Raw genomic sequence first — 57671 nt, forward strand, 5'->3', positions numbered from 1 at the left:
TGTCATACGAATTTGTACGTCCATTTCATTGGCTATTACAGCAGCAAGTGTTGTCTTTCCTAGTCCAGGAGGTCCGTATAAAAGACAATGGTCTAAGCTTTCACTTCTCATTTTAGCCGCTTCGATAAAAATTTCCAAATTATGTTTAATCTTATGTTGCCCAATATATTGCTGTAGAAACTGCGGACGAAGCGATTGCTCAAAAGGCTCGTCAAAATTGGAGATTTCACTTGAAATGACACGTTCATCCACACATAAAACCTCCTTTCTTTTGTTTATTTACCTGAAAATAATAACTGTAAAGCTTTTTTCATAAATTGATCGGTTGTTTGAAGTTCTGCTTCCGCTTTAAGTAGTGGTCGAATTTTAGCTAATTCTCGTTCCGAATAACCTAAAGCTGTTAATGCAAGCATCGCTTCTTCTAGTTCATGATCAGCTTCCCCGTTTTCAAATAAATTTGGTTCATCATCTTCAAATTCTAGCTGTTCGAAATCTATTAAATCATTTAACTTTCCTTTTAAATCTAATATCATTTGGCGTGCTGTTTTCTTTCCTACTCCAGGGAATTTCACCAAAAATGTTTCATCTTCTCTTTCAATTGCTTGAATGACGTGGGTTGGCTCTCCACTAGCTAATATAGCCAATGCACCCTTAGGACCAATCCCCGAAACTAAAATAAGTTTACGAAATAATTCTCTCTGTGCAAGGGTCGGAAATCCCATTAACTGCTGTGCATCCTCCCGTACATGAAAATGCGTAAATACTTGGACTATTTCCTCACTTTTTCTGAAAGCAAATGGATTTGGTGTAAAAAGTTGATAACCTATTCCCTGCTGCTCTACTACTACATATTCCGGTGTGACCCGAGTTACTTGTCCTTTTATGTAATCATACATCCTTTAAATCCCTCACAATTCATACTGTAATTATAGCATAAGAACAAAAGCGTAAGCCTATGTTACTCCTTGAAAATCGCTGGAAGAATTGTAATCATAGCGCTCTTTGCCTTTATCACAATTCTGAAGCGACTCTGGTGAGCTAGGCGCTGGAGTCTGGACGGGGAACACTTATACGTAGTTATCCACCTGCCATATATTTTATAAATTCCAAAGTCACAAACAAAGAAGGCCGCTCAAAGCTCGAGCGACCAACTCCTAAATTGAACGATTATAGTTTACTTAAAGTATAGCATAAACCGGGCCATTCTGTTAACGCTTTATTCGTATAGGGAATTAACTGTTCGATAAATTTCTGTTTCCGCTCTTTTGGTAAAGAGTAAGCATATAACCATTCGCGGTATAGCTCGTTTGGATACATCATCGCTTCCTTATAACGACGAACTACTTTTTCTAGCTGCGGAAATTCTTGGATTAGGGACAGTATATCATAGTCGATTTCTGGAAGCACCCGATGCATCCATAAGATATTCTCCATTTCTCTAGGACCGATCACAGCCAAATCAAAATCAATTATTTTATAATCAGAACTGTCCGACAAAAAGTTGTGATGAACAACATCTCCATGCAATAACGTGCGCTTTTCCATATTAAATGGCTTCATATTCCTTAATGCAACTTCTCCACAAAGTAGTAATAATTTTGTCTGATTACACCCAATATGTGACTCGATGAAAAAGGAGATCTCATCCATTTTCCATTTCCGATTCTGCCATTTAGCAAGAAGATTAAATGAATAAAGTAAATTACTATATTCCCAATCTACTATTTTATTTGTCTCATGAATTTGATTTAAAAGAGAGTAGACTGCCTTTCTGTCTTCTTTAAAACGATAGGAAACAGTGTGTGTTCCTTTATACCAAGGTTGAATGATAAAATCATCTGGTGATGACTCAATAATTGGAAGTATAAATGGTTTGTCGATGGATTCTAGCTCTTTATGAATTAGACGAATTTTTTCTGCCTGTTCAATGGTAGGATATTTTTTTACGGAAAATACGCCGTTTTCATTTTTCCATTTCCATACATTTTTCTTAATCTGCCGTATATACGTACTCACGTTTTAATAATGATGATAGGGATAGGGAGGGCATGGATATACAGGAACATAGCATATCTGTATACAAGGACATCCCCCGTAATCTGCTTGGTGATGCATGTATGGAAATTGCTGAAATGGTGGGCACGGATACATTGTCGGGAATGTAGGTGAAGCTTCTTCTGATATCGGGCTTGTTAGCTGTGGTGTTGGATGAATAGGCATTGGTTGGATAGGTGGCGGTGATGGTTCTGATACTGGCGTTTTCTCAACCTCTATATTATTGTTTTCAATATGGTTATGAATGTGAATAGACGTGGACTCCATCAATCTCCAGCCTTGTGGAGACGGGGTCATATCAATATCAGGGACAGGCATCATATGAAATGGGAATGTATAGGGTGCCTGTGGCTGTTGTGGTGGCTGTTGTGGTTGCTGTGGTTGTTGCGGTTGCTGTGGCATTTGTGGTAGTTGTGGTATTTGTGGCATTTGATACATAGGTGCCACTGGTTGCATAGGCTGTGGCATCGGCACTACAGGCACTGTTGGTGGTACTGGTGGTACTGGGCGCATCTTCGCTTTATTATGTTCCGAGATTTTCACTTCCTCCTTTTTCATTTCTTTTTTGACCATTTCTTTCTTTACTGGTCTATTATCACTGTATGGATGAGTCGTTGATTCCATTTTTTTCGAATTCGGAATAAAAATTTTCATACCAGGCACGATATATTCCGGATTAGCTAAATGGGCATTTACTTTCTTTAATTCTTCAAAAGAAACCCCGTAATTTCTGGCAATTTTCCACAGAGTGTCCCCTTTAACAACAACATGAGTTTGCACAGTCTTCCTCCTTCCTTCTTCTTTAAATTATGTGTAACACCTTAAATTGGTCACAGTTTTTAAACAAAGAACCACCCCTTCATGATAAACTTATGAATATGAACCAAGTTAATATGCAAGTTCGGAGGGGTTAATCGTGAAAAAGTTAAAAGGTGGGGAACGTAGGAAATGGATTTTTTCCTATTTAAAAGAACAACATGCTCCGGTTACTGGCACTGAGTTAGCAAAGCTCACTAATGTTAGCAGACAGGTGATTGTTAATGATATTACACTGTTAAAAGCAACGAATGCTCCAATTGTATCTACTAGCCAAGGCTATATTGTACTGCCAGATAAAGAAAGTACTCCATACGTTCAGCGACGAGTAGCATGCAATCATCAGTCAATTCATTCAGAGGATGAGCTCTTAGCTTTAGTGGATGCAGGTGTCACCGTGGAAAACGTTACCGTTGAACACCCAGTTTATGGAGAAATCACATCCTCTATCATGGTTTCCAATAGACACGATGTAGAAATGTTTTTAAAGAAAGTACGGGATACGGATGCTCCATTTTTATTAGAGCTTACTGCTGGAATTCATTTGCATTTATTGTCCGCGCCAACTGAAGAAATTTTAAATAGAGGTATTCATGCAATTAGAGCAAAAGGTTATTTGATGGAAGAATAACAACAGATTTTTGACCTAGAAAATAATTACATTCTGAAGATTTGTCTGCACTTTCCGGTAATTCTTGAGTTTATTCAGGTGATTCTCTTCTACATTCGGGTGTTTCTCAAAATTATTCAGGTAATTCCATAAAACTTTCCGGTGTTTCTTTACTACTTGGCATATTATTGCTCAAATAAAAAAAAACGAAGCGAAATCCAGTTATGAACGGATTGCTTCGTTTTTTGTTTCGTATGTATAATACGAGCCTAATGATTTTACACCACAGCCTAGTGCATTTAGCTCTTCAAGGGCACCAATCATCATTGGCTTCTTCTCGTGTTCTAGCACATCTATGATAAAGAAATATTGCCCTAATCCTGTTTTTAATGGTCTAGACTCAATTTTACTTAAATTGAGTTGTCTCCATGCAAATACAGATAATACCTGATGTAACGCTCCGGAGCGATCGTCTTTCGGTAAGGTGATCATCACCGTCGTTTTAACCTGTTCCGTATGCCCATCTTGCTCAATACAATGATTGTTTTTAGAAATCACAAAAAATCGAGTGTGATTAAAATGAAAATCATGTATATTTTGCTCCACAATTTTCAAGCCATATTCTGATGCAGCGGAAGTATTTCCAATTGCAGCGATACATGAATGTTCGTTTTCAGAAACGTATTTTGCTGCTGCTGCAGTAGAAGTTGACTGTTCTAATGGAACTTTTCCAAATCGATAAGATAAATATTTATGGCATTGTGCCAAAGCATGTGGATGCGAGTAGACTGTTGTTATTTCTTCCCATCTATCTGTATTATTTGGATGTACCATTAAATGTTGTTCTATTGGAGATAAAAGTTCCGCTATCACGTATACATCTGCTTCGTGGAACAAATAATCTATTGTTAAAGGAACTGTACCCTCTAGCGCATTTTCCAGCGGAACTACCGCCATATCCACATCTCCATTTACCACAGCTTCAATACATTCAGGTATCGTACGAATTGGCACTAATACCTCTTGCTGAAATAATGATTGCGTTGCTAAATGGGTAAAAGAAGCTTCTGGCCCTAGAAAAGCAACTTGTTTGGTTGTCATTTTAAAAGCCTCCTTCATTATCTAGCTAGCTAGAGCGATTTTCTTATAAAGCGCCAGAGCTAATTACTTCTGCAGTTTCTACAAAATCTAAACGCTTCATTTCATTTATAAATTCTTCTAATTCCTTATTCATAGCTGTTACATCAAGTGATAATGTGACACTAGCTCTTCCTTGAATCGGTATGGTTTGATGAATTGTCAATACATTACATGTAGAGTCTGCTACCAATTGCAATAGCCTAGCAAGCGTACCTTCTCGATCCTCTAATTGTAGGAAGACAGTTAAAATTCGTTCTTGAACGATCGAATGGAATGGAAAAACCGCATCACGATATTTATAAAAGGCACTTCGAGATAAGTCTACCTCTTTTACAGCATCCCAAATCGAAGATGCCTTCCCAGATTGAAGGAGGTGTTTTGCTTCCAGCGTTTTTTGCATTGCCTCCGTCAGTACATCCTCCCGTACTAAAAAAAATCTCTGGCTTGTTACATCCTTCACGCGGTTCCCTACTTTCCTTTATTCGATAAATTCAAATTCAAATTTCAATAATCGTACGGTATCTCCATCTTTAGCTCCACGTTCACGAAGAGCATCATCGATTCCCATTCCGCGTAGCTGTCTAGAGAATCTTCGGATAGAATCCTCTCTGCTGAAGTCCGTCATTTTAAATAATCTTTCCAGTGATCCACCAGAAAGTACGAACGCTCCATCATCATCTCTTGAAATAGTGAAGTCGTCTTGTTTAGCTTGATACTTGTACATAACAGACGTTTCTGTTTCTTCTTCCACAAGTTCCTCTAATGGGAATTCTGGGGCAACCTCAAGTAAGTCTGCTACAGCAAATAATAACTCCTGTAAGCCTTGACGAGAAATTGCTGAGATTGGAAATACTTTAATGTCCGATCCAACTTTTTCCTTAAATACTTTTAAATTTTCTTCTGAATCTGGCATGTCCATTTTATTGGCTACTACAATTTGAGGTCTTTCTGTTAAACGAAGATTATATTGCTTTAGTTCCTCATTAATTGTTAAATAGTCCTCGTAAGGATCGCGTCCTTCCATACCAGACATATCGATAACATGCACGATTACACGCGTACGTTCAATATGACGTAGGAACTGATGACCTAGCCCTACTCCTTCATGTGCACCCTCGATTAGTCCTGGTAAATCAGCCATCGCAAAGCTACGATGATCTTCTGTTTCTACCATTCCTAGGTTTGGTACGATCGTCGTAAAATGGTATGGTGCAATTTTGGGTTTAGCAGCTGATACAACCGATAACAGTGTGGATTTTCCGACACTTGGGAATCCAACTAAACCAACATCAGCTAATACTTTTAACTCAAGTTCCACGTTTAACTCGAAACCTGGCTCTCCTTTTTCGGAAAGCTCTGGAGCTGGATTTGCAGGTGTTGCGAAACGAGAGTTCCCTCTACCACCACGCCCACCTCTTGCAATTACTGCTTTTTGACCATGCTCTACTAAATCGGCAATTACTTCGCCTGTTTCTTCATTTTTAACTACAGTACCGGGCGGAACTTTAATGATCAAATCATCGGCATTGGCACCATGCATATTCTTACTGCCACCATGGACTCCTCTATCAGCTTTAAAAATTCGCTTATAGCGGAAATCCATTAACGTACGAAGACCTTCTTCTACTTGGAAGATAACGTCGCCACCATTTCCTCCGTCCCCACCAGCAGGACCTCCTAAAGGAACATACTTCTCACGACGGAATCCAACCATTCCATCTCCGCCGTCGCCACCCTTGACATATACTTTCACGTGATCTACAAACATTTACTTCACTCCAATCTTCCACTTGCTATTAGTTTTACTTTTATCGAATTGTTGGTTGCTTCTAATATTTGCAGCTGAAATAATTCTCCTACACATTCATCCTGCCACTTATTAGTAGACCAATCTCCACGAATATCTATTAGTATTTCCAAAAATTCGTCTGAAATGATATGAAGTTTCAGTATCTGCTCTTGATATCCTCTAAAATTTGGGTATATTGCTTGCACGAATCTATTTAGATAATCTATTAATGCTTCATCGTACTTATCTGCTTTTCTATTTAGAAGAGATGTTTGAACATCTAAAGTTAATTGATTATATTTTATACTAAATGTTTGAAGCCATTCATTTGTTTTATATAGACCAATATTATTTATATCAAAAAATTGGTTGCATTTTTGGGAATATTTTTGTATTAAAGCCCTAACTTCCTCAGGCTTTCCCATATCTAAGTTCATCTGTAATAGATGCATGTTATTTAAAAAATCATGCATTGTATGACGAAGTACTTCATTTAAAGTAATCTTGTTATAATCCATTTTAGACTCACCCCAACATTTACTATCTTATCTAGTATAACAGGAATAGTTCTTTTATGCTTTTAGAGTATACAATACTTTAATGAAATTTTTGAAATCAAAAAGGACTGCATAAATGCAGTCCTTTTATTATTCATTAAGCTTCTTGAGCTGCAGGATATACACTTACTTTTTTCTTGTCACGGCCGAAACGCTCAAAGCGCACTACACCGTCAACTTTCGCAAAAAGTGTGTCATCTCCACCACGTCCAACGTTTTCACCTGGATGAATTTTAGTCCCGCGTTGACGGTATAAAATTGATCCACCTGATACGAATTGTCCGTCAGCACGTTTAGCGCCTAGACGTTTCGATTGAGAGTCACGACCGTTACGAGTCGAACCTACTCCCTTTTTGGATGCGAAAAACTGAAGATTTAATTTTAACATATGTTCCACCTCCTACTTTTTGAAGGTTATTTTTATATACTTGGCATAATCTTGCTCAATCGTTTGTAAAGAAACAATCATCGCCTCTAAAATAAGCTGTATTTGATCAGCCTTTTCTAGATTTGAAATGCTCGGTACCTCGACGTATAAATAGCCGCCATCCCCTTTTTGCGCAATTATGGGTGTGATTCCGGTGAGTGCAATCACTGCATTTACTGCACCAAAGGATACAGCAGACGCTCCTGCACATACTAAATCTTTCCCATGTTCTGCAAAATCAGCATGTCCTTTCATCTCGAAAGAATGAATGTGACCTGATTGATCTTTTGTAATAGTCACTTTGATCATCTTATAAACTAATAGATTCTACTACTAATTTAGTGTATGGCTGTCTGTGACCTTGTTTTTTGTGATAGTTCTTTTTCGCTTTGTATTTGAAGACAGTAATTTTTTTAGCTTTGCCATTTTTTACAACTTTCGCTGTAACAGTAGCACCACTCACGAATGGAGCGCCAACTTTAACTTCTTCTCCACCTACGAATAAAACTTTTTCAAAAGTTACAACTTCATCAGCATTTGCATCTAATTTTTCAATGTAGATTTCTTGCCCTTGTTCAACTTTGATTTGTTTACCACCAGTTTCAATAATTGCGTACATACTTGCACCTCCTCTTAGACTAAGACTCGCCTTCCAAAAGGTGATTCGAATTGCGAATACTTGAACCTTTTCAGAGCGGTTGTAGCAACGGGTGCTGCTACAAACAATAACATTAAAATATTATCACACATAATATTCCGAGTCAAGCGCTTTTCGTTACCCAATCAAACGCAAGCTTGTACTTTCGAAATCTCCAGTAAGATAAGTTTTGAAATGCCAGAAATAAAAAAATAAGCGAAATAGGCAAGCCTTCAGGAAAATAAAAACAGCTTATTATAAAAATAAGCACACAAACACTTCCAGAATAGCCGATCAGCCCCTCATATCTCCCTGGAAAGATAGAATGTAAAATCCGTCCCCCATCTAAAGGGAAGATTGGCAATAGATTTAAGCTTAAAATTAGAAACTGAATCATGATAAATATATTCGCCTGAGGAAAATCTACGAACACACCAAAAAGAAGCAAAAGAATCGTGCAAAATGGCCCACCTAAGATCACACACACCTGCATCGATTTTGAAAGTCTAGAAAATTGCTCCATCTTAATCTCGCCACCATACGGTAAAATTGTGCAGGATTGAATTTTTGCCCCCATACAGATTGCAACGATTAGATGCCCAAGCTCATGAGCCAATAAGGAGCCAAATACAAGTGCATACATTGCTATTTCACCGGATAAATAAAAGAAAAGAAAAAAAGGAATCATAATAGGATGGACTCGAAATACCTGTTTACTCATAGGTTACGGCAAGCCACTCGATAAGCTCATCCGTTCCCAACAACTCTCCTTCTCTTTCCACCTGCACATAAAGAAGTTCATTTGCTACTGTACCAAATATATCACCCGCATTTATAGTCGTATAGGGTAATTGACGAAACTCATCTACAAAACCATAAGTAGCAGTTTCTCCCGTATCATATAAAATAGACAATGTTTTACCAGTTTTCTTTCGATAACCTGTATAAATAATTAGTCCATCCTCGGAAGCATACAGTTCTTGAGATTTCTCAATGGACAAAATTGCTCCATCTTCCAAAGGCTGAATCGATTTATATTCGATTAATGGAGGATTCGAAACTGGTGCACTCACACTGATTACATCATCAGAACGATTAATCCAAGCAACAACCTGTTTATATATTTCTGCTGGTTTTTGCGGCTCTAATAGAGTGGTAGCATAATTGGTGGATAGCGTATCATTTCCTTCTAGCTTTGCTAATAAAATAAATGAAAATACAAATATAAATGAAAGAACCCATTTTCTTTTTGAAAGCATAACATTCCCCCTAAAAAGAATATATGAGGGTCGATGTTATTTAATGAATACGTCTTTGTTTTTTAATGAGATTTTAAATCTAAAAAATCGGGCAAAAAGACACAAGATCTTTTAAATACAAAATCTAGATAGGCCATTGATTTCCGCTTCAGTCGGACGCTTTCCGTGGGCACGGCTCGAGCCTATAGTCTCTCCCTCGTGCTTTCCCACAGGAGTCGCCGACCTGCGCTCCAATCAACAATAACCTCTACTTTATAAGAAAAATCACATACAATATCGCAATCAATAAAAGTCTTCCTTTTGCATCTATTAATGGACTACATTCCTAATTAATAATGATTACCATAATTTTAATGGATTTGATTGTTTACTAAAAATTGCCCAATCCCTTTATGTTAAGGATAAGCTATGTCAATCTCTCCGTGTAATATTTCACATTCATTGATTGCAGTGTAGGGTGGCGACTTCTGCGGGATGAGTGAGACAGATGAGGTATCACAGCGGCGCGAAAGCGACGGTGATAGCTCATCGCTCACCTCGCGAAATGCATCCACTTGAAGCGGAAATCATAGGATTATTCACTCTAACAAGTCCCTTGAAATTAATGTTTAGGTAATATATTTACATGCTTTCATAGTAAAAAAGCACCGACTGCCTTAAATATCGGCAGTCGGTGCTTTGTATTATTTAGAAAAAATAGATTTGATTTTAGAAAAAACACCAGTTTTAGGAGTATCCATAGACATTAACGGTACCGATTCTCCTAAGATACGACGAGCGATATTTCGGTAGCCAAGTGCAGCTCTATTAGCAGGATTCATGACGACAGGCTCACCTTTGTTTGAAGAAGTAATAACACTCTCATCATCCGCTATAATTCCTAACAAATCAATTGACAAATGAGTAGTAATCTCATTAATATCTAGCGCATCACCTGTATTCATCAAATGCTGACGAATCCGATTAATGATTAGCTTAGGTGGATCAATAGTTTCTTCCTGTTCCAATAACCCAATAATTCGGTCGGCATCACGTACAGCAGAAATTTCTGGTGTCGTGACAACAATTGCTTTATCTGCTCCAGCAATTGCATTTTTATAGCCCTGTTCAATTCCAGCAGGACAATCAATCAAAACATAATCATATTCACGTTTTAACTCTAAAACAAGTTCCTTCATTTGCTCTGGATTTACAGCGTTTTTATCCACAGTTTGTGCTGCTGGAAGTAAGTAAAGTTTATCCTCAAAGCGTTTATCTTTAACTAACGCTTGATGAACTTTACAGCGACCTTCTATAACGTCTACTAAATCGTAGATAATTCTGTTTTCAAGACCAAGAACCACGTCCAAGTTACGTAGTCCAATATCCGTATCCATTAAACAAACTTTCTTCCCTTGCAGGGCCAATGCAGTTCCAAGGTTAGCTGTTGTTGTCGTTTTACCGACCCCACCTTTACCTGAAGTTATAACGATTGCTTCTCCCACATTAGCTTCCTCCTTTAAATGTCGATAAATTAGGTCTTAACAGACGTAGATCCTGTAAACGATCAATAGCGATTGAACCATTTGTATGTAAATAAGCACATTCCATTTCGGGTTGCTCTGAGAGAACTGTCAGCTCATCCGTCATCGTTTCTACTACACTATCAATGATAAGATGCGTTGCCTCGAGCCAGGAAGCCGCAATAACCGCATCCCTGTTTCCAGTTGACCCCGCATGAGCAATTCCTTTTAAACGACCGAGAACGAAAATATTTCCACCGGCAACGACTCTTCCATTTGGATTCACATCACCGACAACTACTAAGTCTCCCAAAGCAGTAATGACTTGTCCTGATCGAACGATCCCGACGTAAGTCTCTGACTGGTTTTCTAGTAATCTTCTATTACAATCTTCCACTGTCATAACATCACTTTGAATTTTAGTGACACGAAGATGTTCCGTTTGTTGGACACAAGCAATAATCTCTTTTGTTTGTTCATCGTTACAATAACGATAACCTAAATGTAAAAGCACTTCCGCTTGACCTTCAAACCCTTCATCAGAAACCTTTTTTGCTAATTCATCTAAAAGCTCTGCATATGAACACTGATCGTCTAGGCGTAATACAAGGCCCTCTTTCGTTCCTTTTATAAATATTAACTGCTTTTTTGTCAATCAAGTCACCTCAGATCTACGGTAAAATCATTAAGCTATTTTTGAAGCAGTAAAGCTCTTTGATTAAATCGATTTAGAAGAATATATTTAAATGCCCATCCGAACATCAATAAAAATACAGCATTTGCAATCATTGTAGGAATGAGATTGTGTTGAAAAAAATAAGTAAATGTCATCGTTTTAATACCGATGAACGTATAAAACAAGAATAATAATAACTCTACAGTTGCTACAAGGAGCAAAGTAAGAATAGTAGAAACGATTAAATGCTGATGAATATATCTAACCGTATAACTCGCAACTAAACACATTAAAGGATAAATAAAAGAATATAATCCAATAATATCAATGAAAAAGACATCATACAAGAGCCCAAAAAACAAACCGTAAAGCATCGCACGTTTTCGGTCATAATAAATAGCAACAAAAATCAAATAAATGATAAGAAAACGTGGAACCAATACATAAAAATCTTTATTGAGTTCAATAGGCGAAAAAAGACCAAAAATCGGTTCTAAGTAGAATAATAGAACCGAAATAGCAATTACTAGAATACGAATCATGAGCCGTCTCCTTCACTTTCTTTTAGATCAGCCTCTGTATTTTCTCCATCTGTACCATCTACCGAGGTAATTGTACGTTTAGAAATAATTACATGATCTAAAATAGAGAAACTAGCTGCAGGTTTCACATACGCTAATTTAGTTAAGCCATAATCATCCGTTGTGACTTCTGTAACTTCTCCGATCAGGATACCTTTTGGAAATATTCCACCTAAACCAGAAGTTGTTACTTTTTGACCAACTTTCACTTCATATTCTGAATCGATTCTTTTTAATATTAATTCTTTACGCTTGTTGTCATATCCTTCAATTAGTCCAAAAACTTCTTTACCTTCTGCAATAACTGCAGAAACTCGATAGTTTGGATTTTGTGTAGATAAAAGTTCCACAGTAGACGTATAAGGTGTGGTCAAAGTAACTTTACCAATTAACCCTTGAGCAGTCATCACTGCCATATTTACTTCAATACCGTGTATCTCGCCTTTATCTATTATTATCTTTTCTTCCCATTGGTCGGGGTTTCTAGCTATTACTGTCGACTGGATTGGATTGTAGTCACGCAAATCCTCTTCTTTTTCGACAATTTTACGCAGCTCATCATTTTCAAGACGTAGATCATTTACAGAAGCTTGAAGTGTTACATAATCTTCTAATCTTACTTTTAATCTTTTATTTTCATCATATGTATTAAGTAAAGATTCTACATTATCAAAAACACCCGTAATATATTGGGTCGGCTTGGAAAACATAGATTGTCCAAAACCGACCACATCTTTTATCAACTGTTCAGGTAATGATGCATGATTTCGATCTCGCAAAGAAAAGCTAATGAGCGCCACAAGAAAAATCATCCCTACAAGCAGCAATATTAATCGCTTATTCGAAAAAAATTGTGGCATATCACACTTCTCCTTAGTGTTTTGTTTGTTGACGTTTTAATACATTCATATGATCTAAAGCTTTACCTGTACCAATAGCAACACAATCTAGAGGATCCTCTGCAATAAATACAGGCATATTTGTTTGATCACTAATAACTTTGTCTAAGTTTTTAAGTAGCGCACCACCGCCAGTTAACATTATACCGCGTTCCATAACGTCTGCTGATAATTCAGGAGGAGTTTGCTCTAATGTCTTTTTCACCCCATCTATAATAGAGGAGATCGACTCACGTAACGCATTTGAAATTTCTGTAGACGTAATTTCAATTGTTTTTGGCAATCCCGTCACTAAATCACGACCGCGAATATCCATTTTTTCTTCATTTTCAGTTACTCTAGCAGAGCCAATTTCAATTTTAATCGCTTCTGCCGTACGTTCACCAATTGTTAAATTATATGTTTTACGGATATATGCAGTAATTGCATGGTCCATCGAATCTCCTGCAACACGAACGGATTCACTAGTTACAATTCCACCCAATGAGATAACAGCAACTTCTGTAGTACCTCCACCTATATCAACGACCATACTTCCAGTAGGTTCCCATACAGGTAAATTTGCACCAATTGCTGCTGCAAATGGCTCTTCAATTGTAAGGGCTTCACGTGCGCCAGCTTGTTTAGCAGCATCAATTACTGCACGTTGCTCCACAGAAGTAATACCAAATGGCACACAAATCATAACATTTGGCTTGCTCCAGGACATTCCAGATGCCTTCATTGCATTTTTTAAATAATATTCAATCATTGCAGAAGTTATATCAAAGTCAGCGATAACGCCATCCTTCATCGGACGAATCGCCACTATTGAACCGGGTGTGCGACCAATCATATTTTTTGCATCGTTTCCTACCGCTACAATCGCACCATTTTGTACATTTTTCGCTACAACAGATGGCTCTCTAAGTACAATCCCTTTTCCTTTTATGAATACGAGCGTATTTGCCGTTCCTAAATCTATACCCAAATCTCTTGATCCAAATCCAAACACTATTATTTACTCCCTTTCTATCTCAAACAAGTTTCACTTCGTTCGTTGTTATAAAGTCATAACTATTATTATAACTGATAGATCGAAAAATGCACAGTGTCACATATACCCTTTTTCTTTGAGGCTAATAAACTGATGATCGCCAATAATTACGTGATCCAGAAGTTCTATGCCCATAAGAAGACCTGCTTCATATAGTCTTTTCGTCACGTCAATATCTTCCGTTGAAGGGGCCGGATTTCCTGATGGATGATTATGTGCACAAATTATCGAGGCCGCTGAACGTTTTACAGCTTCGCGGAAAATTTCTCTAGGGTGGACGATCGAAGCATTTAGAGAACCAATAAAAATAGTTTGTTTATGAAGGATTTGATTTTTTACGTTTAGAAAAAGTGTTACGAAATGCTCTTGATTCAACGAGGTCATATCGTGCATGAGGTAAGTAGCAGCATCTTTCGGAGAGCGAATAGTAAATTTGTCATCTGTCTTTTGTTGAGAAAGTCTCTTCCCAAGTTCAACTGCCGCAAGGAGTTGGACAGCTTTCGCTTGTCCAATACCTTTAACGGCAGTAATTTCTTCGATAGATGCATTTTTTAGTTCTTGAATTTGCTCAAAATAATTGAGGACACGATTAGCTAGGTGCAGTACGGACTCTTGCTTTGTACCTGTTCGAAGCAAGATGGCGATCAGTTCTTGGTTAGACAAACTGGAGGCACCTTGTCTCATAAGTCGTTCTCGTGGGCGATCTGATACATGAACATCACGAATCATTAGCGAATGCGTCTGCTTCGTTTTCATGCATTTACCACCCGCTCAATTTCTATCAAACGAAGTGACAATAACACTTTAAATAAACGACTGATCGGAAGACCAATGACATTATTATAATCACCCTGGATTCTCTCGACGAATAATCCACCCATAGTCTGGATTCCATAAGCCCCTGCTTTATCCAAAGAATCACCAGTCGCTATGTATGCATCTATATGCTCTTCTGAAAGGTCAAAAAACTTAACGAGAGTAGTTTCCGCAAAACTAATAGAAGTACCCTCCCCATAAATAGCAACCCCTGTCGTTACTTGATGCGTATTTCCGGATAGTTTTTGAAGAAAAGTTTTTGCTTCCTCATTATCTTTTGGTTTCATCAATAATTCATCATTCAGGCTTACAATTGTATCAGCAGCAATAACAATTGCGGAAGGATTCTCCTCTAAAATAGCAACTGTTTTATCAATCGCAATATGCATAGCAATCTCTTCTACAGAAAGATTTCGTTTAACTATTTCTGCTGCTCCTGATGCTTTCACCTCAAATGGAATACCCAGCTTTCCGAATAATTCCTTTCTTCTAGGTGATTCACTGGCTAATATAAACTGCTTTTTCGTTGTAATTTTCAATTCTTATTCCCCCTTTTCAATAGCATACAAAACAATTGAAAAAATGGAAATTGTGTATAAAAAGCAACAATTCAATTTTGCCTGCAAAAAGCTATCAAAAATTCAATTTTAGACAACTATTCGTCGCAACATAATGAGAAAAAATATGCGATCTCATAACGGAAGGTACGTCTGAAAACGCTGATATAGCTTGGACTATTCCCATTAGATCTTCGGGATAATCTTCTTTATTTTTGATAGACTCAAAATAATTTTTGTTCAAATTCTCTTCCTGTATTAATTCCATTACTTTTACGACTTTAGGGTCTTTACAACTATTCGTCGTAACATACAAGCTTTTTATAAAAGTTGGTAGTACCTCTGTTTCTTGAGTCGGAATCGTTGTTACGTATAAATCACTCCAAACAAAAAATTGGTTGTCCACTTGAAAAATACTCGCTTTTGCGAGTGACGGCTGAGACCCTATAAAAGCAAGTGCGCTTTCCTTGGAAGTGAACATGCCATATTGTTTTGCTTGGAAAGGAAGAGACTTCCCTTCCACCTCTCCTGTAACCTCTACCTTTTCATCCGCTTCTTTAGGAACTGTAATTGTTGGTTCCTCACTTTCGGCTTTCTTTTCATTTGCTAAATTTAGTATTAGGCCGAACAATAATACGCCAACCACTCCAATGATCAATCCTTGTATGCCCGCTAATATAACTTTTTTTCTTATATTATTGCGCCTTCCAATTGGCATAGAATCACCTCTTTTTCATAACCTTATCACGAAGATTATAAAAAAAGACGAGACCTATGTCGGCTCGTCTAAAAAAGTTATCGAGTTAAAAAAACAAATTCACATACCAATCGACAAGCCGTTCCCCATAAAAATAAGCGATAATTGCTGCCACTGCAATCGACGGACCAAATGGAATAGGTGTTTTTCTACCTTGTCTCGTTCGTCTTAACGAAATAGCACCAACAACCGTCCCAATAACGGAAGCTAAAAACAGCGTTAGTAGAGTCGGAATCCAGCCCAAAACTAATCCTATTACAAAAAATAGCTTGATATCTCCACCACCCATGCCCCCTTTGGACACAACTGCTATGAGGAATAAGAGACCAAATCCAACAAATGCTCCGATCATACTATCCCACCACGGACTAAGTGGTTCTAATACCCTTAAGCCGATTAATGGGACCAAAAAGAATAAAAGAATATTGTCAGGAATTAGCATATATGCAATATCCGACACCGTAATAATGACCAAGAGAGAAATAAACAATAACGCAACTACTAGCTCCATCGTGAAACCTAGCTGGTAATAAGCAAAAGCAAAGAGAAGACCAGTAACTAGCTCCATTACCGGATACACCCAATGAATCTTCGTCCCACATCCACGACAGTTACCTTTTAAAAATACGAAAGAAAGTACAGGCACTAAATCTTTAAATGTTAGATTTCGATTGCAAACCGCGCAATGTGAAGGTGGGCTAACTATCGACTCGCCTTTTGGAATCCGCAAACCAACTACGTTGAAGAAGGAACCGAAAATTAAACCGTATAGAAAAAAGAATACAATGATTATTATTTCCATTTAAACACCTAATTTCACGCTTTTTAAATTTTCTTTATCTACATACATGTTCATATCAGCTTGGTTAAACAAATCCTCAAAGGTTGTGCCATGCTTTGGATAATTGCTAATCCCGATACTTGGTTCAATGTTAATCTCTAAATCATTATATGAAAAACTACTTTTTTCAAATGTGAAACGCAAATGTTCTAGCCATTCATTGATTTCCTCTTCAGAGTTAAAATCTTGAAGAAACAGCACGAATTCATCTCCACCCAAACGCGCCACAAGGTCATTTGCATTAACAGATTGCTTCAAAATGGAGGCAGTATGCTGGAGTACTTGATCTCCTATATGATGGCCAAAGCTATCATTAATCGATTTAAAATCGTTCAAATCAATTAACACTAACACTGCTTGGCTTGTTGGATTTTTTGAAGTTTCTACTAGTCTTTTCCTAAGCTGCGTCACAAAGTATGCTCGATTATGCAAATCTGTAAGTACATCATGATAGGCCATATGCAAAATAATCTTTTCTTTTTCTACTTCACTTGACACATCTCTCAACATCGCATAATAAGTTTTTTCTTCACCTGTGGCAACCATCTTCGCGGAAACTGAAAAATGTAAAATGCCATCATTAAATATATTTTCCAATGTGATCGAGTAATCTTGTACGATTCCTTCTCTTTCAATATCATAGAGAAACTTATGTAATTGATTTTTATTATATTTGGTTTGTGCAAATGTCATTAAATTGAGATCTGAACTATCTTCAATCCCAAGTAGTACCATTCCCGGATTATTAACTTCAACAATATCTAAATTACCATTTACAATCATCATGGAGATAGGACTAATATCGAATAACGTTTGATAGCGCTTAGTGATATTAGGCAATAATTCATTATGTAAATAGGAAAAAGAAATGAAGACAGAAAAAATAAGCCCTTCAAAAATTATAGGATATGGAGGGAAGCTATCACCAAAGTTCGGATAACCAAAGACAATTTTCGTTACTAAAGTCACCGTGCTATACAACATCAAAAAACGGAGTAACTTTTTTCGTTTCCTATCGAACACTTTTCTATTGCCAATCGCAAGAATGAATAACAACAATACATTTAACAGAATAGCTATCAGCACTGTAAAATAATAAGTTCCATTTACAACGGGTTTATGCCAAATTCCTACTAAACTATACGTTATCGATGAAAGGAAATTAAATCCGAAAAGCTGAACAATAACAATACAGATAAATGGAAAATAAAATACGAATGGATAGACTATCTTTTTCATATACTTATGCAAATCAGCAACATACACATATAGATGAAAAGCTACTCCAACTATTAATGCACCTAAACTGCCTAGCATAATCTCCACTATTGCTGAACTATAGCTGATTGGTAGTATTTGACGAAATAATTCTCCCATAAATACAAAACTATAGATAAATAGAATAGTAGCGATTAACCTGTTTTCCAGTCTTTTAGCATGCTGTGAAATGACAACGCATGCTAAACCAAACATAAAGAAAGCAGGTAGAATATATACGGCTATATAAATACATATTTGAGAAATAGACAAAGGTATTCTTCCTATCCATTCTTATTTTTTATCATAATAAAACGTAGTTACCTGAATTACAGCGGAAATCGCTTCCTCTGTTTCCTCGTCATAATTTTGTTCTTCCCCAGGCATCGAAAATTCGACTCGGTCAATACTCTTAGTACGCTCCATAGACTCTAGTTCTTTTATGAATGTATTAAAATGGTCATAATCCTTTGTTAATACAGAGATATTAAAGGTAATCAGCTTCAATTGAGGTGGTAATGGAGTACTGGCAACTGGAGAAACTGGGGTTTCAGTAGGTTGCTCTCCTTCCGTGACATCTACTGAATCAGTAGAAGCTTCCTCTTCACTAGTAACCAACGATGAATCTGCAACAATTTCATCATAATTATTAAATTCGATAGATTCTATTTTTGCCTCACTAACAAGCTCAACCTCTTCAATAGACTGTATTAATGTATCCAATTCACGAGTGATAGGGACTTTTCTTTCTAGAAATACAGATTTCTCTTCTACATCCACTGGAGCTATCGACTCAGCATCCAACAATGCAATTTCATTTTCTACTATACTGATCGTTGCTTCTTTTGACGTTTTTTCTTCATTTAGTGGATAAATTAGAAAATAATAGATTGCACCTAAAAGAACTGCTACTAATGCGATGATCAAAAGGTACCCCGTTCGTTTGTTGCTTACTAAATCATTCATGTTGGGTACCCCCTTCACTTAAATATGACTCATTAATGTCTAATTGGATTGTCGCTGAATAGCGCCACTGTACATCAAAGTTAATCTCATCAGATTCTGTATCCTGTTCTTTAAAAGGCTCAAATGAAGATACGTTCTCTACTTTAACATCACTAAAATATGCACTATTTAAAAGCCTTTCGATAAAGGAAGAAATTTCATTCATCGTTTCAAAGTCAGCTGATAATAGTATTCCAGTCTCATCAAACTGATAAGAGCGCAAATACGTGTTAGCTTCAATTAATGAATATATTTCATCTATTAATGGACTAACTGGATAGGAAACGGACTCCACAAAAGTGACCGCGGTAGAATGAGTCCCTTGCTGTACAGTACTTTCTGAAGTAACCTCTGCACTTAGTACATCTCTTTCAAGAACTAGCTGTGTCTCTTCTGCCTCTAATCCCTTAATTTCCTTCTTTAAAGTGAAGAATTGAAAACAAAGAAAGACTATAAGCAACCCAATCACAATAGAACTAATGATCAATATAAGATTACTGGATTTACGTCTTTCAAATTGAGGCAATAAATTTATTTCTGGAACCACTATAATGCCTCCTTCAATACTAGACCAATGAGCGGGATATATTTTGCATTTATATTAGGATAGACCCCTTGTACTTTACTATCATCTATAAATTGGATAGGCGTTTCATAATTAGCGCGCATTTCATTCACGATATAATCCATTTCGGGAGAATCTCCTAAAATAATGATCTCATCCACTGCTTTTTCCCCTTTATAAAGAGAAAAACGATAAAAGTTTAAAATACGATCAATTTCAGCTATCTGGTCGATTAGTAGCATACGATATTCTTCTATTTCTCCATCGTAAGTAAAAGTCACTTCATGCTCATCCACCACTCGACTTTCCCATGACTTGATCGACGTTTCAATCGCTTGATAGCGAAGAAACTCTAGCTTTCCAGGAGTGTATATACTAATCGAAAGTCCGGTAATCGACCAATCTGTAATGAGATAGCTTTTTTGAGAAGCAAACAAATTTAGTTGTTCTAACAATCGGATTGTTGACAATGAGCGAACATCAGCAACTGTCGGGGTTAACGAAACATCGTCCAGTAAACTAGCAATTTTGTTTACATCATCGGATGGAGCAGCAAAAAGCGTCGCTTCTCCGTCATTAGGCTTTGCATCATAAACATCAATTAGTGGATTCGTAAAAGGTAAATGAATCGTTTGTCCAAGCTCCATTTCGACATAAGCTTTCAGCTTAGAAGATACCACATCAGCTGGATGTTCAAATGACTTCATCATAACTGAACTATCGGGTACAAAAAAACGAACATCATGGCGTTTGATGCCCCAAACATCTACAATCTTCTTAAACTCATCAAACAATGCCATTTCATTGCGAATAGAATCACCTTCAATGATCCCAGCACTTAAAGGCTGCTCATAAACTACTGCTTGGTTTATAACTTGGCTATTCATGACAATTGCACGGATGACGTATTCATTAAGTTCTATTGCAACAAAACGGTTCTTTTTGGTTTTGAACATAGTAAATTACCCCCTATGTGTTTCTGTTTGCTTAGTTTCACGTTTCAGGAAACGAGTTGTTCGTTTACTCAAATGTGAAAATAAGGGAATACAGCAGACTTGGTCTGCTGTATAGATTAATCAATTTATATTAAGTAAGAATGCTTATAAAAATTATTAATTGTTTATAGTTTTATGATTAGCATCACTACCTTTTTGAACATCCTTAGCTATTCCTTCAAGACTCGCTCCCGTGAAAATAGCATTTTTACCACTTGTATATTCAAATGTTGCTGTAAGTTTATGAGGTTTAGCTTTTGTAATCGTTGCAGTTACCGGTACCTTACCAGCTGATTCTAAAAATTTATTATCTATTAAATTTTGCACTGTTACTGTAGTACCTGTATCTCCCGAAGGACCATTAGGATTCTCAGTAAGATATAATTGAGCTGCATTTAATACATTTGATGCATCTGCTTTTGCAGCGTTAAATTTACTATTTTCAATTATATTCCCAACCGCTGGTACAGCAATTGCAGCAACAATAGCAAGGATAACGATTACTGCTAGAAGTTCAATAAGTGTTAAACCTTTTTGATTTTTAATTATTTTCGTTAATTTTTTCATTTTAATTTTCCTCCTAAAATTTTATATATAATTTCGTTTGATTTTCATTCACTCTATTTTTCAAATCAACTCCTTTAAGATATTATATTAAATTTGTTCATACATACTAAACATCGGAACCATAATAGCCATCACAATAGTACCTACTACAGCTGCTAAAATCACAATCATGAGTGGTTCAATTAATGATTTCAATGTATCGATGGTACGGTCCACATCGTCTTCGTAAAACACAGCAATTTTTTCTAACATATAATCAAGTGAGCCAGTTGACTCACCAATTGCCGTCATTTGCGTTACTAAAGGTGGGAAAATCCAACTTTTTTCAAGTGGTGCTGTTAATGTACTTCCCTGTTCTAAGCTTGTCCGCGATTCTCTAACTACTTTTGCTATAACCGGATTGCCTACTACTTTCTCTACAATCGCTAGTGCCTGTAAGATAGGTACTGAACTACTAAATAAAGACGAAAGTGTACGGGTCATTTGAGCAATTGCCGACTTCTGAAGCACTTTTCCAAAAATAGGAGTTTTTAGAAGCAAAATGTTAACCGAGTAGTTGAATTCCTTGTTGTTCTTATAGAAAAAATTGAATCCGAAAACTACAATGCCTAAAAGTGCTAAGAGAATATACCAAGATGACTGTAGCAATTCACTAAAGCCCATAACTACTTTTGTAATAGTAGGAAGCTCTGCTCCCATATCATCGAACATCGTAACAAATTGCGGTACGATCGTTAACATCAAAAAGCCTGCCACAAAAACAGTCATAATAAGTAAGATTATTGGATACGCCATCGTAGATTGTACTTTCTTTTTCAGCTTAAACTGTTTTTCATAGGAAAATGCTAATCTCTCTAATGATTCATCTAGATTCCCTGTCGCTTCCCCAGCGCGAATCATATTTACAAACAACTGCGGGAATACTTTTGGGTATCGTTCGGTGGCCTTTGAAAACGATAAGCCAGATCGCACATCCTCTTCCACCGATAGCAATGCTTTTTTCAATGGTTTACTAGATGTTTGTTCTGCTAATATTCTAGTAGATTCTAAAATAGAAACTCCTGCTCTTATTAACGTTGCAAACTGTCTGCTAAAAATCACGAAGTCTTCATTTTTAACCTTTGCACCAATAGAAATCTCTTTATGAAGAATACTATCTGATTCCTCTAATTCCCTTGGGTTTATCCCCTGTGAACGAAGCTTTGTAATAGCTGCTTGTTTGTTTATAGCATCGACAGTTCCTTTTTTTAAGCTACCTTGAGCAGTTCTGCCATTGTATTTAAATACAACCATTAATACTCACCTACATTCAAAAAGGGTTTAGCAGATTCGATTGATATTTTCCCTGAGGTAACTAATTGTTGAATGGATGACTCGAGCGTATGCATGCCTAATGCTCGGCTTGTTTGCATAACGTTTTGAATTTGGTGCACTTTTTCATTGCGTATCAAGTTTGCAACGGACGGCGTTTGCATCAAAATTTCTGTGGCTGCGATACGCCCTTTTGTATCTTTTCGAACAAATAATCTTTGAGAAATGATTCCTTGCAGAACATTTGCTAGCTGAATGCGTATTTGTCCTTGCTGATGTGGAGGGAAAACATCAATAATTCGGTCAATAGTTGTAGGAGCACTACTTGTATGTAACGTTGCCATAACTAAATGCCCTGTTTCTGCTGCAGTTATGGCAGTAGAAATGGTTTCTAAATCACGCATTTCTCCGACTAAAATGACATCTGGATCTTGGCGAAGTGCAGCTCTCAACCCATTGGCAAAGCTTTGCGTATCTTCCCCAACTTCACGCTGGTTAATGATAGATTTCTTATGGGTATGCACATACTCAATCGGATCTTCTAGCGTAATAATATGCTTCGATTTTGTTGAGTTGATATAGTCAATCATTGATGCAAGCGTCGTCGATTTTCCAGAACCAGTGGGGCCAGTAACTAAAATCAGTCCCTGCGGCTTGTCCGCTAGTGTATAAAGTACATTTGGCATACCAAGTGTTTCAATTGCTGGTATTTCCGAATCAATCATACGAGCTGCAATCGCCACATTTCCTTGCTGTTGATAAGCATTTATACGGAATCGGCAACGACCTGGTAATTCATAGCTGAAATCAAGTTCACCTTTTTCATCAAACACTTGTTGTTGAGAGATAGGTATGATTTCAAGTAGCATATCCTTCGTATCTGATTCACTTAAATTTGATTCACCGAATGATTGGAGGGCTCCATTTATTCTAAATACAGGTGGAATTCCTACAGAAATATGCAGATCGGATGCTCTGTCATGAAACGATTTTTCTAACAGGTCAATAATTGAATTCTTCATCCCATCCCTCCTCAATCCGTTGTTGCAACACGCAGAACTTCCTCCGTCGTTGTCAACCCTTCTTGTACTTTCAATAACCCATCATCTAATAAACTGAAATACCCGGATTCTTTCATATAATCTCGCAGAACCATCGTGCTCTTGCCGGTCAAAATGACATTTTTAACAAATTCGTCCACCGCGAGAATTTCATGAATAGCAATCCGTCCACGATAACCGGTGTTATTGCATGATGGACATCCTCTTCCCCGTACAACTTCTTTGATCTCCAAACCATGTTCTGTAAAAATAGCAATCTCTCGATCATTTGGTTCATGTATCGCTTTACAGTCCCGACAAACTTTTCTAATTAGACGCTGTGCCACAACTCCAACTAACGAGGAGGAAAGTAAGAATGGTTCTACACCCATATCCTTCATACGTGATACTGACTCTACAGCGCTATTTGTATGTAGTGTACTCAGTACAAGGTGACCAGTTAACGAAGCTCGTACTGCTATCTGAGCAGTTTCTAAGTCGCGAATTTCTCCGACCATTACAATATCAGGATCCTGACGCAAAATGGATCTTAAACCTGTAGCAAACGTTAACCCCACTTCTTCACGCACTTGAATTTGATTGATTCCCTGTAACTGATATTCGACTGGATCTTCAACCGTAATGATATTCACGTCTTCTCCATTTAGCTGATTCAGTGCAGCGTATAAAGTAGATGATTTACCTGATCCAGTTGGACCCGTAATTAGTACAATGCCGTTAGGTTTTTCAATCATTTTGCTAAAGGTCTCTAGGTTTTTCTTATTGAATCCTAGCTTATCTATGCTATTCATAGCACCGCTAATATCTAAAATACGCATTACTACTTTTTCACCATATATAGTTGGAAGTGTAGAAACGCGAATGTCTATTGGTTTCATATTGACGGAAGCTTTAATACGCCCATCTTGTGGTAAACGATTTTCGGTAATATTTAAATTCCCCATAATTTTAATACGAGCCAATATAACATTTTGCATATGCTTTGGAAGTGCTCTTTCCAGCTTCAACACACCATCTACTCGGTAACGAACTCGTAATTCTGTTTCCTGTGGATCAAAGTGAACATCGCTCGCTCTTTGCGCAACACCATTTGCAATAATTTGGTTTACTAACCGAACGATAGGTGAATCCTCATCCGTTATTTGCGTATCATTTTCAAGCTCAGTTGGTGTCATATCTAACAAAGCTTGATCCATCGATTCCTGCAAGTCATAATATTTCGTTATCGTACGGAAAACATCATCTTTAGCCGCAATACTTGTCTCAATTTGACAGCCCGTAGCCATACGAACTTCCTCAATGGCAAAATAGTCCATCGGATCAGCCATCGCAATTAATAACTTATTTTTATCTTTACGGATTGGCATAATATTGGTTCGCTTAACTAACTCTTTTGGAACTAATTGAATGAGCTCTGGGTCAATTGAAAATTGATTTAGACTTACATGTGGAATCCCTAACTGAAACTCAAGCACTTCTATTAATTGCTGCTCCGTCAGTAGATTCTCTCTTATTAGAAAGTCTCCAAGTTTTTCCTCGCGACTTTTATTTTTCAATGCATAATCTAGCTGCTCATTCGTAATTACATATGACTCTACTAACAAATCCCCTAATCTTTTGCGAGCGTTATTCTTCATCACTCATCACCCCAGTAATACTTATTTTGATCCGTCTATGATGTTACCAGCTTTGTCATAGTAACTGCCCTCTGGCAATCCGTCTGAATCCTCTTCGCTTGCTGGTGATGTATTATTTGGAGGATTGGATTGTTCCTTTTCACTATCCTGAGTCTGGTTAGTATTTGGTGTATTAGAAGGCTCATCATTTATATCCGTCAATCCATCGCCATTCATATCAACTGCAAGATCCGGATCTAGCGTAGTTGAAGTTTCAGATACTACTGATGATTTTAGGATGATTCTATTAACTGGTGGATAATAGTCTTGACTGATTAAATCCTGTTTCTCAAATGGACCTGCTTTATCTGAAATAGTGCGATAGACTGAAACTCTCAAACCTGGCTTTCCTTCTTGAATTAGCTCTTCTTCATTTCTTTTTAGTTCAGACGAATATCTATAAATAGTTCTTGGAGTGATTTCACTCTCACTTACTTGATATTTAGCAACAGTCTCTGAAGGTACTGAGTAGATTTCCACTAAAAGCTCAGAGCCTTTTATGCTAATTTTTATGCTTGCAGGTGCATTGATTGTGTTTATGAATTTCAAGTCTTTCGTTTTACTGATTTTCGCCTCAATGCCTGGTTCTAAATAATTTGGAATACTTCCTTGAGAATGGCGTTCCACCACTTCGAAATTCGTTTGGAGAACAGTACTATATAATAAGGAAGTAACAAAATTTATCGTTTCATCGGAATTCCCCAGGTTAATGCCTTCTATATGTTCATTTACAGAAAACATTTCACCACTTCCAATTACCTGATCATTTAAAGCATAAATAATGTCGTTCAAACTATTCGTATTCATTGTAATAGCTTCTATATCAAATGCAATACGTTCTGTTTGAAATAATGACATGTCCAAAGCAACAGACACAATTGGTTCGGATGATAACATTCCTACTTGATTCTCAATAACATCTAAAGTAGCTTCTGCATCTAAATGTCCATTTGCTTCAATTAAAGCAGTTAGTTCCGGACTCATTACAACTTGTAAAGGAAGATGAACGGTCGGTTCAGACTCCCAAACTGCATACCAAGCTGTACCAACTTGATTTTCAAACTGCTCCACTGTTGACTCTACGGCGAAAGAGAACCACTCTGGATTTAAGGTTATGTCTACATTATTTCCAGTTAATAGTATAGGATTCTGTTGCCATTCTAATATTTTGGAATTTAAAAGAGAAATAATTTCCTCTCTATTAAGAGATTCCACTCGTTGACCGCCAATACTAGAACCCGAGACTTCACCTTCTGCATTTACATGTTGTTGTAAAGGGGTAAAATTACTGGTCCACAAATACAAAAGAAAAGATGTTAAAATAGCTAAAACAATCGTTTTCCAAATAATCTTCACGGCTCATAACCCCACTTCCTACCTGTACTTTTGAGTATATATACTCAATTTTTCATAGGTATATTTACCTTTACGAATAATATTTTTTCAATACTTTTGAATTAATCAATACTTGTTTGTAAAGTTATTTTAATACTCATTGATTCTTTATACTTATTTATATATTATTAATCTACCAATTACAAGTGTATAATCGATGAAAAAAATAAAAATAAAATCAACTTATAATTCCTTCTTCTATAATATTCATACAAAATATAACTCTATCTTAGCATAGTAAAGGAATTCCTTCATTTAACAAATATATTTATCATTGATATTTCATAGTCAAAAAGGATGATTGCATCATGTTTAGGAAAACTAAAAATACGAATGGATTTACCTTAGTGGAAATTTTAGCATCGGTCGTATTATTAACTGTTGTAATTTCACTGTTTCTATCTATTTTCCCTCAAATGTCGAATATGAATAATAGAAATGGAGAGAATTTAGATGCAGCTAATGCAGCAAAAGAATTGTTAATGCTAGTTAAAGAAAATTATACACTTGATGACTCTACTAATAATCTTAAGGGGAATATTTTAGATTTTTCTATTTCACAAAACAATACAACCTCAATTATAGTAGAAGGGACATATAAAGCATTAAATGATAAAATCTTTTTTGCAGAAGTGAAGATTGAAAAAAATGGAGCAATCTCAAACTCCAAGATAGACAATCTATACCAAGTAACAATTAAAGTTAAAAACCGTCAGGAAGATTCGAAAGCACTAGCAACAACTTACGGATATATTAGAGAGTGAAAAGTCGAGGTGGTAAGATGAAGTGGAAATTTAATGAAAGTGGATTAACTCTAGTCGAGTTACTAGCTGCAATCGCATTATTTGGAGTTATCTCAATTATAATGTGGAATTTCTTTTTTCAAGGCTTAAATAATAATGAGCGAGCAATTACGCAAAACCAACTCCAACAAGAAGCAAATTTAATTGTGAATACTATACAAGAAATACATACAAAGTATACGATTACTGAATTTACTCCTTCTTCTTCTTCTTTATCCATAAAAGGAAAGAAGTTAGATGAAAAAGGTCAAGAAATATTTGTAGTAGAAACATTTAATAAAGATCAGATTGAATATGGTATAACAGTTACCATTATTAAGCCTTCTGGTGAAACCTTTAAAAACTCATTTAAAAATCCAGTGACGGAATTTGATCTATCATTAACATTAACTTCTAAACAAGATGCTAATGTAAAGTACCAAACGAAAACAACATTCAGTAAACTTGCAGGCAACAACTAACGAAAGGTGAAGACCTAATATGAAAGTATTTAAAAATGAAAAAGGATATACTTTATTGCTTACATTAATAATCATTTTAATGATTATTATCTTCTCCTCCTCATTCGCTTTAAGTGCCATGAATCAACACAAACAAGTGGAGCACACGGATAGTAAATATGAAGTTACTGCTGTTGCAGAGATGGGAATTGAATATTATCATGCAGAGATAATAAATTTAATTACTACTGTAAGATCAAAATTAGATAGTGAGATTTCATTAATTCAAAACAACTCTAATCTAACAGTATCAGAAAAAGTAAATGCAATTAAATCTGTGGAGTTGACAACTCGTACAAACTTAACAAAGGGATTAGATTGTTTAGATGGTTACAATAATAGTACAAGCAAACCATGTAATCCTGATGAAACACTTAGTATTTCAAAGGGAAAAGATATCGATAAATTGAACTCTATTAAATTCACCTTATTAAACTCCAAATTAATAACTAATAGTAAATCTCAACTTGAAGTGCTAGTTAAAGGTTCTATACCAAATAAAGATTATGAAATATCTGCTATTTTCAATTTACCAAATAACTTGCTAACTGTTACGTTAATAAGTAATGGTGAAAATGTGAAAGGAGATGGAAATCAAAACACTCCTATTTATCCAAAATGTGATATACAATATTCTAACAAACCCTGTAAGGTTGATTCCAATGTTGTATTTTCAACCCCATTTGTAATTTCTGGTGGGCTAGTACAATTCAATAGAGCAGTTACACTAACAAAAAAGAATATAGGTGAACTCACAAACACTAATATTTATATGGATCAGTTAATAATCAACACAGGAAAAGAGAACGGGAATGCTAATAGCATTAAAGTTGGAAAAGATGCAAAACTTTGCATTAGACAGATCTCAGAAAACGATGCGAAGAAAATAAATACTAATGGCGGAAAAGTTTATATATTAGCAACTAAGAATTTTAGAATCGAAAACGCAATTAATTTCGTTAAGCAAGAAGAGTTTGATATTAATTGTAACTTTATGAAAAATCCATCTGATGATAAATATACAATAACGCCTACTGACGTAAATTTTGACATTATAGATAGTGTTACCTATCATTAATATTTCTCAAAAAGATCATATTTTCTATAATAAATAAAATTAGAGGGAATCCATATTACAGGATCCCCTCTTTTCTATATCTATTATTTCACATACTCCGCAACCCGATTTCTACCAGCTTGCTTCGCTCCAATATACAATGCGCGGTCTGCATTTCGCAGTAAGGTCATTCCTTCGTCGCTATCCTCTGGTGCTGTAGAAACCCCAATACTAGCGGTGATGAATACAATTTCTTCACGAGCTATTTCTCCTAAATCAAATGGCACGATAAATGGCGTTTGTTCGATCTTCCGCCGAAGCTGTTCGGCAATATTCTTTGCTTGTAACTTTGAGTAATTTGGTAAGAGAATAACGAATTCTTCTCCTCCATATCTAGCAACCGTCCCATTGGGACCAATTTCTTCTTTAATAATTTTTGCAAATTCCTGTAAAATAATATTTCCTGCATGGTGACCATACGTATCATTGACGCCTTTAAATTTATCGATGTCCATCATGATTAACGAAACCGTCTTATAAAATCCACTAGTCAGTCTTTCCATCTCAACCTTCAATTGCTTGTCTAAGTATCGGTAATTATTAATTTTCGTTAACTCACAAACTTCACTTTTCTCAACTGCTTCTCTAACATACCTTGCTTTTTCTAGTGAAACAGCAAAATAAGAGCAGAGTAGATGAACAATTTTAAGCTGATACGTTTCAAATGCAAACTTTTCTCTTGCTGCTAAAACTAGTACGCCTTCAATTTTTTTGTTTCTATAGATAGGTACGCACATGACGCTTTTCATATCATCTGCCAAAAACGGTGGTTTCATATGAGCCCATTCTGTCTGTTTGTTATATAGAATTGGCTCTCCTTTTTCATACACTTTACCCGCAAGGCTATATTTTATATCCTCATGAGCAAATTCAAATTCTTTTTTATCTCCATCTTCTCTAGCTCTCAATATAAAAAATTCATCGTCTATATTATCTACAATGTATCCTGCATCAAACGGGAAAATGTCAGACAAACTTTTCAAGAACATATCCAATATCTCAGTTGTGGTCATCCGCTCCGCAAGCTGGTGACCAAATTCACTAGCCTTGTTTAAATCGGCATTTACCTTCTCTGAATCACTATACATGCGTATTAAAAGTGTGATAGCTAAGAATGGTACTCCTAATAAAATAAACGATATCGGTCCTACATAACCTTCTAATAAATATATACTAATCCCAAAAGGCAGTGTAATAATTAAACAAATAAAATCCCCACCAAAATCATTTGTGAAGAATTTTGGTTTTAAACCCGTAAATACTTCTCTAAAATACAAGAAAACATGATTCAACATTATACCTAGCACCGTATAAATACTACTATACAAAATAATATCATTTATTACTAAAGTGCCGATTTCATATCCCATCCATAAAACTACGGAGCCGCAGATAATGGAAATTAAGAAAAACATAAACGAATTATAATATAACTTATATCTAGTTTCTTTGCTTAATTTCATATGGTATACGATTGGTATCATACATAATTGCATGGCAATAAGTTCTGCAAGAATCCCAAATTTCAAAAAAATTGCTAGATTCACCCATTGAACAAGGACCATTAATGCTCCGCCTATAAAAAATGGGAATATTGTAGTGAGTAATGCGAGTACAAGAAAATAGATATAATGATCCCAGTCACTTGGTTTCGTCGGGGACAACAAATATACGAGGCAAATACCAATAGGTACAATTAATAGCCACATGAGGAAAATAATCTTCTTAGCTTTTTGTGAAATATCCATCTGACTATTAATCTCCTTTCAGTCTAAATAACTACTACTAAATACATATTAACTTAAAAATAATTATATCACTAAGTTCTCTGAAAGTTTCAACTACTAAATTCCTGTTTTTTCTTTAACCTCGGTAATGAAGTAGAAGGAACCAGTGACAATAGTAATGCCATTTTCAGATTTTTTTACCAAATCAAGTTGAATTGCATCTAAAGTTATACTTTTCGCACTATTCGTACAGTATTTATACAAGATATTAGCATTTAACGCTCTTTCGTGTTGGAAATTAACAAATTCAAAAGAACTACCTATTTCCTCTAACTTCCTTAACATATAGACATAATCCTTATCTTTAAGTATACCTACTATAAAATGGATTGGCCGATTCGGAAACTGTTCTTTCATAGTTTCCACTAAAGCATCAGTGCTCGCTTGATTGTGTGCTCCATCCATATAAAGATTTTCTCTTATTTTCTCCATTCTTCCTGGCAATCTTGCGTCCTTCACAGCAGTTTGAACACTAGATTCCTCTAAAACAAAACCACTTATTAGTAACGCCGTTATGGCTAAAGCCATGTTAGATTGTTGGTGCTGTCCAATCATTTTGGGGTTTAAGTTTGAAAATGTAAACTCTTCATATGTATATTGTTGCTTCTCTATTTGAAATTCTTTAGTATATTCTAGAATATTTGCATTTTTTTCTTTAGCCTCATTATATATGATTGTTTTTGCCGGCTCTAAAAAAGTCCCTATAACTAATTGGCTATTTTGCTTTAAAATCCCTGCTTTGTGCCAACTAATTTTTTCGAGTGTATCTCCTAAGAAATTTGTGTGATCAATAGATATGCTAGGGATAACTGCCACAGAAGTTTTCATAACGTTGGTACTATCTAATCGTCCACCCATTCCTGCCTCAATGAAAACGATATCTAATTCCAATGTTTCAAAAACTATAAATGCTGTCACAGTTAGTAATTCAAAATCTGTTAACATACCACTAATACCTCTCTGTTGCATAAAAGAAAAGGCTTTATCCATTTGTTTTTCTGTAACAGGAATACTATTGATCTGTATTTGATCATGGACATCGACAATACTTGGGCTAGTAAAAGAGGCATATGCCAAGCCGTGTTCATTTGCTAACGCTGTTAAAAAGGCAATTGTGGAACCCTTCCCATTAGTTCCAGCTACATGAATTATTTTGTGCTTGTCTTGCGGATTGCCTAGTTTTTTTAGTGCAGCTTGAATATTTTCAAGCCCTGGTTTTATCTCTGTTTCACTTTTTATATTCCATTTTATTTTGTATTTATTAAAATTTTTTATTTCCACGTAGTTCACCCTATTCCGTCTGATTAAATTTCGTGCTAAACTTCTTGTGAACACATTATAACACGTACTAGTGGAGGTCATTCATTATGCAAACATGTTGGATCGTTTATAACGGTAGTCTTACACATGATAAATTTATCGATCAAGCACTTCTTGTAAAGGAAGCTGCGGACCGACATGATATTCAGGCAATTTTAGTAAAAAATTATGAAGTGCTGATGAATGTCCAAGAAAATTTACATGCCAAACCAGATTTTGTCGTGTTTCTAGATAAGGATATTTTGCTTGCGCAGTATCTAAAAAATGAAGGTATACAAGTATTTAATGATCCAAATGTTATTGAAATTTGTGATAATAAAGCAAGGCAGTATTTGAAACTAGCTAGCGCTGGTGTACCTATGCCTACAACGATTATCGCACCGAAAGTATATCCTGGTTTTTCTATCCAAGAGTCCGGTTATTTTGAGCAGGTGCTGCAGACAATCCCATTACCAATGATTATTAAAGAAGCACATGGCTCCTTTGGTATGAAAGTCTATTTAATTGAAACAAGAGAGCAATTCTTTGCTAAAGTGGAAGAACTAGCAGGTGTAGAGTATGTCTTCCAGCAGTTTATCGAAGGTAGTAGAGGACGGGATATTCGCGTAAATGTAGTTGGCGGGAAAGTTGTGGCATGTATGCTTCGTGAATCACAGACAGATTTTCGTGCAAATATTACGAATGGAGGCACTGCTTCCCCTATTAATCTTACACAACGGCAAATAGAGGTGGCAATTCAAGCTGCTGAAGTTTTACAAGCAGAATTTGCTGGAGTGGACTTATTGTTTGGCGAAGATGGGGAACCTCTTGTATGTGAGGTAAATGGCGTCGCTCATATCCGCAATATCTTTAATGTAACCGGCATTAATGTTGGTGATGCCATGATTGAATATATATTGTCAAAAGTAGGAGCTGCTGTTGTATGAAAGGGTTGCTCCTATACGAAAAAGCCGAGATAGTGCGTAATCAGAGCTTTATTGATAGGTTAATAAATGCTGCAAGTACGCATGGGCTTAGCTTAACTGTAGTAGATGATCAAGGTTCGATTCCTGAAACTGATTTCATATTCTTCCGGTCAAGAAATCCAAAATTAGCAAAGGAATTAGTCAAACGAAATATACCAATGTTCAATCGTGCAGAAGTGAATGAAGTAGCAAATGACAAGCTAAAAGCAATACAGCTAGTCCAGCTACAAGGAATTGCAACTGTTCCTACTAGAAAAATTGCTACAGTAGCTGAAATCCATGAATATCCTGTCGTATTAAAAACGATAGATGGTCATGGTGGACAGCAGGTCGAGTTGGTCCACACTGATGAAGAAGCAACTACATTTCTAAATACATTTTCTGAGAATACGATTATCGCACAGCAATATATTGAAACAAATGCTACGGATGTTCGTGTGTTCATGCTCGGTGAAGAAGTGATAGGTGCTGTCAAAAGAACTGGACCAACAGATAGCTTTAAGTCGAATTTTACATTAGGTGGGACAGTCGAAAAATACACACTAGACGCCCAACAAACTAAAGAAGTAGAAAAAATAGCTAAAGCTTTAAAAAGCGACTATATCGGTATTGACTTTCTCCTCTTACCTGATGAAACCTGGCTTTTCAATGAAATAGAAGATCCCGTTGGTGCCAGATCTTATTTTGCAACGACTAAAAAAGATATCGCTGTACCTATTATGGAATACATTCATACAAAGCTCACAAAAAATGAGAGAGACGAGATTTAATCGTCTCTCTTTTTTTGTATTTCAAAGGAATCACCGGAATGTCTCGCAGAAACACCGTAATGTGTAGAAAAATCATTAGAATATTAATGAGAATCACCGGAATGTCACGAAAAAATTATTAGAACCCGTAGAACATTTTCTCTGAGATTAAAAAAGCGTGCACCCAATTCAACGGGTGCACGTTTCACTTTTATAGATTATTCAATTCTTCCATACGCTTCAATACAGATGCGTGTTTTTCTAGATAGTCCGCTTCTTTTGCACGTTCCTCTGCAACTACTGCCTCTGGTGCTTTTGAAACGAAGCGCTCATTGGATAGTTTCCCCTGTACTAACTTCACTTCTTTTGCCCATTTTTCTAGTTCTTTGGATAATCGAGCTTTCTCGGCTTCTATATCAATTAACCCTTGAAGTGGGAGATATAAAACTGCACCAGTAACAACCGCTGACATGGATTGACTTGGAGCTTCTAAATCTAATCCAAATACAAGTGGTTCTGGATTACAGAAACGCTCTAAATACTTAGCATTTGCTTCTAATACTGTTAATGTATTCGCATCCTTAGCGGAAACATATAATGGAACCTTTTTGCTCATCGGAGTTTGAACTTCTGAACGAATATTACGAACCGAGCGGATAATTTCTGAAAGTAATTTCATATTGTCCGCTTCTTCTTTATTCGAAAGTGCTTCGTTTACAGTTGGCCAAGCAGCTACTGTAATAGACTCCCCTTCATGCGGAAGGTTTTGCCAAATTTCTTCTGTGATGAATGGCATAAATGGATGTAATAGACGCATAGTATTGTCTAAAACATAAGCTAATACCGATCGTGTCATATTTTTCGCTTCTTCATCTTCCCCGTTAAGTGGAAGTTTCGCCATTTCAATATACCAGTCACAGAAATCATCCCAAATGAAGTTATACAATGCACGACCAACCTCACCAAATTCATAGCGATCGGAAAGTCTCGTTACTTGCTCAATTGTTTCATTTAATCGAGTTAGAATCCATGCATCTGCAACCGATTTTTTGCCGTCTAAATTAATTTCTTCAAATTTCAAACCATCCATATTCATTAATGCGAAACGAGATGCGTTCCAAATTTTGTTGGCAAAGTTCCAAACTGCCTCTACTTTTTCCGTCGAATAACGTAAATCCTGCCCAGGAGATGATCCAGTACTTAAGAAATAACGAAGTGAATCTGCACCGTATTGTTCGATTACTTCCATTGGATCAATACCATTTCCAAGTGATTTAGACATTTTGCGTCCGTCCTCAGCACGAACAAGTCCGTGAATTAATACATCATCAAATGGACGAGTACCTGTAAATTCTATCCCTTGGAAAATCATACGAGAAACCCAGAAGAATATAATATCATAACCAGTTACAAGCGCATTCGTTGGATAATACTTTTTAAACTCTTCGTTTTCCGTATCTGGCCAGCCTAACGTAGAGAACGGCCATAATGCAGAAGAGAACCAAGTATCTAATACATCATTATCCTGATCCCAGTTTTCCACATCTGCAGGAGCTTCGTGGCCAACATATACTTCTCCAGTTTCTTTGTGATACCAAGCTGGAATTCGATGACCCCACCATAATTGGCGTGAAATACACCAATCATGCAGATTTTCCATCCAATTTAAATATGTTTTTTCAAAGCGATCCGGTACAAAGTTTACTTTTTCTTCTGCTTTTTGCAGCTTAACTGCTTGTTCCGCAAGTGGCTGCATTTTTACGAACCATTGTAAAGACAAATATGGCTCAACTACTGCTCCACTACGCTCAGAATGTCCTACAGAATGCATATGCTCTTCAATCTTGAATAGGATACCTGCATCTTGCAAATCTTTTACGATTTGTTTACGGCACTCGAAACGGTCCATTCCATCATACGAAGCAGCATTTTTATTCATCGTTCCATCTTCATTCATCACTAAAATACGTTGTAGGTTATGACGGTTACCAATTTCAAAGTCATTTGGGTCATGGGCAGGTGTAATTTTAACTGCTCCACTTCCAAATTCCATATCAACGTAATCATCTCCAACTATGGGAATTTCGCGACCAATAATCGGAAGCTTTACTGTTTTACCGATTAAATGCTTGTAACGTTCATCTTCTGGATGAACCGCAACAGCCGAATCTCCTAGCATTGTTTCTGGTCTTGTTGTCGCAACATCGATAGATCCAGTACCATCTGTAAGTGGGTAATGCATATGATAGAAAGCACCCTGTACATCTTTATGGATTACTTCAATATCTGATAATGCCGTTTTAGTTGCTGGATCCCAGTTGATAATGTATTCGCCACGGTAAATTAACCCTTTGTTATACAGCTTTACAAATACTTCTTTAACTGCATTTGATAATCCTTCATCTAAAGTGAAGCGTTCACGTGAATAATCTAAGCCAAGTCCAAGTTTTGCCCATTGTGCACGGATATGACCAGCGTATTCTTCTTTCCATTTCCATGTTTCTTCCACAAATTTTTCACGACCTAAATCATAGCGAGAAATGTTTTCAGAACGCAGCTTCTCTTCTACTTTTGCTTGTGTTGCGATACCAGCATGGTCCATACCCGGAAGCCATAATGCATCGTATCCTTGCATACGTTTCATACGAATAATAATATCTTGTAGTGTTGTATCCCACGCATGACCTAAATGTAGTTTACCCGTTACATTTGGGGGTGGAATTACGATAGTATATGGTTTTTTATCGCTTTCTGGATGCGCTTCGAAGTATTTTCCTTCTAGCCACCATTCATACCGACCCTTTTCAATCGACTGCGGATCATACTTTGTGGACATCGTTGTCTCTTTTGTCATTGTCTGTTCCTCCTAAAAAAGAATATAAAAAAACTCCTATCGTCTTAAAGGACGAAGGAGTTTGTTCGCGGTACCACCTTTATTCGCGAATGCTAAAAAACGCATCACGCTCTCAATTCGATAACGGCTTCAAACCGGCATTTGCTACTATTCGTTCACAAACACTGCTCGTGGGCTACCTTCAAATGGTGGTTTACAGAAACATTTCAGCAAATTGTTTCCTTTCTTTTGAAAACCAAATCATTTTACTCTTCCCATTCATTGCATCTCTATTTAGTTGTTTCTATTGTAAAGGATAATATTATATGTCGTCAAGTTTAGTATGGTGAAAGGAGAAATACAATGAAAAAAGGATATAACCCGTATTTGTTGCCTGATTGGTTACGTAAAACACGTTTCTACTGCAAGCATATTAGTATTCCTATTTGTTGTTTCCAATTAATACGAGTACTAATTGTGCCAACCACATGGGATTTCATCTTGTTAGTAATTCTATTATTCATCTGCTTTTTGTTTTACAAAAACATTATTTGATGGAAACGAAAGCTTCGAGTATCCATCATCCAAATCCAAAATAAATTGAAGTTCAAATTCTTCCCCGCTTGGATTTTTAACTTCCATTGGCTCTGCGGGATTTGGACTTTCTAAGTCTACAAAAGATTCAACTGATGTTGGTGTTGGTGTTGGTGTTGGTGTTGGTGTTGGTGCTGGAGCTGGAGCTTCATCGTAATCACAGTGCACGGTCCACCCAATTTCAATAGCCATTTGCTGTGTTGGTTTCGAGTTAATATGGTTCACATGAACTGTCGGCTTGGAACCTTCTTTTATTTTGTCTTTTCCAATCTCAATACTCATCGGTACAGCATACTCAAAATAGCCTACCTCACCTTGCAAATCTAAATCTTCAATTTCTGTAAATTCGCTAGTAGCATGATGCTCGTGTTCACCTTCCTCAAACTTAACGTGGCAAGTGATGTGGTATATTCCAACGACTTGGACAATATCTTCCTTCTCAGCGATTTCACATTGTGGAGTTACCGCTACATTTTTAATCTCCATTGGAACTCCAAAGCTTTGCGGAAATCGAAATTGTTCTTTTACATCCCATGTTCTTGTTGTCATAAGTCATCCTCCTTCTTATAGGACAACTTATGAATGGAACAAAAGGGATAGAACATATTTCAGCTTACAAATGCTTTTCTTGTATATTTTTTTCGATAATTTGTTTGAGTTCCGACCAATTCGTTAATCTTGGAATTGTTAGATGTTGGTTATAAGATTGTGTTTTTACGTAAACTTGTAAAGTAGCATCCGTTAAGGTATTTAATACATCTGGCTTATCGTCGAAATAATAATCTAGCTGCAGTTCACGAATAATTTCCACCTTGGCTTGGTCTTTCATACCACAATAAAACCGTTCTGCATCGACCGGAAAACCCTTTTCAATAAGCCATTCCATCGTTCTTTCCCGATGTTCGGCAGGTCTAGCGGTAATATAGTAAATCTCATGCCCTTTTTCATGTAAATCAAGTAACGTTTCTACTGCATCCGGGTACGTTGGACAATTCGTGTAATAAATTTGTTCCAATGTATCATTCCACATTTTTGAACCTGCCTCATCTGTCAACCCGAATATTTCATGTATTTCTACTTTATCTAACGCATGAAATTTATCTATTGCCACTTGCTGCCCAAGCTTCTCATTATAAATATTAAAAGCATGCTCTCTTAAATTAATCAATGTATCGTCAATATCAAAACCAAATTTCATTATTAATCCCTCATTACATGCAACTTATTTGTATGTTGGATAACCAACAAACTTAAAGTCTTGCCCTATTTTTTGAATATCTGTATCTACTAGCTCAACTGCATCACTCATGAATTCAATACCGGTACCCTCCATAAATGTGGGAGCATTTTTACCCCCTATGAGCTTTGGTGCAATATAAATTACCGCTTTATCAATTAACTTATTTTCTAAAAACGCTGCGTTAATCGTACCTCCACCCTCTATTAGTAATGAGGAGATCAGATTTTCTCCCAATACTTGAACGACTTCTTGTACATTAACATGATTTGAACTGGTTGTATGGAAAATACGAATTCCAAGATCAACTAGTTTCTCTTTTATTGCCTGATCATAATTTGCACTAGTGAAGATCCATGTTTCTGCTTTCTGATCATTCACAAGCTTGGCATCTAACGGAATTTTCAGTGTTGAGTCCAAAACGATACGAATTGGGTTACGTCCATTTTCAATACGTGTAGTTAGTTCCGGGTTATCCTCGATAACCGTATTAACACCAACTAAAATAGCCAAATGCTCGTTTCTGAGATGATGAACGTCCTCACGTGCCGCTGCGGAGGTGATCCATTTACTGTGAGCAGTGTGTGTTGCAATTTTCCCATCTAATGTTATGCCAGATTTCAAAGTGATAAAAGGCTTATTCGTCACGATAAACTTATTGAATACTTCGTTCATCTTTTGAGAAGCTTCCTCTTGTATACCTGAAATAACTTTAATCCCAGCATCTTCTAAAATTTTCACTCCTCTACCAGAAACGAGTGGATTCGGATCGAGTGTTGCAATAACAACCGTTTCAATTCCAGCCTCTACAATTGCTTCTGCACAAGGACCAGTTCTGCCGTGATGCGAGCATGGTTCAAGTGTCACATAAATCGTAGCACCCTTTGCATGTTCCCCTGCCATTCTGATTGCATGGATTTCAGCATGAGGCTCGCCTGGTTTCATATGTGCACCAATACCAACAATGCGATTATCGTTTACGATAACTGCTCCTACTAATGGATTCGGATCTGTTTGCCCTTTCATCGCGCGAGCATTTTGCAAGGCAAGATCCATGTAAAATGCATGACTAGTCATTTTGAAAAGTACCTTCTTCCTCCATATGACCTGAGCGATTTATTTTCGTGTGTAAGTACTTCTCATTGAATTCCGAAACGTCTCCCCATAATGGTGTACGCCCCGCTACAGCTAAGCCTGCATCCTTTAATGCTTTTACTTTCTTAGGATTATTCGTTATTAATATAACTGGTTTCGTGCGCAATACTTTTAACACTTCGATTGCATCACTGTAATTTCTAGAATCATCGACAAAACCAAGTTTTTCATTGGCCTCTACTGTATCTGCACCATTTTCTTGTAGAATATAGGCCATCGCTTTACTAAATAGACCAATCCCTCTGCCTTCATGGTTAGCAAGATAGAATAATGCTCCAGCTCCGTTATTAACTATCATTTGCATTGACTGCTTAAGTTGGAAACCACAATCACACCGCTTACTGCCAAAAATATCCCCCGTATGGCAAATGGAGTGCATGCGGATTAGCGTTTCCTCTGTTTCTTTAAAGTCACCGTAAACTAACACACTGGACTGTTGATATTCCGCTAGGTTAGTGGAGGATAAATTACTTATTATTTGATTGATGTCTTCTGTGTATTCATCGCTATTTAACCAACTATACCATTGAAATATCACTGTATTCCCATGTAAATTTACTGGCAATCGAATTGGTCCCACTAGATAAATTGAACTTTCTTCGGTTTTAATTACTTTTATTTTATCTTTTAATACATTCACTACATCATTTGATATTTCCTTAACATTTGGCATACTAAATCCTCATTTCTCTAAAACATAATAGTGTATCTATATTATTCCATTTAGATTACTTTTCGTAAGTAATTATATTTTAGTAATCAATCAATGTCAATTATCTTAGACTAAAAGAGCCTTGCAAATAATGCAAGGCTTCACTTTTTATTTAGGTTGTCAATTTTATAATAAAATAATAAATAGTAAAATCCAAACAAAAAATAAATTAAAAATCAGAACCAGAAATTGATCTAGTTATTCGATAATTTTTCAAATACTGTATGGAACGCTTGAATTGTTTTCTCTATATGCTCTACAGTATGTGCACTTGAAAGGAATAACCCCTCAAATTGCGAAGGTGGGAGATAAATTCCTTCCTCTGCCATGAGACGGAAATACTTTGCGAATAATTCTAAATCAGATGTTTTCGCTGTATCGAAGTTAATCACATTTTCATTAGTTAAGAAGAAACCAATCATCGATCCCGCACGATTCACTGTATGTGGAATATTATATTTTGTTGCTGCTTCACGGAAACCTTTTTCCAGTATATCCCCTAGCTCGATAAAGTAATCATATGATTTTTCGTTTAAACGAGTTAATGTCTCATATCCTGCTGTCATTGCTAAAGGATTACCTGAAAGTGTTCCTGCTTGATATACAGGTCCGGCAGGTGCAATCATTTCCATAATTTCACGTTTACCACCAAAGGCACCTACAGGAAGTCCCCCACCGATTACCTTTCCTAGACAAGTTAAATCTGGTGTAATTCCGTAATATCCTTGTGCACAATTATAGCCTACACGGAAGCCTGTCATTACCTCATCAAAAATTAACAATGTTCCGTATTTATCAGTTAACTCACGTAATCCTTCTAGGAATCCTTCAACTGGAGGAACAACACCCATATTACCCGCTACAGGTTCAACAATAACTGCTGCTAAGTCATCTCCAAAGTTTTCGAATACATGGCGAACGCTTTCTAAATCATTGTAGGGTACAGCTATCGTGTTTTTAGCAATTGACTCAGGTACACCTGGGCTATCTGGCAATCCAAGTGTAGCAACACCAGATCCTGCTTTTATAAGAAGGCTGTCGCCGTGACCATGATAACTACCTTCAAATTTCAAAATTTTGTTACGCCCTGTATAACCACGAGCTAAACGAAGTGCACTCATTGTTGCTTCTGTACCAGAAGAAACCATTCGAACCATCTCGATAGAAGGAACGCGCTCCATCACAAGTTTAGCTAATTTATTTTCGATTAAAGTAGAAGCACCGAAGCTCGTACCTGTTTCAGCAACCTGTTGAATTGCCTTAACAACGTTTGGTTCTGTATGCCCTAAAATTAGAGGACCCCATGATAAAACGTAGTCAATGTACTCGTTACCATCGATGTCAGTTAGTATTGCACCTTTTCCACTTTCCATGAAAATAGGATCCATATCAACTGATTTAAATGCTCGTACAGGACTGTTTACGCCACCTGGCATTAACTCTTTCGCTTCTGTAAATGCTTTTTTAGACTGCTCATATGATTTTGTCATTATTTCTCCTCCAACCAACGAGCAACATCTTTAGCATGATATGTTAAAATCATATCTGCTCCTGCACGTTTCATTCCCGTTAATGATTCAAGCACTATTTCTTTTTCGTTGATCCAACCATTAATCGCTGCAGCTTTTACCATTGCATATTCTCCGCTTACATTGTAAGCAACAATAGGCGTAGCAAATGTATTCTTAACATCGCGAATAATATCTAAGTAAGATAATGCTGGTTTTACGATAAGGAAGTCTGCTCCTTCTTGTACATCTGATGAAGCCTCACGTATTGCTTCCATACGATTTGAATAATCCATTTGATATGTTTTGCGGTCACCGAATTTTGGTGCACCGTCCGCGGCTTCACGGAATGGTCCGTAATATGCTGATGCATATTTTACCGCATATGACATGATTGGTATATCCTTATATCCTGCTTCATCTAGACCAAGACGAATTGCAGCTACAAAGCCATCCATCATATTAGAAGGTGCAATAATATCTGCACCAGCTTCTGCTTGGCTTATTGCCGTTTTTGCCAATAAATCAAGGGAAGGATCATTCAAGATACGTTCATTTTCATCCACGACACCACAATGACCGTGGTCTGTAAATTCGCATAAGCAAGTATCAGCTATTACAACTAATTGCGGATGACGTGCTTTAATTTGACGAATTGCTTTTTGTATAATTCCGTGATCATGGTATGCGCCAGTTCCGACCGCATCTTTTTCAGCAGGAAGTCCGAATAAAATAACTGAAGGAATTCCTAAATCAACTACTTCATCTACTTCCTCATTTAAACGGTCAAGAGAGAATTGAAAAACGCCTGGCATAGATGATACTTCGTTTTTAATGTTTTCGCCTTCCATGACGAATATAGGATAGATTAAATCTTCTTTATGTAAATAAGTTTCCTTTACCATTGCTCGTATTCCTGCTGATTGTCTTAAACGACGATGACGTTGAAAAAATAATTCAGTCATTGCACTCTTCCTTTCCATTCCGCTAATTTAACAATCACATCTATTAAAGTATAAGTGTCAGGCATAACCTGCACAGAAACCTTCTTCGATTCTAAAAAATTCTTAGTGATATGTCCAATTGCACATACTGTGACATGTTCATATCCGAAGGAAGTCCCAATACTTCGATGATAAACCTCGGCTGTAGAAGGACTTGTGAAGATAATAGAACATCTTTCTCCGCTCTTCAATAGCTCCTTCACATTTTCCTTGTTTTCTTCTAATTCCACAGTTTCGTAAATAGTCCATTCTTTTACATCATTGGACATGCCGGCTGTTATTGTATCTTTTGCAAGATTACCTTTAACAAATAAACAACGATCCGTAGATAATGCAACTTTCGGAAATTCCTTAACGAATATGTCCGCACTAAATATAGAAGGGGTAAAATTTACTGAAAACCCCAAGCTTTCAATGGCATGTGCAGTTTTTATTCCTACCACTGCGATTTTAGCTGTAAAAAAACTTGCATCCAGCTGATATTTTACCATCTTAGACTGAAATGCCTTCACGCTACTTTGACTTGTAAAAATAAGCCATTCATATAAGTTACAGCTTTGTATTTGATGTAAATCATCAGAACTAACTATCTCCTTTGTAGCTATCATCGGAGAAATTACAACATTTCCACCGAGTCTTTCAACAAGTTCTGGTGCTTCCGATGACCTTAGAATGCCTGTAAAAATGACATTCTCTCCTGACAAAGGAGCTTTATTAAACATTCAAATCTGCCTTCACTTGTTGGATTAAATCGTATGCTCCTTGTTCAGTCACAATACGTGCTAGTTCCTTGCCTAGGGCATCCGCATCTGTACCAGTTACTATTTCTTTATAAACGACAGAAGCGTCTGGTGCTGCAACTAATCCAGTCATTGTAATTTTATCTCCGCTAATTGTTGCATGTCCAGCAATCGGCACCTGACATCCACCATCCATTGCAGCTAAAAATGAACGCTCTGCTTCTACTGCAACCCAAGTATCATGATCTGATAGCTTTGCTAGCTCATCGATTAATTCTTGATCATCTGCGCGACACTCAATCGCTAGAGCTCCTTGTCCAACCGCAGGTATGCAATCCTCAGGAGATAAATATTCTGTTACAACTTCATCGCTCCAACCTAAACGTTTTAAGCCTGCCGCCGCTAAAATAATTGCATCATACTCGCCATCCTTTAATTTTTGTAGACGAGTATCTACATTTCCACGAATCCATTTAATCTCAATGTCCGGACGTAATAATAACAGTTGTGCACTTCTTCTTAAACTGCTCGTCCCTACTACTGCTCCTTTTGGAAGATCAGTAAACTTCACATGGTCTGTGGATATAAATGCATCACGTTCGTCCACACGTTTTGGTGTACATCCCATTACTAAACCTTCTGGTAAGACAGATGGCATATCCTTCATACTATGCACTGCAAAGTCGATTTCTTTGTCATAAAGAGCCTGTTCAATCTCTTTTACAAAAAGTCCCTTTCCGCCAACTTTGGAAAGTGTAACATCTAAAATCTGGTCACCCTTTGTTACAATCTCTTTTACTTCAAACTCAAAAGGTGCTCCCATATCTTTCATTTGTTGAATAAACCAATTTGTTTGAGTTAAAGCTAATTTACTTCGTCTAGATCCTACAATAATTTTACGCATATCATGACCGCGTCCTTTCTTTAATACCAAATATGGAATTGAGATAATTGACTACCTAATAAGAAATTAATCAGTACAAAAAGGAACGCATAAATGTGTATCCACGCATAATTTGTTCCTTTAATCTTTGCCGATTTTCTGATCAATAATACAAGAATATAAATCACTAATACTATAAAAGAATTGACTATCTTTATATCATAGAGTGAAAAGGCATCTAAAGCTATATATGCCCATTCTAACCCAAGAACTAAACTTACAAACAATAGTGGAATACCCGTTAGAATGGATAGACTCATTCCGTTCTCAGCTTGTTGTAAAGAGGGTAATCTAGTGAACTGTTTCGTCCACTTTTTCTTCTTTAAAACTTTATATAAGATTAAATATAAGGTCGAAAAAACAAATGATAAAGCAAAAGCTGTATAAGCGAGTAGCGCGAACATAATATGAATGAATAATAGCTCTGATTTAAGGTTTTCCCCTACCAGTGACTGCGCAATTGGATTTGGTGCAAACGTATGAATTGTCATAAAAATAAATCCAATCAAATTCAAAAAGAATGCAGGAAGATCCAATTTAAATACAAGCTGTAAAACAAGAGAAAGCAAAATAATCAACCAAGCATAAAAATATATACCTTCAAACAATGATAGTATTGGAAATCGCTTCATCTCCAACATATACATGATTAAAAAAATTGTTTGTAAAGTACCAACGATTAAAAGTAACCAAACAGCTAGTCGATGTGCCCGTAGATCCTTCTGTAAGTAATCAATAAAATAAAAGACAAGGCTTATAGCTTGAAGAATGACCATAATCTCATGAAGCCTTGTCATCGTCAGATCAGTCATAACATTCTCCCTTTACATAGTAAAAAGGCGTTCATTATATCTATTTGTCTCCACACAGATATAAAAACGCCTCCTTTACTTAGTTAAATAACAAATTTTCTTTTAAATTCTGCGATTCAATTAATGCTTGCTTTAAATTGATTTTAGCTTTTTCAGCTTGTAATGCTACTTCCTTTTGCACATCATCTTCTATGCCAAATATTTGTTGGAATAGTTGAAGCTGAGCTGCAGGATCTTTAGCTGCAGATAACTCTTTTACTTGTAAAATCGGCTCTTTTAAAAGCTGATTGACAATCGATTTTGTATGCTTATTTAAAATTTTGCGTTCACGATCTGTTAAATTAGGCATTTTATTTTCAATAGAGGCCATAGTTTCAGCTTGGATCGTATTCGCTTTTTGACGAAGTGCTGTAATAATAGGTACCACACCAAGCGTCGTTACCCAATCATTAAATTGCTCTATTTCTGTTTCAATCATTTGATTGATTTGCTTAGCCGCACGTTCTCTTTCCGCTAAGTTAGCTTCCACAATTCCTTGTAAATCATCAATATCGTATAGGAAGACATTTGGGAGATCGCCAATACGCGGATCTAAATCCCGCGGCACAGCTATATCCACCATAAACAATGGTTTACCCTTACGTAGACGTTCTACAAACTGCATCAATTCAAAATCTATAACAAATTCTGTTGCACCCGTTGAACTGATCAGAATATCTGCCTCTAACAATGCACATTGAAGCTCGTCCATAGGTTTAGCATCGCCATCAAACTTAGCAGCAAGCTCTTTTGCTTTTTCAAAAGTACGATTGATAACCGTAACCTTTTCAGCTCCACTACCATGTAGATTTTGAATTGCTAACTCGCCCATCTTACCAGCACCTAAAATAACTACGTGCTTATGCTTCAAGGAGCCGAATATTTTCTTCCCTAACTCTACTGCCGCGTATGAAACCGATACAGCATTTTCACCGATTGCCGTTTCCGCATGTGCTCGTTTTGCAAATGTCACTGCCTGTTTGAATAATTGATTGAAAACAGTACCTGTCGTACCATTTTCTTGCCCATTTAGAAAGCTTTTCTTCACTTGACCTAGTATTTGTGTTTCACCTAGTACCATCGAATCGATGCCCGCTGTAACACGGAACAAGTGATTATTCGCTTGGTCATCTTCGTGAACAAATAAGTAGTTAGATAAGTTTTCTAATGGTATATCAAACCAATTTGCTAAAAATTGCTTCACATAGTACTTACCTGTATGTAGCTGGTCTACAGTAGCGTAAATCTCTGTACGGTTACAAGTAGATACGATGACATTTTCTAATATACTTTTTTGGTCTTGTAGTGCTTGCATCGCATTCGGAAGTTCTGTTTCCACAAACGACAGTTTTTCGCGAATTTCGACAGGAGCAGTACGGTAATTGACACCAACCACGATTGTATGCATGGAATAGGTCTCCCCTTCACGTTCATTTCATAAGTCCAATTATATCATAGCTTTACGCTAGTACCTTGCTCATTTGTGAACAACATATGAAATCTTATTTAGAATTATTATAAAATAATAATACCAAACAATATCGTCAAATTCAAACAATCTACCCAAATTAGTAAAAGTATAATTATTCAAAAAATAAAACTGATTATTAAGGATGTTATTCCCTATATTGAATAGTTTTAACCTTGTCTTACGAGCATTTTTATAAAACATTAACTAATAGGGATATCCCGAACAGAGTGGAATTATTACACTTACTATATCTAATCATACCATCATTAAAAAAACGAGCTCTTGAACGATTTATCGCACAAGAGCTCACCAAGAATTGTTCATACTATTCTACTCAAATCAAAGAAGAATTATATTCTACTTTCGATTTCTTTCCAGGCTGCATCAATACCTAATCCTGTTTCTGAAGAAAAAACGATTAATGGATCTTCTTTATCCATTTGTAATTCTTCACTTACTATCTTTTTATGCTTATCCCATTTCCCCTTAGGGATTTTGTCTGCTTTTGTAGCAATAACGATACAAGGGATATTATAGTGCTTTAGGAAATCATACATCATACAATCATCACCTGTTGGCGGATGTCTTAGATCAACGATTAGCACAACTGCTTTTAAAATGTTGCGAGAGGTAAAATAAGTTTCAATCATTTTACCCCAAGCAGCTCGTTCTGTTTTAGAAACTTTTGCGTATCCGTAACCAGGTACATCAACAAATATCAAAGCTTCCTCTAGTTGATAAAAGTTCAATGTTTGCGTCTTACCTGGTTTAGATGAAATCCTAGCCATGCTTTTTCGACCAATCATTTTATTGATAAACGATGATTTCCCAACATTGGAACGTCCTGCCAATGCTATTTCAGGTAAATCACCTTCTGGATATTGAGCTGGTCTTACGGCACTGATTAGTAATTCTACATTATGGATTTTCATTATTTTGCCTCCTCTAGAGCCAGTTGAAGCACCTCTTCAGCATCGGAAACAAAATGGAATGTTAATACTTCGCGAACACTTTCTGGTATATCTTCAATATCGCGCTCGTTGTCTGCCGGACAAATAATTGTCGTCAAACCTGCACGATGTGCACTTAGTGTCTTTTCTTTTAAACCACCTATTGGTAATACTCGACCTCTTAAAGTAACTTCACCAGTCATACCGACTTCCCGTTTTATCGGACGCCTAGAAAGCGCCGAAACGAGAGCTGTAACTATCGTAACACCTGCTGAAGGACCATCTTTCGGAACAGCACCTTCTGGAACATGAATATGAATATCCTTTTTTTCGTAAAAAGTTGGATCTATTCCAAAATCCTCTGCCTTGGAACGTACATAAGACAATGCCGTTTGTGCAGATTCCTTCATCACATCTCCGAGCTTACCAGTCAATTGGAGTTTGCCTGTACCTGCAGATAATGACACTTCGATTTGAAGCGTATCTCCACCTACGGAAGTATAAGCAAGACCAGTTGCCACTCCTATTTGATTTTCGGTTTCAGCCTGTCCATACCTGAATTTACGTTTACCAATGATATTTTCTAAACTTTTTGTCGTAATGGAAACCCGTTTTTTATCGCCAGATACAATTTGAAGTGCAGCTTTACGGCAAAGATTGGCTATTACACGCTCTAAACTACGCACCCCAGCTTCTCTCGTATAATGACGAATTACATCTAGTAAAGCATCATCTTTCAGTTGCAGCTGACTTTTTGTTAAACCATGCTCTTTCAGCTGTTTTGGCAATAAATGATTTTTTGCAATAGAAAGCTTTTCTATTTCCGTGTAGCCGGCAATGGAGATAATCTCCATCCGGTCACGTAATGGACCTGGAATAGTGCTTAAATCGTTTGCTGTAGCGATGAATAGAACATTAGATAAATCGTATGTCTCCTCGATATAATGATCACTAAATGAATTGTTTTGCTCAGGATCTAACACTTCTAGCATTGCTGCGGATGGATCCCCTCTGAAATCATTTGACATTTTATCGATTTCATCAAGTAAAAACAACGGGTTAATCGTTCCCGCTTTCTTCATCCCTTGAATGATTCGTCCAGGCATCGAACCAACATAAGTTCTTCGATGACCACGAATTTCCGATTCATCTCGGACTCCTCCAAGTGAAATACGTACAAAATTACGTCCTAAAGACTCCGCAATTGATTTAGCCAAGGAGGTTTTACCAACACCAGGAGGTCCTGCTAAACAAAGTATCGGACCTCGCAAGGATTTCGTTAACTGCCTTACAGCCAAGTACTCTAATACCCGCTCTTTAACAGTTTCTAACCCTTCATGATCTCTATCTAAAATGCGTTCTGAGCGTTTAATGTCTAACTGATCCTCCGTCGCATTAGTCCACGGAATAGAGACAATCCAATCGATGTAATTTCGTATTACGCCACTTTCTGGAGCTTGTGTAGGAAGTTTTTCATAACGGTCTAGTTCCTTTAACACATTCTTTTTCGTCTCTGCAGGTAAGCCTGCTTCTTCAATACGCTTTTTTAGCTCGGCAACTTCACCTGTTTTACCTTCTTTATCGCCAAGCTCTGTCTGAATGGCCTTCATCTGTTCTCTAAGATAGAACTCTTTTTGCGTTCTCTCCATTGCATGTTTAACTCTTGTATTTATTTTCTTTTCTAGGTCTAATATTTCCTGTTCATTGTATAATCGACCTACTAACCATTCTAAGCGTTCCTTGACATCCATTATTTCTAGTATTTCCTGTTTACCAGAAATTTTTAAAGGTAAATGCGAAGCAATCATATCAGCTAAACGACCAGGTTCCTCAATATCACTAACTGAGTTTAAAGTTTCCTCTGAGACACTCTTGGATGATTTTGAATACTTTCCAAAATTATGTACTAGCGTACGCATGAGTGCCACTTCTTCTTGATCCGCTTTTTCTGGTTCGATAAATGCAGTGACAGCAACTTCGTCAAAATTATCAAGGTGATTAAAATCATCCCAAATGGCACGCTGTAATCCTTCTACTAGAACTCTCATCGTACCATTTGGCAGCTTCACCATCTGCTTCACTTTAGCAATTATGCCGACATCATAAAGATCAGACATTTCGGGTTTTTCTACGGTCATATCTCGCTGAACGGAAAGAAATAACTTTTCCTCTCGAATCATTGCCTCATCCAGTGCAGCAATGGAACGTTCTCGTCCTACATCTATATGTAAAATCATTGTAGGATAAACGAGCAAACCTCTTAAAGGCAGTACTGGATAAAATTCTTTTGTTTCTTTAGTCATTTGGGTAGTCACCTCCAACTTATTCTGTCCGAATAATTCATTAATAATGCTTCGATAAAAAAAAGAAGCTAATAAGTTGAAAAAGCTGACATCCTTGCATGCGCTAAGCACGCGCAGATTGGAAGCCAGCTTTGTCAATGGCTAGTTAAGCCGATGTTTTTTCGTTATCCTTTTCTAATTCAGTGCCATCTTCTAATAAAAGTTTAGGTTTGGCTTTATCTGTAATAGATTCTTTTGTAATAACACATTCTACAATGTCATCTCTTGATGGCAATTCAAACATTACATCAAGCATGATATTTTCGATTATTGACCGAAGACCACGAGCACCAGTTTTACGTTCAATCGCTTCTTTTGCAATAGCTTCTAATGCTTCATCTTCAAATGTTAACTTCACATTATCCAATTCGATCATCTTTTGATATTGCTTAGCAAGCGCATTTTTCGGTTCTGTAAGAATTTGAACTAACGCATTTACGTCTAGTTGCTCTAAGCTCGCAAGTACTGGTAAACGACCAATGAATTCTGGTATTAAACCAAACTTCAATAAATCTTCAGGTATCAATTGAGAAAGTACGGAACCTTCTGCAACCTCTACTTTGTTAGGATCTGCTCCGAAACCAATAACTTTTTCACCTAGACGACGTTTAATGATTTGTTCAATTCCATCAAAAGCACCACCAACAACAAATAGTATATTCGTTGTATCAATTTGTAAAAACTCTTGATGAGGATGCTTACGTCCACCTTGTGGAGGAACACTAGCAACAGTACCTTCTAATATTTTAAGAAGGGCTTGTTGTACGCCTTCACCGGAAACGTCTCGTGTAATAGACGGATTTTCGGATTTACGAGCAACTTTGTCTATTTCATCAATATATATAATACCTTTTTCAGCACGCTCGATATCATAGTCTGCTGATTGAATTAGTTTTAAAAGAATATTCTCTACATCTTCCCCAACATATCCTGCTTCTGTTAACGAAGTCGCATCTGCAATTGCAAATGGAACGTTAAGAATTCTCGCAAGTGTTTGGGCTAGCAATGTTTTACCACTACCAGTAGGACCTATTAATACTATGTTAGATTTAGCTAATTCTACTTCATCGATTACACTATTCGAATTGATTCGCTTGTAATGGTTATAAACAGCAACAGCAAGTGATTTTTTTGCTCGTTCTTGTCCAATTACATATTCATCTAAAATAGCTAAAATTTCTTTTGGCTTTGGAACTTCTTTGAATTCTACTTCTTCTTCAATTCCTAGCTCTTCTTCTACAATCTCAGAACAAAGATCGATACATTCATCACAAATATATACACCTGGTCCTGCTACTAGCTTACGAACTTGTTCCTGTGGTTTACCACAAAAAGAACATTTTAAGTTCCCTTTTTCATCATTGAATTTGAACAAAATATTCACCCCTATTCAAGCAATTATGTTACAAGATTCTCTTCAAGTAATCAAATAATAAGTTTAAGTATGTTTTTAAATCAAATAAATTGCTATGTATATGATAGAACAAGGCACAGTTATATAGCTGTACCTTGCTCTATTTGTATTAAATCCGTATAAATTTGTGATTAAGAAATTTTAGCGTTATCCACTAAGAATTCAACTGTTTTTTGGAAACGTAAATCGTTACCAAGAACGTCAGTACCACCAAGTGCACGTTTGATATCTTCAATCTTCATGTTGAATTGAGTGCTCATTTTTTCAAGCTCTGCATTAATGTCTTCTTCAGAAGCTTCAATATTTTCTTGTTTTGCAATAGCTTCAAGTGTTAACGAAACTTTTACGCGGTTATTAGCATCTTCTGTCATTTGAGCACGTAATGCTTCTTCGTCTTGGCCAGAGAATTGATAGTAAAGATCTAAGTTCATTCCTTGTTGCTCTAAACGTTGACCAAATTCTTGTAACATACGGTCAGTTTCAGAAGTGATCATTGCTTCAGGAATATCAATTGTTGCGTTTGCAGCAGCAGCTTCCACTAAAGTATCACGAAGTGTTTGAGCAGCTAATTGTTTTTTCTCTTCAGCAGTTACTTCTTTTAGTTTTGCACGTAGAGCGTCGATACCTTCAACTTCTGGATCTACTTCTTTCGCAAATTCATCATTAAGTTCAGGAAGTTCTTTCCCTTTAACTTCTTTCACTGTTACTTTAAAAGTAGCAGCTTTACCAGCTAATTCAGCAGCATGGTATTCTTCTGGGAATGTTACTTCAACATCTTTTGCATCTCCAGTTTTAGCACCGATTAATTGCTCTTCGAAACCTGGGATGAATGAATTAGAACCGATTTCTAATGGATAATCTGTTCCAGCTCCACCTTCAAATGCTACTTCATCAACGAATCCTTCGAAGTCGATTACAGCTGTATCACCTTCAACGATTGCATCTTCTTTAATAACTAATTCAGCTAAACGGCTTTGTTGGCTTTGTAGTTGCTCGTCGATTTCTTCATCTGTTACAGTTTCCTCTAATTTTGTTGCTTCAAGACCTTTATAGTCTCCTAGAGTTACTTCTGGTTTTACAACAACTTTAGCAGTGAAAACTAAAGGCTGCCCTTTTTCCATTGTTACGATATCAATCTCTGGTTGATCTACTGGGTCAATTCCAGCGTCTTCAACAGCATGCCCATAAGCATGAGGAAGAATGATATCTAATGCATCTTGGAATAATGATTCTACACCATACATTTTTTCGAAAATTTGACGAGGCATTTTCCCTTTACGGAAACCTGGAGCGTTAATTTGTTTAACTACTTTTTTAAACGCTTGGTCTAATCCTTTTGCTACTTCTTCTGCAGCAACTTCTACTGTTAATAAACCATTATTGCCTTCTTGTTTTTCCCATTTTACAGTCTGATCCATTGACATATATTCTACCTCCAAAAAATAATTTACAATAATTTAGCAGCCTGTATAAGACAATTATACAGAACAGTTTTTCACTAATTATATTGACAACTTGTATATTATAGCATAGATGAATAGAGTTTCAACATTATTCATAACTCATCACTTCTAATGATTCTTCCAATGCTATAACCAGCTCAAAGAACTCATCTGACATCAATTCTCGGTTACCAAATAACATATCCACATATTCAATATATCTGTTCGCTACTATTTCATTAGTATATCCTACCCAATCAAAAGGAAACAAGGCATAAGCATGTCGATGAACCATTTCCAACGTCATTTGAAGCTTACTTGGGTCTTTCTCCAATAAATTTTCGATCGATTGTTTTATAGGTTCGACCCGATCCACTGCAGTACGTTCGGGTGGTGAAGTTGGAACAACCGTTTCTTTAAAACCAAATTTCTCAACAGTGACTTCACTTTCCACTCCAGCAGCCCCAAGAAGTAATAAACCAAGAGATTTAATAGTAGGAACTATATCTGGGCTCTCAATAATAGTGATAATATCCTTTGATAGTCCGTTAATATCAGCTTGGTATGCTTCTTGTAATAATAATTCCTGCTGACCAAAAGGTAGTTTTACAAACTTAGCAAGCTTGAACAGTTCACCGTCAAAGTTCTTTTGTGTCTCTTCATCTGCAGCATATGTAGTATCTGTTAGCATTTTAATACTTAGTTCTCGTAGTTGTTTAAAATTCTTCTTTTGCATAAATGTATAAGTCGAATCTTTCATTAACTCATCTAATACTTCAGTTAACTGTTTGTATTCTTTTAAATCGAGTAAAATGGTCAAATATAATTCAATTACTTGTTCAAAAAAAGGAGATTTTTTTTCGTAGAGTGTTTCACAAATTATCTTCGCATCTAAAGCTCTACCAGCTTCTAATAAGGAAAGAATATAAACGCTTTGTACCATATCACTTAATTCTTTATATTTGTTAGCCTCATCAAAGCAAGATACCGCTTCCAAAAAATTGTTCTCTTCCGCAAATTTAAGACCTTTTTCCACATATTTTTCTATCATTCCAGGAAATAAAATGACGTTTTCATCCTTTAAAATTGGATGATTCTTTTTTTTCAACCTAAATCGCCACCTTCACTAGCTTATGTATGTACTTAATTATATACACTATATCATTTATTCAGTGCGTACTGATACATTCAAATGAGATAATTGGACAAAACAAAAGAGATGTGCCTAATCGGCAAGTGATCAGGCGCATCTCTAAACAAATCTAACTAGTAATTATCGACGCAATTTACTATCTTCTTCTGTGCTAATTGTATCCTCTGAATAATTTCCGTCTTTTTGATTGTTTTTTTCGTTTTCTTTTCTTTCTTCTATTTCTTCAATTTTACTTGGTTGCTCTTGTGTAGTATTTGGATCTTCATCATAACGCTTTTTTTCATCGTGATTAGCCATGTTTGTTCTCTCCTCTTTATGAAATTTAATAATGTATATAATTATTAGATTCCCTATATTGAAAGCTCTAAACAAAGGCAAAGGTATTTAATATAAAAGGCTATCCCAATATATAGACGATTTAGGATAGCCTTTTTGTTATGCTGTTTTTTCGCTTAAGCCCTCTATAAGGAGCTCGTATGATTTCAAATCATCTAAATATACCCTTTGGTAAGATTCTAAACTGTGTTTCTTCACTAATTCAAAGCTGGAAGGATCAAACAGAGAAAATTTCTTATTAAGTCGTTCTGCATTCATCCAAGCAGTCTCTTCAAACGTTATATTCATCTCATGTTCCTCTAGAAGATTAAAGAGTAAATCCTTATTATTATAAATTTCACTGGCTAAATAACTTTTTTTAGTTTGAAAAAATTCTATTGTCCGCTCAAGTGAATCAAGTAACGCTGAACGATCCAATGCATGACCCAATTCGTGAATAGTTAAGATATTAATATATGATTCAAATGAAATAGGCGATTGAATTTCTTCCCACGATCTTATTAATCGTTGAAAATCCACACCTAAATAATTTCCTATAAAATTGTAGCTCATATTTATGCCAGAATGGTCTGGTTTTATTTCTAAATCTATATTTACAGTTTTCATAATGGAGCGGATGATCTGTTGCATATAATCATTCGTATATCTACTTAACATGTGCTTCTTGACTTCTCCTTACTTTCTTGGTTTTACTATTTCGCCAAGATTCACTATATGTTAATAGTAGCCAAATTTCAAATAAAAAGTTTTTTAAGGAGAATTAAAAGGGTGCACGCAGTCTCATTGACTTTGTGCACCCTGTTTTTAACTAATTTAGTTTTAAAACCTTTTAACCTTAGCTATTTATCGAATTAAAATCGTCTTCGTTACGTTTTTTGTTATTTTGTACATTCTCTTTATTTTGCTCTTGTTCATACTCATTGAAATTGTTCCGAGCTTCTCCGCCCTTACGACCTAATTCCTCATAAAACTCATTCTCTTGATTATTGGAGGTTGCTTCTCTTCCATTTCGTTCCGCTTCATTTGGCCAATTTGGATTGTCGTTTCTGCTGCGTTTGTCTTGGTTGTTAGGCATTTTTTTAATTCCTCCTTTAAGATATTTGAGCTTAAGTCGCGCTCCCTATCTATATTCCCGTCTAGAATTGAATGAAACATAAAAAACTCAACCAAACCGAATTTTAACTAAAACGATACATAAGTACTGATTCAAAAGGACAAACGCGTTTGTAACTTCGTTCTGAACATGATTCCTAAAGCAGGTTTATACTAAGTTTTATAGCTCGATAGAATTAAGGACCTTCTGCAACTTTTTATATAAATTTGCAGTTATATCCGTTTCTTTAGCATTTTCTATATGCTTTATAGCATCCTGCAGATGCTTACTAGCTTGCTTATCTCTGCCCATATCCCGGTGATGTATAGCTGTTGTAATAGAGTTAAACAGTTGCTTACTTAATGAATGTGTTAGATTTCCATCGTCGGAATGTTTTTGAACTAACTTCAGTGCTGATTCTAACGTATCCAATACTTCAATTTTCATTAAATTAGCTTTATCTGCATAATAGATTTGTCCATCATCTCCAATTGTCATTAACTCCGCCTTAGCCAATGTTTCGCTCTCCAGTGAATCGGGGTCGATTACTGTTAAGTTACCAGCAAGATTAGTGTACATCAGACCATCCTCGCCCCAACGGATATGGATTGGCCTCCATCTGCCATGATCTTTTACTTCAGGATATACGTTTTTGCTTTTTACAATTGATAATGTTTCCGGATCCATTGCAAAAACCGTGCCACCCGCTGCAGACCATAACAGTTCGTCTGGTCCTAACGACATTCCGCTTATCATCTTGGGCTGAACTGTAACACCTGGTATGTCCGGAACAAACTCAGTAATTTTTTCACCCTTTTCTATATCCCAGACAAATATTTTTGCCGCTGGCTCTGTAGGTTCTATTCCTAATCCACCGGCGACTGTTGTTGATCCATATAGCTTTCCATTCGCTTCTGCCAATCCCGCTATGGATTGATTGTGGACAACATCGTCATAAACTTTTGTATCTTTTACAGAGGCTGGGTCAAGTACTGTTAATGATCCCCCCAGATAACCATAGTCAGGAATCGTACCAATATATAATTTATTATTTGCCGCTGTCATAATAAATGGCCTGTCCTGATTAGGAATATCGTAAATTTGTTTAGTGGAAAGAACTGGATTGGTTACATCCATCTCTAAAATAAGTGCACCCGGGTAAATCCCAAAATACATTTTATTTCCAAGAGGTACCATACCTTCTGCTTGTGCCAGGTTGAAATTACTGTTTTCATTTGTTTCCGGATTGTATACGGCACCTTTCCCTCCCGGATAACCGCTTAAATATAAATTGCCGTCATGCCCTTTTTCCAACGTCTGTATAGGAATTGGATTGCCGACAATTGGGTATTGAATCGTTTTTACTTTTTTGGTTTGTAAGTTCATATAAGTGACTTGGCCGCCAAATTGGACAGTGACTAATGATTTGCCAGGAAAGTCTGAATCGTTTTCTAGTTCAACCCAAGCTGTGTTTCGCAAAAAGGTTCCAAATACAACTCCTGTATCAACCGCTTCAAGCGTATTCAAGTCCACTTCCTTCAACCTATTGCCTTGCAGGAAGTATACTTTATCGCTTCCAGGTAAGCCATGGATTAATCGTAAACCTTTATTGTTGGTATAGTAATTATCACTCCAATTGCCTGTTTCTGTATCATAGAACAAGAGTGTATTACTGCCGCCTCCAACACCAGCGACAATATATTTTCCAGCTGCATCCAGTTGCCAAACACTGCTACCTGGAATAACATGGTCAGGCACCTTTATTGCTTCATATTCACCTGTTTCTACATCTAATTTTACTATGCGATTATCAACACCGATACCTAAATATAAGTACCCATTGTGATATGCTGTGGACCGGGAGT

59 protein-coding genes and 2 other annotated features (2 of these 61 running past the window's edge) are annotated in these 57671 nt (G+C 36.5%); of the genes, 6 read left to right on the forward strand and 53 right to left on the reverse strand.

Going from position 1 to position 57671, the window contains the following annotated elements:
* The 4 genes from ruvB to safA form a co-directional block, all read right to left on the reverse strand.
* Positions 1–252, reverse strand: partial view of a Holliday junction branch migration DNA helicase RuvB gene (gene ruvB, locus ACIQX2_RS10640; RefSeq protein WP_402849789.1) — the 5' end (the start) only. 759 nt of this gene lie to the left of the window's left edge; only the first 252 of its 1011 coding nucleotides appear in the window; it begins with the start codon at positions 250–252; its stop codon lies beyond the left edge, outside the window.
* Between the two features lie 23 nt (positions 253–275).
* Complete coding sequence (gene ruvA / locus ACIQX2_RS10645) at positions 276–896, reverse strand: Holliday junction branch migration protein RuvA (RefSeq protein WP_402849791.1); 621 nt, start codon at positions 894–896, stop codon at positions 276–278.
* A 271-nt stretch (positions 897–1167) separates the two neighbouring features.
* Complete coding sequence (locus ACIQX2_RS10650; protein WP_402849794.1) at positions 1168–2016, reverse strand: phosphotransferase; 849 nt, start codon at positions 2014–2016, stop codon at positions 1168–1170.
* A 3-nt stretch (positions 2017–2019) separates the two neighbouring features.
* Positions 2020–2835: a SafA/ExsA family spore coat assembly protein gene (gene safA / locus ACIQX2_RS10655; protein ID WP_402849797.1), complete on the reverse strand. Its 816-nt coding sequence runs from the start codon at positions 2833–2835 to the stop codon at positions 2020–2022.
* A gap of 136 nt (positions 2836–2971) precedes the next feature.
* Here safA and ACIQX2_RS10660 point away from each other — a divergent pair, with 136 nt between their 5' ends.
* Positions 2972–3502, forward strand: coding sequence for a transcription repressor NadR (locus tag ACIQX2_RS10660; RefSeq protein ID WP_402849800.1), 531 nt, complete (start codon positions 2972–2974; stop codon positions 3500–3502).
* A gap of 201 nt (positions 3503–3703) precedes the next feature.
* Here ACIQX2_RS10660 and pheA read toward each other — a convergent pair whose 3' ends face one another.
* From pheA to ACIQX2_RS10795, 27 genes are all read right to left on the reverse strand, one after another.
* Complete coding sequence (gene pheA, locus ACIQX2_RS10665; RefSeq protein ID WP_402849803.1) at positions 3704–4582, reverse strand: prephenate dehydratase; 879 nt, start codon at positions 4580–4582, stop codon at positions 3704–3706.
* A 43-nt stretch (positions 4583–4625) separates the two neighbouring features.
* Positions 4626–5081: an ACT domain-containing protein gene (locus ACIQX2_RS10670; protein WP_093060538.1), complete on the reverse strand. Its 456-nt coding sequence runs from the start codon at positions 5079–5081 to the stop codon at positions 4626–4628.
* A gap of 18 nt (positions 5082–5099) precedes the next feature.
* Positions 5100–6389 carry a GTPase ObgE gene (gene obgE, locus ACIQX2_RS10675; RefSeq protein WP_402849807.1) on the reverse strand — a complete coding sequence of 430 codons (1290 nt, stop codon included), beginning with the start codon at positions 6387–6389 and terminating at the stop codon, positions 5100–5102.
* Positions 6390–6394: 5 nt separating this feature from the next.
* A complete protein-coding gene (locus tag ACIQX2_RS10680) occupies positions 6395–6928 on the reverse strand; it encodes a Spo0B domain-containing protein (protein ID WP_402849810.1) in 534 nt (177 codons plus the stop codon).
* Between the two features lie 136 nt (positions 6929–7064).
* Positions 7065–7355, reverse strand: a complete 291-nt coding sequence (gene rpmA, locus ACIQX2_RS10685) for a 50S ribosomal protein L27 (protein ID WP_093060535.1) — start codon at positions 7353–7355, stop codon at positions 7065–7067.
* A 12-nt stretch (positions 7356–7367) separates the two neighbouring features.
* A complete protein-coding gene (locus tag ACIQX2_RS10690; RefSeq protein ID WP_402849815.1) occupies positions 7368–7703 on the reverse strand; it encodes a ribosomal-processing cysteine protease Prp in 336 nt (111 codons plus the stop codon).
* A 1-nt stretch (position 7704) separates the two neighbouring features.
* Positions 7705–8013, reverse strand: a complete 309-nt coding sequence (gene rplU, locus ACIQX2_RS10695; RefSeq protein ID WP_402849818.1) for a 50S ribosomal protein L21 — start codon at positions 8011–8013, stop codon at positions 7705–7707.
* A gap of 12 nt (positions 8014–8025) precedes the next feature.
* Positions 8026–8104: a sequence feature (ribosomal protein L21 leader region), on the reverse strand.
* Between the two features lie 51 nt (positions 8105–8155).
* Complete coding sequence (locus ACIQX2_RS10700; RefSeq protein ID WP_402849821.1) at positions 8156–8752, reverse strand: M50 family metallopeptidase; 597 nt, start codon at positions 8750–8752, stop codon at positions 8156–8158.
* Positions 8745–9290 carry a M23 family metallopeptidase gene (locus ACIQX2_RS10705; RefSeq protein ID WP_402849824.1) on the reverse strand — a complete coding sequence of 182 codons (546 nt, stop codon included), beginning with the start codon at positions 9288–9290 and terminating at the stop codon, positions 8745–8747. Before ACIQX2_RS10705 ends, ACIQX2_RS10700 begins: the two co-directional genes overlap by 8 nt.
* 683 nt (positions 9291–9973) lie before the next feature.
* On the reverse strand, positions 9974–10774 hold the full coding sequence (gene minD, locus ACIQX2_RS10710; RefSeq protein WP_402849827.1) for a septum site-determining protein MinD: 801 nt from the start codon (positions 10772–10774) through the stop codon (positions 9974–9976).
* Position 10775: 1 nt separating this feature from the next.
* The gene (gene minC, locus ACIQX2_RS10715) at positions 10776–11447 is read right to left on the reverse strand and encodes a septum site-determining protein MinC (protein ID WP_402849830.1); all 672 of its coding nucleotides are present in this window, start codon (positions 11445–11447) and stop codon (positions 10776–10778) included.
* A 35-nt stretch (positions 11448–11482) separates the two neighbouring features.
* On the reverse strand, positions 11483–12010 hold the full coding sequence (gene mreD, locus ACIQX2_RS10720) for a rod shape-determining protein MreD (RefSeq protein WP_402849833.1): 528 nt from the start codon (positions 12008–12010) through the stop codon (positions 11483–11485).
* The gene (mreC, locus tag ACIQX2_RS10725; RefSeq protein ID WP_402849836.1) at positions 12007–12909 is read right to left on the reverse strand and encodes a rod shape-determining protein MreC; all 903 of its coding nucleotides are present in this window, start codon (positions 12907–12909) and stop codon (positions 12007–12009) included. The genes mreD and mreC overlap by 4 nt, the downstream gene beginning before the upstream one ends.
* 13 nt (positions 12910–12922) lie before the next feature.
* Positions 12923–13942: a rod shape-determining protein gene (locus tag ACIQX2_RS10730; protein WP_402849838.1), complete on the reverse strand. Its 1020-nt coding sequence runs from the start codon at positions 13940–13942 to the stop codon at positions 12923–12925.
* A gap of 99 nt (positions 13943–14041) precedes the next feature.
* A complete protein-coding gene (gene radC / locus ACIQX2_RS10735) occupies positions 14042–14740 on the reverse strand; it encodes a RadC family protein (RefSeq protein WP_402849841.1) in 699 nt (232 codons plus the stop codon).
* Complete coding sequence (locus ACIQX2_RS10740; protein ID WP_402849844.1) at positions 14737–15339, reverse strand: Maf family protein; 603 nt, start codon at positions 15337–15339, stop codon at positions 14737–14739. Before ACIQX2_RS10740 ends, radC begins: the two co-directional genes overlap by 4 nt.
* Positions 15340–15433: 94 nt before the next feature.
* A complete protein-coding gene (locus tag ACIQX2_RS10745) occupies positions 15434–16075 on the reverse strand; it encodes a hypothetical protein (protein ID WP_402849846.1) in 642 nt (213 codons plus the stop codon).
* A gap of 85 nt (positions 16076–16160) precedes the next feature.
* Positions 16161–16916, reverse strand: coding sequence for a prepilin peptidase (locus ACIQX2_RS10750; RefSeq protein ID WP_402849849.1), 756 nt, complete (start codon positions 16914–16916; stop codon positions 16161–16163).
* Positions 16917–18485, reverse strand: coding sequence for a sensor domain-containing diguanylate cyclase (locus tag ACIQX2_RS10755; protein WP_402849852.1), 1569 nt, complete (start codon positions 18483–18485; stop codon positions 16917–16919).
* A 21-nt stretch (positions 18486–18506) separates the two neighbouring features.
* Complete coding sequence (locus tag ACIQX2_RS10760) at positions 18507–19178, reverse strand: potassium transporter (RefSeq protein ID WP_402849855.1); 672 nt, start codon at positions 19176–19178, stop codon at positions 18507–18509.
* The gene (locus ACIQX2_RS10765; protein ID WP_402849858.1) at positions 19171–19764 is read right to left on the reverse strand and encodes a PilN domain-containing protein; all 594 of its coding nucleotides are present in this window, start codon (positions 19762–19764) and stop codon (positions 19171–19173) included. Before ACIQX2_RS10765 ends, ACIQX2_RS10760 begins: the two co-directional genes overlap by 8 nt.
* The gene (pilM, locus tag ACIQX2_RS10770; RefSeq protein ID WP_402849861.1) at positions 19764–20738 is read right to left on the reverse strand and encodes a type IV pilus biogenesis protein PilM; all 975 of its coding nucleotides are present in this window, start codon (positions 20736–20738) and stop codon (positions 19764–19766) included. Before pilM ends, ACIQX2_RS10765 begins: the two co-directional genes overlap by 1 nt.
* Before the next feature lie 156 nt (positions 20739–20894).
* Positions 20895–21344 carry a type II secretion system protein gene (locus tag ACIQX2_RS10775; RefSeq protein ID WP_402849864.1) on the reverse strand — a complete coding sequence of 150 codons (450 nt, stop codon included), beginning with the start codon at positions 21342–21344 and terminating at the stop codon, positions 20895–20897.
* 87 nt (positions 21345–21431) lie between these two features.
* Positions 21432–22637, reverse strand: coding sequence for a type II secretion system F family protein (locus tag ACIQX2_RS10780; protein ID WP_402849867.1), 1206 nt, complete (start codon positions 22635–22637; stop codon positions 21432–21434).
* On the reverse strand, positions 22637–23677 hold the full coding sequence (locus tag ACIQX2_RS10785) for a type IV pilus twitching motility protein PilT (RefSeq protein WP_402849870.1): 1041 nt from the start codon (positions 23675–23677) through the stop codon (positions 22637–22639). Before ACIQX2_RS10785 ends, ACIQX2_RS10780 begins: the two co-directional genes overlap by 1 nt.
* Before the next feature lie 11 nt (positions 23678–23688).
* Positions 23689–25353 (reverse strand): GspE/PulE family protein, encoded by a 1665-nt coding sequence (locus ACIQX2_RS10790; RefSeq protein WP_402849873.1) that lies wholly within the window; start codon positions 25351–25353, stop codon positions 23689–23691.
* Between the two features lie 21 nt (positions 25354–25374).
* A complete protein-coding gene (locus ACIQX2_RS10795; RefSeq protein WP_402849876.1) occupies positions 25375–26748 on the reverse strand; it encodes a VanW family protein in 1374 nt (457 codons plus the stop codon).
* Between the two features lie 347 nt (positions 26749–27095).
* Here ACIQX2_RS10795 and ACIQX2_RS10800 point away from each other — a divergent pair, with 347 nt between their 5' ends.
* Genes ACIQX2_RS10800 through ACIQX2_RS10810 form a run of 3 tightly spaced genes read left to right on the forward strand, consistent with a single transcriptional unit; the run spans position 27096 to position 29168 of the window.
* On the forward strand, positions 27096–27551 hold the full coding sequence (locus ACIQX2_RS10800) for a PulJ/GspJ family protein (protein ID WP_402849879.1): 456 nt from the start codon (positions 27096–27098) through the stop codon (positions 27549–27551).
* A gap of 17 nt (positions 27552–27568) precedes the next feature.
* Positions 27569–28051 (forward strand): PulJ/GspJ family protein, encoded by a 483-nt coding sequence (locus tag ACIQX2_RS10805; RefSeq protein WP_402849881.1) that lies wholly within the window; start codon positions 27569–27571, stop codon positions 28049–28051.
* A gap of 19 nt (positions 28052–28070) precedes the next feature.
* On the forward strand, positions 28071–29168 hold the full coding sequence (locus ACIQX2_RS10810; RefSeq protein WP_402849884.1) for a hypothetical protein: 1098 nt from the start codon (positions 28071–28073) through the stop codon (positions 29166–29168).
* Positions 29169–29251: 83 nt separating this feature from the next.
* Here the strand turns inward: ACIQX2_RS10810 and ACIQX2_RS10815 are convergent, their stop codons facing one another.
* Together ACIQX2_RS10815 and ACIQX2_RS10820 are read right to left on the reverse strand one after the other, a co-directional pair.
* Entirely contained in the window at positions 29252–30955 is a 1704-nt protein-coding gene (locus ACIQX2_RS10815) for a sensor domain-containing diguanylate cyclase (protein ID WP_402849887.1), read from the reverse strand.
* A gap of 96 nt (positions 30956–31051) precedes the next feature.
* The gene (locus ACIQX2_RS10820) at positions 31052–32275 is read right to left on the reverse strand and encodes a bifunctional folylpolyglutamate synthase/dihydrofolate synthase (RefSeq protein ID WP_402849890.1); all 1224 of its coding nucleotides are present in this window, start codon (positions 32273–32275) and stop codon (positions 31052–31054) included.
* 86 nt (positions 32276–32361) lie between these two features.
* Here ACIQX2_RS10820 and ACIQX2_RS10825 point away from each other — a divergent pair, with 86 nt between their 5' ends.
* Both ACIQX2_RS10825 and ACIQX2_RS10830 read left to right on the forward strand, forming a co-directional pair.
* Entirely contained in the window at positions 32362–33240 is an 879-nt protein-coding gene (locus ACIQX2_RS10825) for an ATP-grasp domain-containing protein (RefSeq protein WP_402849892.1), read from the forward strand.
* Positions 33237–34049: an ATP-grasp domain-containing protein gene (locus ACIQX2_RS10830; protein WP_402849895.1), complete on the forward strand. Its 813-nt coding sequence runs from the start codon at positions 33237–33239 to the stop codon at positions 34047–34049. Before ACIQX2_RS10825 ends, ACIQX2_RS10830 begins: the two co-directional genes overlap by 4 nt.
* 190 nt (positions 34050–34239) lie before the next feature.
* Here the strand turns inward: ACIQX2_RS10830 and ACIQX2_RS10835 are convergent, their stop codons facing one another.
* The 20 genes from ACIQX2_RS10835 to ACIQX2_RS10930 all read right to left on the reverse strand — a co-directional run.
* The gene (locus ACIQX2_RS10835) at positions 34240–36882 is read right to left on the reverse strand and encodes a valine--tRNA ligase (protein WP_402849898.1); all 2643 of its coding nucleotides are present in this window, start codon (positions 36880–36882) and stop codon (positions 34240–34242) included.
* 44 nt (positions 36883–36926) lie between these two features.
* Positions 36927–37153, reverse strand: a binding site (T-box leader).
* A gap of 224 nt (positions 37154–37377) precedes the next feature.
* Positions 37378–38004 carry a hypothetical protein gene (locus ACIQX2_RS10840; protein ID WP_402849901.1) on the reverse strand — a complete coding sequence of 209 codons (627 nt, stop codon included), beginning with the start codon at positions 38002–38004 and terminating at the stop codon, positions 37378–37380.
* A gap of 64 nt (positions 38005–38068) precedes the next feature.
* Positions 38069–38653 carry a 5' nucleotidase, NT5C type gene (locus ACIQX2_RS10845; RefSeq protein WP_402849904.1) on the reverse strand — a complete coding sequence of 195 codons (585 nt, stop codon included), beginning with the start codon at positions 38651–38653 and terminating at the stop codon, positions 38069–38071.
* A 24-nt stretch (positions 38654–38677) separates the two neighbouring features.
* Positions 38678–39769, reverse strand: a complete 1092-nt coding sequence (gene ribD / locus ACIQX2_RS10850; protein WP_402849906.1) for a bifunctional diaminohydroxyphosphoribosylaminopyrimidine deaminase/5-amino-6-(5-phosphoribosylamino)uracil reductase RibD — start codon at positions 39767–39769, stop codon at positions 38678–38680.
* Positions 39762–40520, reverse strand: coding sequence for a GTP cyclohydrolase II (locus ACIQX2_RS10855; RefSeq protein ID WP_402849909.1), 759 nt, complete (start codon positions 40518–40520; stop codon positions 39762–39764). Before ACIQX2_RS10855 ends, ribD begins: the two co-directional genes overlap by 8 nt.
* Positions 40521–40753: 233 nt before the next feature.
* On the reverse strand, positions 40754–42049 hold the full coding sequence (hemL, locus tag ACIQX2_RS10860) for a glutamate-1-semialdehyde 2,1-aminomutase (protein WP_402849911.1): 1296 nt from the start codon (positions 42047–42049) through the stop codon (positions 40754–40756).
* Positions 42049–43032 (reverse strand): porphobilinogen synthase, encoded by a 984-nt coding sequence (hemB, locus tag ACIQX2_RS10865; protein ID WP_402849914.1) that lies wholly within the window; start codon positions 43030–43032, stop codon positions 42049–42051. The genes hemL and hemB overlap by 1 nt, the downstream gene beginning before the upstream one ends.
* Positions 43029–43793, reverse strand: a complete 765-nt coding sequence (locus ACIQX2_RS10870; protein WP_402849917.1) for a uroporphyrinogen-III synthase — start codon at positions 43791–43793, stop codon at positions 43029–43031. Before ACIQX2_RS10870 ends, hemB begins: the two co-directional genes overlap by 4 nt.
* The gene (gene hemC, locus ACIQX2_RS10875; RefSeq protein WP_402849919.1) at positions 43786–44715 is read right to left on the reverse strand and encodes a hydroxymethylbilane synthase; all 930 of its coding nucleotides are present in this window, start codon (positions 44713–44715) and stop codon (positions 43786–43788) included. The genes ACIQX2_RS10870 and hemC overlap by 8 nt, the downstream gene beginning before the upstream one ends.
* A gap of 20 nt (positions 44716–44735) precedes the next feature.
* Positions 44736–45566, reverse strand: coding sequence for a cytochrome c biogenesis protein (locus ACIQX2_RS10880; RefSeq protein WP_402849922.1), 831 nt, complete (start codon positions 45564–45566; stop codon positions 44736–44738).
* Positions 45567–45645: 79 nt separating this feature from the next.
* Complete coding sequence (hemA, locus tag ACIQX2_RS10885; RefSeq protein WP_402849925.1) at positions 45646–47013, reverse strand: glutamyl-tRNA reductase; 1368 nt, start codon at positions 47011–47013, stop codon at positions 45646–45648.
* A 413-nt stretch (positions 47014–47426) separates the two neighbouring features.
* A complete protein-coding gene (yihA, locus tag ACIQX2_RS10890) occupies positions 47427–48008 on the reverse strand; it encodes a ribosome biogenesis GTP-binding protein YihA/YsxC (protein ID WP_402849928.1) in 582 nt (193 codons plus the stop codon).
* Positions 48008–50329: an endopeptidase La gene (gene lon / locus ACIQX2_RS10895; RefSeq protein ID WP_402849931.1), complete on the reverse strand. Its 2322-nt coding sequence runs from the start codon at positions 50327–50329 to the stop codon at positions 48008–48010. The genes yihA and lon overlap by 1 nt, the downstream gene beginning before the upstream one ends.
* Before the next feature lie 145 nt (positions 50330–50474).
* Complete coding sequence (gene clpX / locus ACIQX2_RS10900) at positions 50475–51743, reverse strand: ATP-dependent protease ATP-binding subunit ClpX (protein ID WP_093060491.1); 1269 nt, start codon at positions 51741–51743, stop codon at positions 50475–50477.
* 170 nt (positions 51744–51913) lie between these two features.
* Positions 51914–53200, reverse strand: coding sequence for a trigger factor (gene tig, locus ACIQX2_RS10905; protein WP_402850521.1), 1287 nt, complete (start codon positions 53198–53200; stop codon positions 51914–51916).
* 133 nt (positions 53201–53333) lie between these two features.
* Entirely contained in the window at positions 53334–54332 is a 999-nt protein-coding gene (locus ACIQX2_RS10910) for a hypothetical protein (RefSeq protein WP_402849935.1), read from the reverse strand.
* A gap of 165 nt (positions 54333–54497) precedes the next feature.
* On the reverse strand, positions 54498–54674 hold the full coding sequence (locus ACIQX2_RS10915; protein ID WP_402849938.1) for a hypothetical protein: 177 nt from the start codon (positions 54672–54674) through the stop codon (positions 54498–54500).
* 138 nt (positions 54675–54812) lie between these two features.
* Positions 54813–55370, reverse strand: coding sequence for an integrase (locus tag ACIQX2_RS10920; protein ID WP_402849940.1), 558 nt, complete (start codon positions 55368–55370; stop codon positions 54813–54815).
* Between the two features lie 178 nt (positions 55371–55548).
* Positions 55549–55788, reverse strand: a complete 240-nt coding sequence (locus ACIQX2_RS10925) for a hypothetical protein (protein WP_402849943.1) — start codon at positions 55786–55788, stop codon at positions 55549–55551.
* Positions 55789–55986: 198 nt separating this feature from the next.
* Positions 55987–57671: the 3' portion of an FIMAH domain-containing protein gene (locus ACIQX2_RS10930; RefSeq protein ID WP_402849945.1), read on the reverse strand. 544 nt of this gene lie beyond the right edge of the window; only the last 1685 of its 2229 coding nucleotides appear in the window; its start codon lies off the right edge, out of view; its stop codon occupies positions 55987–55989.

This window comes from Psychrobacillus sp. NPDC096623, from assembly GCF_044762655.1.
Classification (GTDB): Bacteria; Bacillota; Bacilli; order Bacillales_A; family Planococcaceae; genus Psychrobacillus.

Bases quoted from the DNA above. Each gene is read 5' to 3' on its own strand.
- ACIQX2_RS10750 (WP_402849849.1), bottom strand. From the start codon at position 16,916: ATGGAAATAATAATCATTGTATTCTTTTTTCTATACGGTTTAATTTTC.
- ruvA (WP_402849791.1), bottom strand. From the start codon at position 896: ATGTATGATTACATAAAAGGACAAGTAACTCGGGTCACACCGGAATAT.
- ACIQX2_RS10780 (WP_402849867.1), bottom strand. From the start codon at position 22,637: ATGGTTGTATTTAAATACAATGGCAGAACTGCTCAAGGTAGCTTAAAA.
- pilM (WP_402849861.1), bottom strand. From the start codon at position 20,738: ATGTTCAAAACCAAAAAGAACCGTTTTGTTGCAATAGAACTTAATGAA.
- ACIQX2_RS10855 (WP_402849909.1), bottom strand. From the start codon at position 40,520: ATGCCAAATGTTAAGGAAATATCAAATGATGTAGTGAATGTATTAAAA.
- ACIQX2_RS10805 (WP_402849881.1), top strand. From the start codon at position 27,569: ATGAAGTGGAAATTTAATGAAAGTGGATTAACTCTAGTCGAGTTACTA.
- rpmA (WP_093060535.1), bottom strand. From the start codon at position 7,355: ATGTTAAAATTAAATCTTCAGTTTTTCGCATCCAAAAAGGGAGTAGGT.
- yihA (WP_402849928.1), bottom strand. From the start codon at position 48,008: ATGAAAATCCATAATGTAGAATTACTAATCAGTGCCGTAAGACCAGCT.
- ACIQX2_RS10680 (WP_402849810.1), bottom strand. From the start codon at position 6,928: ATGGATTATAACAAGATTACTTTAAATGAAGTACTTCGTCATACAATG.
- ribD (WP_402849906.1), bottom strand. From the start codon at position 39,769: ATGACTAGTCATGCATTTTACATGGATCTTGCCTTGCAAAATGCTCGC.
- mreC (WP_402849836.1), bottom strand. From the start codon at position 12,909: ATGCCACAATTTTTTTCGAATAAGCGATTAATATTGCTGCTTGTAGGG.
- mreD (WP_402849833.1), bottom strand. From the start codon at position 12,010: ATGATTCGTATTCTAGTAATTGCTATTTCGGTTCTATTATTCTACTTA.
- ACIQX2_RS10800 (WP_402849879.1), top strand. From the start codon at position 27,096: ATGTTTAGGAAAACTAAAAATACGAATGGATTTACCTTAGTGGAAATT.
- tig (WP_402850521.1), bottom strand. From the start codon at position 53,200: ATGGATCAGACTGTAAAATGGGAAAAACAAGAAGGCAATAATGGTTTA.
- ACIQX2_RS10775 (WP_402849864.1), bottom strand. From the start codon at position 21,344: ATGAAAAAATTAACGAAAATAATTAAAAATCAAAAAGGTTTAACACTT.
- rplU (WP_402849818.1), bottom strand. From the start codon at position 8,013: ATGTACGCAATTATTGAAACTGGTGGTAAACAAATCAAAGTTGAACAA.
- ACIQX2_RS10745 (WP_402849846.1), bottom strand. From the start codon at position 16,075: ATGCCAATTGGAAGGCGCAATAATATAAGAAAAAAAGTTATATTAGCG.
- pheA (WP_402849803.1), bottom strand. From the start codon at position 4,582: ATGACAACCAAACAAGTTGCTTTTCTAGGGCCAGAAGCTTCTTTTACC.
- lon (WP_402849931.1), bottom strand. From the start codon at position 50,329: ATGACTAAAGAAACAAAAGAATTTTATCCAGTACTGCCTTTAAGAGGT.
- ACIQX2_RS10790 (WP_402849873.1), bottom strand. From the start codon at position 25,353: ATGAAGAATAACGCTCGCAAAAGATTAGGGGATTTGTTAGTAGAGTCA.
- radC (WP_402849841.1), bottom strand. From the start codon at position 14,740: ATGAAAACGAAGCAGACGCATTCGCTAATGATTCGTGATGTTCATGTA.
- ACIQX2_RS10880 (WP_402849922.1), bottom strand. From the start codon at position 45,566: ATGACTGATCTGACGATGACAAGGCTTCATGAGATTATGGTCATTCTT.
- ACIQX2_RS10870 (WP_402849917.1), bottom strand. From the start codon at position 43,793: ATGTTTAATAAAGCTCCTTTGTCAGGAGAGAATGTCATTTTTACAGGC.
- ACIQX2_RS10700 (WP_402849821.1), bottom strand. From the start codon at position 8,752: ATGAGTAAACAGGTATTTCGAGTCCATCCTATTATGATTCCTTTTTTT.
- hemC (WP_402849919.1), bottom strand. From the start codon at position 44,715: ATGCGTAAAATTATTGTAGGATCTAGACGAAGTAAATTAGCTTTAACT.
- ACIQX2_RS10815 (WP_402849887.1), bottom strand. From the start codon at position 30,955: ATGGATATTTCACAAAAAGCTAAGAAGATTATTTTCCTCATGTGGCTA.
- ACIQX2_RS10810 (WP_402849884.1), top strand. From the start codon at position 28,071: ATGAAAGTATTTAAAAATGAAAAAGGATATACTTTATTGCTTACATTA.
- ACIQX2_RS10705 (WP_402849824.1), bottom strand. From the start codon at position 9,290: ATGCTTTCAAAAAGAAAATGGGTTCTTTCATTTATATTTGTATTTTCA.
- ACIQX2_RS10830 (WP_402849895.1), top strand. From the start codon at position 33,237: ATGAAAGGGTTGCTCCTATACGAAAAAGCCGAGATAGTGCGTAATCAG.
- hemL (WP_402849911.1), bottom strand. From the start codon at position 42,049: ATGACAAAATCATATGAGCAGTCTAAAAAAGCATTTACAGAAGCGAAA.
- ACIQX2_RS10835 (WP_402849898.1), bottom strand. From the start codon at position 36,882: ATGACAAAAGAGACAACGATGTCCACAAAGTATGATCCGCAGTCGATT.
- ACIQX2_RS10690 (WP_402849815.1), bottom strand. From the start codon at position 7,703: ATGATCAAAGTGACTATTACAAAAGATCAATCAGGTCACATTCATTCT.
- ACIQX2_RS10785 (WP_402849870.1), bottom strand. From the start codon at position 23,677: ATGAAGAATTCAATTATTGACCTGTTAGAAAAATCGTTTCATGACAGA.
- ACIQX2_RS10915 (WP_402849938.1), bottom strand. From the start codon at position 54,674: ATGGCTAATCACGATGAAAAAAAGCGTTATGATGAAGATCCAAATACT.
- ACIQX2_RS10925 (WP_402849943.1), bottom strand. From the start codon at position 55,788: ATGCCTAACAACCAAGACAAACGCAGCAGAAACGACAATCCAAATTGG.
- hemA (WP_402849925.1), bottom strand. From the start codon at position 47,013: ATGCATACAATCGTGGTTGGTGTCAATTACCGTACTGCTCCTGTCGAA.
- ACIQX2_RS10845 (WP_402849904.1), bottom strand. From the start codon at position 38,653: ATGAAATTTGGTTTTGATATTGACGATACATTGATTAATTTAAGAGAG.
- obgE (WP_402849807.1), bottom strand. From the start codon at position 6,389: ATGTTTGTAGATCACGTGAAAGTATATGTCAAGGGTGGCGACGGCGGA.
- ACIQX2_RS10760 (WP_402849855.1), bottom strand. From the start codon at position 19,178: ATGAATGATTTAGTAAGCAACAAACGAACGGGGTACCTTTTGATCATC.
- ACIQX2_RS10825 (WP_402849892.1), top strand. From the start codon at position 32,362: ATGCAAACATGTTGGATCGTTTATAACGGTAGTCTTACACATGATAAA.
- ACIQX2_RS10840 (WP_402849901.1), bottom strand. From the start codon at position 38,004: ATGACAACAAGAACATGGGATGTAAAAGAACAATTTCGATTTCCGCAA.
- hemB (WP_402849914.1), bottom strand. From the start codon at position 43,032: ATGACTGAATTATTTTTTCAACGTCATCGTCGTTTAAGACAATCAGCA.
- ACIQX2_RS10920 (WP_402849940.1), bottom strand. From the start codon at position 55,370: ATGTTAAGTAGATATACGAATGATTATATGCAACAGATCATCCGCTCC.